The sequence below is a fragment of the Actinocorallia sp. API 0066 genome (genome assembly GCF_020991275.1).
Classification (GTDB): domain Bacteria; phylum Actinomycetota; class Actinomycetes; order Streptosporangiales; family Streptosporangiaceae; genus Actinocorallia.
The window spans coordinates 113,447-169,782 of sequence record NZ_JAJLQY010000006.1 but is presented as its reverse complement, the minus strand read 5'-3'; the positions used below and the strand labels follow the sequence as shown (position 1 = coordinate 169,782).

General features: G+C 72.8%; 56 protein-coding genes (1 of these 56 cut by a window edge). 45 read left to right on the top strand and 11 right to left on the bottom strand.

Features of this window, described 5'->3' with window-relative positions:
* Positions 1 to 75: 75 nt before the first annotated feature.
* Positions 76 to 486: a DUF3040 domain-containing protein gene (locus LO762_RS16910; RefSeq protein ID WP_230616283.1), complete on the top strand. Its 411-nt coding sequence runs from the start codon at positions 76 to 78 to the stop codon at positions 484 to 486.
* 86 nt (positions 487 to 572) lie between these two features.
* Here the strand turns inward: LO762_RS16910 and LO762_RS16905 are convergent, their stop codons facing one another.
* The 3 genes from LO762_RS16905 to LO762_RS16895 are packed head-to-tail and all read right to left on the bottom strand — an operon-like array spanning position 573 to position 5,096.
* Positions 573 to 2,924: a DUF3488 and transglutaminase-like domain-containing protein gene (locus LO762_RS16905; RefSeq protein WP_230616282.1), complete on the bottom strand. Its 2,352-nt coding sequence runs from the start codon at positions 2,922 to 2,924 to the stop codon at positions 573 to 575.
* Entirely contained in the window at positions 2,921 to 4,123 is a 1,203-nt protein-coding gene (locus LO762_RS16900) for a DUF58 domain-containing protein (protein ID WP_230616281.1), read from the bottom strand. Before LO762_RS16900 ends, LO762_RS16905 begins: the two co-directional genes overlap by 4 nt.
* Before the next feature lies 1 nt (position 4,124).
* Positions 4,125 to 5,096, bottom strand: a complete 972-nt coding sequence (locus tag LO762_RS16895; protein WP_374201570.1) for an AAA family ATPase — start codon at positions 5,094 to 5,096, stop codon at positions 4,125 to 4,127.
* A gap of 473 nt (positions 5,097 to 5,569) precedes the next feature.
* Here LO762_RS16895 and mraZ point away from each other — a divergent pair, with 473 nt between their 5' ends.
* The 18 genes from mraZ (at position 5,570) to LO762_RS16805 (ending at position 25,785) form a co-directional block, all read left to right on the top strand.
* Positions 5,570 to 6,001: a division/cell wall cluster transcriptional repressor MraZ gene (gene mraZ, locus LO762_RS16890; RefSeq protein WP_230616280.1), complete on the top strand. Its 432-nt coding sequence runs from the start codon at positions 5,570 to 5,572 to the stop codon at positions 5,999 to 6,001.
* 191 nt (positions 6,002 to 6,192) lie between these two features.
* The gene (gene rsmH, locus LO762_RS16885) at positions 6,193 to 7,146 is read left to right on the top strand and encodes a 16S rRNA (cytosine(1402)-N(4))-methyltransferase RsmH (protein WP_230616278.1); all 954 of its coding nucleotides are present in this window, start codon (positions 6,193 to 6,195) and stop codon (positions 7,144 to 7,146) included.
* On the top strand, positions 7,143 to 8,132 hold the full coding sequence (locus LO762_RS16880; RefSeq protein ID WP_230616276.1) for a hypothetical protein: 990 nt from the start codon (positions 7,143 to 7,145) through the stop codon (positions 8,130 to 8,132). Before rsmH ends, LO762_RS16880 begins: the two co-directional genes overlap by 4 nt.
* Positions 8,129 to 10,096, top strand: coding sequence for a penicillin-binding protein 2 (locus LO762_RS16875; protein WP_230616274.1), 1,968 nt, complete (start codon positions 8,129 to 8,131; stop codon positions 10,094 to 10,096). The genes LO762_RS16880 and LO762_RS16875 overlap by 4 nt, the downstream gene beginning before the upstream one ends.
* A 64-nt stretch (positions 10,097 to 10,160) precedes the next feature.
* Positions 10,161 to 11,660: a UDP-N-acetylmuramoyl-L-alanyl-D-glutamate--2,6-diaminopimelate ligase gene (locus tag LO762_RS16870; protein WP_230616272.1), complete on the top strand. Its 1,500-nt coding sequence runs from the start codon at positions 10,161 to 10,163 to the stop codon at positions 11,658 to 11,660.
* On the top strand, positions 11,657 to 13,048 hold the full coding sequence (gene murF, locus LO762_RS16865) for a UDP-N-acetylmuramoyl-tripeptide--D-alanyl-D-alanine ligase (RefSeq protein WP_230616270.1): 1,392 nt from the start codon (positions 11,657 to 11,659) through the stop codon (positions 13,046 to 13,048). The genes LO762_RS16870 and murF overlap by 4 nt, the downstream gene beginning before the upstream one ends.
* Positions 13,045 to 14,118: a phospho-N-acetylmuramoyl-pentapeptide-transferase gene (gene mraY, locus LO762_RS16860; protein ID WP_230616268.1), complete on the top strand. Its 1,074-nt coding sequence runs from the start codon at positions 13,045 to 13,047 to the stop codon at positions 14,116 to 14,118. Before murF ends, mraY begins: the two co-directional genes overlap by 4 nt.
* Positions 14,118 to 15,518 (top strand): UDP-N-acetylmuramoyl-L-alanine--D-glutamate ligase, encoded by a 1,401-nt coding sequence (gene murD / locus LO762_RS16855; RefSeq protein WP_230616266.1) that lies wholly within the window; start codon positions 14,118 to 14,120, stop codon positions 15,516 to 15,518. The genes mraY and murD overlap by 1 nt, the downstream gene beginning before the upstream one ends.
* A complete protein-coding gene (gene ftsW / locus LO762_RS16850) occupies positions 15,515 to 16,780 on the top strand; it encodes a putative lipid II flippase FtsW (protein WP_374201569.1) in 1,266 nt (421 codons plus the stop codon). Before murD ends, ftsW begins: the two co-directional genes overlap by 4 nt.
* A 49-nt stretch (positions 16,781 to 16,829) precedes the next feature.
* Positions 16,830 to 17,918 carry an undecaprenyldiphospho-muramoylpentapeptide beta-N-acetylglucosaminyltransferase gene (murG, locus tag LO762_RS16845; RefSeq protein ID WP_230616264.1) on the top strand — a complete coding sequence of 363 codons (1,089 nt, stop codon included), beginning with the start codon at positions 16,830 to 16,832 and terminating at the stop codon, positions 17,916 to 17,918.
* Between the two features lie 34 nt (positions 17,919 to 17,952).
* Complete coding sequence (gene murC / locus LO762_RS16840; protein WP_230616261.1) at positions 17,953 to 19,344, top strand: UDP-N-acetylmuramate--L-alanine ligase; 1,392 nt, start codon at positions 17,953 to 17,955, stop codon at positions 19,342 to 19,344.
* Between the two features lie 53 nt (positions 19,345 to 19,397).
* Positions 19,398 to 20,135: a cell division protein FtsQ/DivIB gene (locus LO762_RS16835; protein ID WP_230616259.1), complete on the top strand. Its 738-nt coding sequence runs from the start codon at positions 19,398 to 19,400 to the stop codon at positions 20,133 to 20,135.
* A gap of 190 nt (positions 20,136 to 20,325) precedes the next feature.
* Positions 20,326 to 21,609, top strand: a complete 1,284-nt coding sequence (gene ftsZ, locus LO762_RS16830; protein WP_230616257.1) for a cell division protein FtsZ — start codon at positions 20,326 to 20,328, stop codon at positions 21,607 to 21,609.
* A 7-nt stretch (positions 21,610 to 21,616) separates the two neighbouring features.
* Positions 21,617 to 22,318 (top strand): YggS family pyridoxal phosphate-dependent enzyme, encoded by a 702-nt coding sequence (locus tag LO762_RS16825; RefSeq protein ID WP_230616255.1) that lies wholly within the window; start codon positions 21,617 to 21,619, stop codon positions 22,316 to 22,318.
* Positions 22,319 to 22,402: 84 nt separating this feature from the next.
* Entirely contained in the window at positions 22,403 to 22,891 is a 489-nt protein-coding gene (locus LO762_RS16820; protein ID WP_230616253.1) for a cell division protein SepF, read from the top strand.
* Positions 22,892 to 22,939: 48 nt separating this feature from the next.
* Positions 22,940 to 23,218 carry a YggT family protein gene (locus LO762_RS16815; RefSeq protein WP_308104036.1) on the top strand — a complete coding sequence of 93 codons (279 nt, stop codon included), beginning with the start codon at positions 22,940 to 22,942 and terminating at the stop codon, positions 23,216 to 23,218.
* Positions 23,219 to 23,289: 71 nt separating this feature from the next.
* Entirely contained in the window at positions 23,290 to 24,174 is an 885-nt protein-coding gene (locus LO762_RS16810) for a DivIVA domain-containing protein (protein WP_230616251.1), read from the top strand.
* Between the two features lie 243 nt (positions 24,175 to 24,417).
* Complete coding sequence (locus LO762_RS16805; protein ID WP_230616249.1) at positions 24,418 to 25,785, top strand: hypothetical protein; 1,368 nt, start codon at positions 24,418 to 24,420, stop codon at positions 25,783 to 25,785.
* 58 nt (positions 25,786 to 25,843) lie between these two features.
* Here LO762_RS16805 and LO762_RS16800 read toward each other — a convergent pair whose 3' ends face one another.
* Positions 25,844 to 26,494, bottom strand: coding sequence for a DUF1707 domain-containing protein (locus LO762_RS16800; protein ID WP_230616247.1), 651 nt, complete (start codon positions 26,492 to 26,494; stop codon positions 25,844 to 25,846).
* A 108-nt stretch (positions 26,495 to 26,602) separates the two neighbouring features.
* Positions 26,603 to 29,791 (bottom strand): isoleucine--tRNA ligase, encoded by a 3,189-nt coding sequence (ileS, locus tag LO762_RS16795; RefSeq protein ID WP_230616245.1) that lies wholly within the window; start codon positions 29,789 to 29,791, stop codon positions 26,603 to 26,605.
* Positions 29,792 to 30,095: 304 nt separating this feature from the next.
* Here ileS and LO762_RS16790 point away from each other — a divergent pair, with 304 nt between their 5' ends.
* The 4 genes from LO762_RS16790 (at position 30,096) to LO762_RS16775 (ending at position 32,579) form a co-directional block, all read left to right on the top strand.
* Positions 30,096 to 30,368 (top strand): DUF167 domain-containing protein, encoded by a 273-nt coding sequence (locus LO762_RS16790; RefSeq protein ID WP_230616241.1) that lies wholly within the window; start codon positions 30,096 to 30,098, stop codon positions 30,366 to 30,368.
* Between the two features lie 131 nt (positions 30,369 to 30,499).
* The gene (locus tag LO762_RS16785; RefSeq protein WP_230616701.1) at positions 30,500 to 30,949 is read left to right on the top strand and encodes a TraR/DksA C4-type zinc finger protein; all 450 of its coding nucleotides are present in this window, start codon (positions 30,500 to 30,502) and stop codon (positions 30,947 to 30,949) included.
* A 119-nt stretch (positions 30,950 to 31,068) separates the two neighbouring features.
* A complete protein-coding gene (gene lspA / locus LO762_RS16780) occupies positions 31,069 to 31,653 on the top strand; it encodes a signal peptidase II (RefSeq protein WP_230616239.1) in 585 nt (194 codons plus the stop codon).
* On the top strand, positions 31,650 to 32,579 hold the full coding sequence (locus tag LO762_RS16775; RefSeq protein WP_230616237.1) for an RluA family pseudouridine synthase: 930 nt from the start codon (positions 31,650 to 31,652) through the stop codon (positions 32,577 to 32,579). Before lspA ends, LO762_RS16775 begins: the two co-directional genes overlap by 4 nt.
* Positions 32,580 to 32,621: 42 nt before the next feature.
* Here the strand turns inward: LO762_RS16775 and LO762_RS16770 are convergent, their stop codons facing one another.
* Positions 32,622 to 33,143: a DUF1269 domain-containing protein gene (locus LO762_RS16770; protein ID WP_230616235.1), complete on the bottom strand. Its 522-nt coding sequence runs from the start codon at positions 33,141 to 33,143 to the stop codon at positions 32,622 to 32,624.
* Positions 33,144 to 33,195: 52 nt separating this feature from the next.
* Here LO762_RS16770 and LO762_RS16765 point away from each other — a divergent pair, with 52 nt between their 5' ends.
* Together LO762_RS16765 and ybaK are read left to right on the top strand one after the other, a co-directional pair.
* On the top strand, positions 33,196 to 33,483 hold the full coding sequence (locus tag LO762_RS16765; RefSeq protein ID WP_230616233.1) for a chorismate mutase: 288 nt from the start codon (positions 33,196 to 33,198) through the stop codon (positions 33,481 to 33,483).
* Between the two features lie 10 nt (positions 33,484 to 33,493).
* A complete protein-coding gene (gene ybaK / locus LO762_RS16760; protein ID WP_230616231.1) occupies positions 33,494 to 33,982 on the top strand; it encodes a Cys-tRNA(Pro) deacylase in 489 nt (162 codons plus the stop codon).
* Here ybaK and LO762_RS16755 read toward each other — a convergent pair.
* Positions 33,866 to 34,462 carry a hypothetical protein gene (locus tag LO762_RS16755; protein WP_230616229.1) on the bottom strand — a complete coding sequence of 199 codons (597 nt, stop codon included), beginning with the start codon at positions 34,460 to 34,462 and terminating at the stop codon, positions 33,866 to 33,868. The two genes, ybaK and LO762_RS16755, sit on opposite strands and share 117 nt — an antisense overlap.
* Positions 34,463 to 34,574: 112 nt before the next feature.
* Here LO762_RS16755 and LO762_RS16750 point away from each other — a divergent pair, with 112 nt between their 5' ends.
* The 6 genes from LO762_RS16750 (at position 34,575) to hisH (ending at position 39,142) form a co-directional block, all read left to right on the top strand.
* Positions 34,575 to 35,258, top strand: a complete 684-nt coding sequence (locus LO762_RS16750) for a DUF6882 domain-containing protein (RefSeq protein WP_230616227.1) — start codon at positions 34,575 to 34,577, stop codon at positions 35,256 to 35,258.
* Positions 35,259 to 35,329: 71 nt separating this feature from the next.
* Complete coding sequence (gene hisD, locus LO762_RS16745; RefSeq protein WP_230616225.1) at positions 35,330 to 36,637, top strand: histidinol dehydrogenase; 1,308 nt, start codon at positions 35,330 to 35,332, stop codon at positions 36,635 to 36,637.
* The gene (locus tag LO762_RS16740) at positions 36,634 to 37,719 is read left to right on the top strand and encodes a histidinol-phosphate transaminase (protein ID WP_230616224.1); all 1,086 of its coding nucleotides are present in this window, start codon (positions 36,634 to 36,636) and stop codon (positions 37,717 to 37,719) included. Before hisD ends, LO762_RS16740 begins: the two co-directional genes overlap by 4 nt.
* Positions 37,716 to 38,309, top strand: a complete 594-nt coding sequence (gene hisB, locus LO762_RS16735) for an imidazoleglycerol-phosphate dehydratase HisB (RefSeq protein WP_230616222.1) — start codon at positions 37,716 to 37,718, stop codon at positions 38,307 to 38,309. Before LO762_RS16740 ends, hisB begins: the two co-directional genes overlap by 4 nt.
* The gene (locus tag LO762_RS16730) at positions 38,306 to 38,515 is read left to right on the top strand and encodes a hypothetical protein (RefSeq protein ID WP_230616220.1); all 210 of its coding nucleotides are present in this window, start codon (positions 38,306 to 38,308) and stop codon (positions 38,513 to 38,515) included. The genes hisB and LO762_RS16730 overlap by 4 nt, the downstream gene beginning before the upstream one ends.
* Entirely contained in the window at positions 38,516 to 39,142 is a 627-nt protein-coding gene (hisH, locus tag LO762_RS16725) for an imidazole glycerol phosphate synthase subunit HisH (protein WP_230616218.1), read from the top strand. It begins immediately after the preceding gene.
* 503 nt (positions 39,143 to 39,645) lie between these two features.
* Here the strand turns inward: hisH and LO762_RS16720 are convergent.
* Both LO762_RS16720 and LO762_RS16715 read right to left on the bottom strand, forming a co-directional pair.
* Positions 39,646 to 41,457: a glycoside hydrolase family 15 protein gene (locus tag LO762_RS16720; protein WP_230616216.1), complete on the bottom strand. Its 1,812-nt coding sequence runs from the start codon at positions 41,455 to 41,457 to the stop codon at positions 39,646 to 39,648.
* A gap of 119 nt (positions 41,458 to 41,576) precedes the next feature.
* On the bottom strand, positions 41,577 to 42,443 hold the full coding sequence (locus tag LO762_RS16715) for a dienelactone hydrolase family protein (protein WP_230616214.1): 867 nt from the start codon (positions 42,441 to 42,443) through the stop codon (positions 41,577 to 41,579).
* 150 nt (positions 42,444 to 42,593) lie between these two features.
* Between LO762_RS16715 and priA the strand changes: the two genes are divergently transcribed.
* The 4 genes from priA (at position 42,594) to LO762_RS16695 (ending at position 45,417) form a co-directional block, all read left to right on the top strand.
* A complete protein-coding gene (priA, locus tag LO762_RS16710) occupies positions 42,594 to 43,313 on the top strand; it encodes a bifunctional 1-(5-phosphoribosyl)-5-((5-phosphoribosylamino)methylideneamino)imidazole-4-carboxamide isomerase/phosphoribosylanthranilate isomerase PriA (protein ID WP_230616210.1) in 720 nt (239 codons plus the stop codon).
* Positions 43,310 to 43,699: a RidA family protein gene (locus LO762_RS16705; RefSeq protein ID WP_230616208.1), complete on the top strand. Its 390-nt coding sequence runs from the start codon at positions 43,310 to 43,312 to the stop codon at positions 43,697 to 43,699. Before priA ends, LO762_RS16705 begins: the two co-directional genes overlap by 4 nt.
* Positions 43,696 to 44,457, top strand: coding sequence for an imidazole glycerol phosphate synthase subunit HisF (gene hisF / locus LO762_RS16700; protein WP_230616206.1), 762 nt, complete (start codon positions 43,696 to 43,698; stop codon positions 44,455 to 44,457). Before LO762_RS16705 ends, hisF begins: the two co-directional genes overlap by 4 nt.
* A 96-nt stretch (positions 44,458 to 44,553) precedes the next feature.
* A complete protein-coding gene (locus LO762_RS16695) occupies positions 44,554 to 45,417 on the top strand; it encodes a RimK family alpha-L-glutamate ligase (RefSeq protein WP_230616201.1) in 864 nt (287 codons plus the stop codon).
* 13 nt (positions 45,418 to 45,430) lie between these two features.
* Here the strand turns inward: LO762_RS16695 and LO762_RS16690 are convergent, their stop codons facing one another.
* Complete coding sequence (locus LO762_RS16690; protein WP_230616199.1) at positions 45,431 to 45,775, bottom strand: hypothetical protein; 345 nt, start codon at positions 45,773 to 45,775, stop codon at positions 45,431 to 45,433.
* A 119-nt stretch (positions 45,776 to 45,894) separates the two neighbouring features.
* Positions 45,895 to 47,142, bottom strand: a complete 1,248-nt coding sequence (locus LO762_RS16685) for a hypothetical protein (protein ID WP_230616197.1) — start codon at positions 47,140 to 47,142, stop codon at positions 45,895 to 45,897.
* Between the two features lie 172 nt (positions 47,143 to 47,314).
* Between LO762_RS16685 and LO762_RS16680 the strand changes: the two genes are divergently transcribed.
* The 10 genes from LO762_RS16680 to trpA all read left to right on the top strand — a co-directional run.
* On the top strand, positions 47,315 to 49,165 hold the full coding sequence (locus tag LO762_RS16680; protein WP_374201568.1) for an ABC transporter ATP-binding protein: 1,851 nt from the start codon (positions 47,315 to 47,317) through the stop codon (positions 49,163 to 49,165).
* Positions 49,162 to 50,979 carry an ABC transporter ATP-binding protein gene (locus tag LO762_RS16675; RefSeq protein WP_230616193.1) on the top strand — a complete coding sequence of 606 codons (1,818 nt, stop codon included), beginning with the start codon at positions 49,162 to 49,164 and terminating at the stop codon, positions 50,977 to 50,979. The genes LO762_RS16680 and LO762_RS16675 overlap by 4 nt, the downstream gene beginning before the upstream one ends.
* 383 nt (positions 50,980 to 51,362) lie before the next feature.
* On the top strand, positions 51,363 to 51,569 hold the full coding sequence (locus tag LO762_RS16670) for a cold-shock protein (protein WP_123663575.1): 207 nt from the start codon (positions 51,363 to 51,365) through the stop codon (positions 51,567 to 51,569).
* Positions 51,570 to 51,867: 298 nt separating this feature from the next.
* Positions 51,868 to 52,263 (top strand): phosphoribosyl-AMP cyclohydrolase, encoded by a 396-nt coding sequence (gene hisI, locus LO762_RS16665; RefSeq protein ID WP_230616189.1) that lies wholly within the window; start codon positions 51,868 to 51,870, stop codon positions 52,261 to 52,263.
* A 62-nt stretch (positions 52,264 to 52,325) separates the two neighbouring features.
* On the top strand, positions 52,326 to 52,925 hold the full coding sequence (locus tag LO762_RS16660; protein WP_230616184.1) for a Trp biosynthesis-associated membrane protein: 600 nt from the start codon (positions 52,326 to 52,328) through the stop codon (positions 52,923 to 52,925).
* Between the two features lie 40 nt (positions 52,926 to 52,965).
* The gene (locus LO762_RS16655; RefSeq protein WP_230616182.1) at positions 52,966 to 53,652 is read left to right on the top strand and encodes a winged helix family transcriptional regulator; all 687 of its coding nucleotides are present in this window, start codon (positions 52,966 to 52,968) and stop codon (positions 53,650 to 53,652) included.
* A 67-nt stretch (positions 53,653 to 53,719) separates the two neighbouring features.
* Positions 53,720 to 54,136 carry a DUF2752 domain-containing protein gene (locus LO762_RS16650; RefSeq protein ID WP_230616180.1) on the top strand — a complete coding sequence of 139 codons (417 nt, stop codon included), beginning with the start codon at positions 53,720 to 53,722 and terminating at the stop codon, positions 54,134 to 54,136.
* Positions 54,137 to 54,259: 123 nt separating this feature from the next.
* Positions 54,260 to 55,066, top strand: coding sequence for an indole-3-glycerol phosphate synthase TrpC (trpC, locus tag LO762_RS16645; protein ID WP_230616179.1), 807 nt, complete (start codon positions 54,260 to 54,262; stop codon positions 55,064 to 55,066).
* 48 nt (positions 55,067 to 55,114) lie between these two features.
* Complete coding sequence (trpB, locus tag LO762_RS16640) at positions 55,115 to 56,329, top strand: tryptophan synthase subunit beta (RefSeq protein ID WP_230616177.1); 1,215 nt, start codon at positions 55,115 to 55,117, stop codon at positions 56,327 to 56,329.
* Positions 56,326 to 56,336: the 5' portion of a tryptophan synthase subunit alpha gene (gene trpA / locus LO762_RS16635; protein ID WP_230616176.1), read on the top strand. It continues 787 nt past the right edge of the window; only the first 11 of its 798 coding nucleotides appear in the window; its start codon is at positions 56,326 to 56,328; its stop codon lies beyond the right edge, outside the window. Before trpB ends, trpA begins: the two co-directional genes overlap by 4 nt.

The window sequence follows — 56,336 nt, the reverse complement described above, 5'->3', positions numbered from 1 at the left end:
TCACCGTTAGCCAGGTCCCCGTCCGGCTAAGGAGCACCAGGCACCCGAACCACGGGGCAGTCGTTGGGAGGCACCGTGCCGCTCTCTGAGCACGAGCAACGTCTGCTCGCTGAAATCGAGCATGCGCTGTACGAGGAAAACCCGAAGCTCGCGCATGCCTTCCGGTCCACCAACCCGCAGAGCCACTACAAGCGGCAGATCGTCAAGGCGGCGCTGGGCCTGGTGGTCGGTATCACCGTGCTCATGGCCGGGCTCGTGGTCGGCAAGGGCGGCGTGACGGTCGCGATCAGCGTCACCGGCTTCCTGCTGATGCTGGCCAGCGGCGTGTGGGCGCTGTCGAGCTGGAAGCGGATGACCGGAATCGGCGCCGTCGGCGACTTCGAGCCCGGCGGGGACGGCACGTCCGCGCCGCGCGGTCGCGGTTCGTCCGGCGGATTCATGAACAAGCTCGAGGAACGCTGGCGCCGCCGCTCCGAGGAGCAGTGACCGTCCGCGTCCCCTGAAGACCGACGAAGGGCCGCGTCCCACCCGGGGCGCGGCCCTTTGACGTTCTCGCCGTCCCCGCCGGTCGGTCAGGGGGCGTCGGTGTCCTCGCGGCCCGCGCGGCGGGGCAGCCGGTCGCGGGCCGCCTCCCAGGCGCGGCGCACGGCGTCCAGCGACGAGGCGGGCAGCAGGCTCGCCCGGACCCGGGCGGGCCGGGTGGCGGCGGCGTCCATGGCCGCGCGCACGGCACGGGTGTCGCCGCGCAGCCCCGCGCCGCCCTGCGGGGGCAGCGCGCCGGGCGGCGCGTACCTGGACAGCTCACGGGCCAGCGCGATCCTGGCGAGCGGTTCGGCGGCGTCCGGGCCGAGGCGCCGCCCGAGCCGCCCGATGACGGCCCGCGGCGACTCGGCGACCTGCCAGCCCAGCCCGTAGTCGAGGGCGTCGCCGCGCAGCTGCGCCCAGGCGGCCGAGGCGGGGTCGGCGGCAGGCCCCCAGCGCAGCCGCAGCAGCGCCGCCCTGACGAGCCGGGGCGACCCGGCCAGCAGCACGAGCAGGAGCGCGCCGATGATCCACCCGACGGGCAGCGCCCCGTCCTCGTCGGCGCCCTGGGTCCGCTCGGGGTCCGTGGCGGCGGCGGTCTCGGTCGGGGCCGCCGAGGGGGTCTCCTCCGCCGAGGCGGTCGGCTCGGGCGTCTCCGGGCCCTCCTCGGACCCGTCGTTCTCGGGCGTCTGTGTCTGCGGCCGGGTGTACTCGGGCGACCCGACGGACGAGGGCGCGCCCGTCCCGCCGGGGGTCGGCTCGAACCTGACCCATCCGGCGCCCTCGAAGTACAGCTCGGGCCAGGCGTGCGCGTCCCGCTGCCGCACCAGGTAGGTGCCGTCGGCCTGCCAGGTGCCCGGCGCGTACCCGACGACGACGCGGGTGGGGATGTTCAGCAGCCGCGTCATGAGCGCCATGGTCGCGGCGAACTGCTCACAGTAGCCGCGCCGGTCGTGCAGGAACGCGGTGAGGTCCGACAGGCTGGTCGGCGGCGGGGGCTCCAGCGAGTAGGTGAACTCCCGGTTGAACCAGCGCTGGAGCGCGACCGCCTTGTCGAACTTGGTACGCGCCTTGCCGGTGACCTGCTCGGTGAGCGTGATCACCTCCTGCGGCAGGCGCGGCACGTCGGTGTAGCGCCCGAGGCCCGCCGGGGACGCCCGGCGGAGCTGTCCGGGGGTGGGCGTGGCGCGGCGGCTGTCCACGGTGTAGGTGAGGCCGTCGGCGTCGGCGCCGGTGGAGAACACCATGAGGGACTGCCGGTCGGCCCGCCAGGCGTCGCCCTCGATGTCGATCTCGCGCGGCGCGTAGGGCAGCGCCAGGAACTTCATGTCCCTGACCTTGGGCGCGACGGTGATCTCGGTCCTGCTGTCCACGTAGGCGGACACGGTGAGGCCGGGCACCCGTGGCAGGGTGCCGCCGTCGATCTTGGGCGCGGCGCCCGACGCGAGGGCCGAGTACGTCCAGCGGTCGTCCTCGAAGACGTCGAGGGCGAAGATCCGGAGGTAGTCGGGGTCGGCCGCGGTGGTGCGGTACCGGAGCACCTCGGCGTCCCCGAGGTTGGTCAGTTTGCGTTTGAGGTCCACGAGCGGGTCGGCGGTGGTGATCGTGGTGGAGCCGCCCGAGCCCTTGCCGCCGAAGTCGAACACCGCCGTCGCGCCCAGGCCCGGCACCAGCGCGGGGATCGCGACGGCGACCGCGATCGACGCGACGCCGACCCGTTTGCCCGCGGTGACGCGCGGCGCGAAGGTCTCGGCGGAGCCCTGGACGCTGGGGAAGCGCCCGAAGGAGGACGGCACGACGCGGCCCCAGGCCGTCACCCTGTCGCGGGCCTCCAGGGCGAGCAGCGTGAGGTACCCGCCCGCGCCCAGCGCGAAGGCGACCCAGCTGACGCTCTCCGTACGCACCGCCGCAGGCACGCTGTACAGGGCGAGTAGCGGCAGCCCCGCCGGAGCGGCCTTGCGCAGGCGGACCGCGAGGAGGTCGACGGCCGCAGCGACGAACCCGACGCCGTACGCCGTCATGATCCGCACCCCGTCGCCGACGGGCAGGGGCGCCGCGTACGTCTCGGCGGTGTGCCTGCCGTCGCGCAGCAGCGCCAGCATCGCCTCGATCGAGTCGGCCGTGGGGATCACCCACAGCAGCGCCTGCGACCCGGTGAACACCGCGGTGAGGTACAGGTGCAGCGCGGCGATCGAGCCGACCAGGGTGAACACCGGCGGCACCCGGAACCTGCGCACCAGCGCGCCCGCCCCGGCCACCACGAGGATCGCGCCGAGCGTCGGCAGCACCCAGGAGCGGTCCTGGAACAGCGGCGCCAGGCTGGTCGCGGCGAGCGCGGTGGCCGCCGCCGACGCGACCGCGAGCACCGGCCGAGGTCTCCGCTCGCCGTCCTCCCGGCTCATCCGGCCACCCCCGTCCACACGGCGGGCAGGTCCGCGAGCGAGGTCGGGGCCAGCACCCGCCAGCCCGCCCCGCGCAGCGGCGCCGCCGCGCCCGTCTCGTCGCCGTCCACCAGCAGCGCCACCGCGCCGCCGTGCCGCACGCCCGCCAACGCCTTGGCCTCCTCGGCGGTGATCCGGCCGAGCACCGCCACGAGCAGCCCGCCGGAACGGCCGGCTCCGGTGCCGCGCACCGCGGCCAGGCCCGGCACGAGGCTCTCGCCGTCCGAGCGGGCGACCACCGCCATCGCGTCCAGCAGCTCACCGCCCGCGTCGGCGCCCGGCCGCTCGACGACCGACGGGTCGTGCCCGGCGTCGGTGACCAGGCGCAGCGCCAGCCCCTCCTCGGCCAGGTGCACCCCGACCGAGGCGGCGACCGACACGGCGAGCTCGAACGACGCCTCCTCCGGATGCGCCGCGCGCCGGGTGTCCAGCAGGACCGTCGCGCGGCGCTGCCACTGCTGCTCCTCGCGCCGCACCATCAGCTCGCCGTGCCGCGCGGTCGAGCGCCAGTGCACCCGCCGCAGGTCGTCGCCGCGCCGGTACTCGCGCGGCGCCACGTCGTCCTCCCCGGTGACGGCCAGGGCGCGCGCCCGGTGCTCGCCGTCGCCGTCCCAGGCGCCCAGGACGCGTTCGGGGGGCAGGTCGATGATCCGGGGCGTGATCGTCAGGGTGTCGGTGAGGCTGAACGACCTGGCCAGCTCGACCAGCCCGAACGGGTCGGCGAGCCGCACGGTGAGCGGCCCGACCCGGAACCTGCCCCGGACGTCGGACCGCAGCCGGTAGCTGAGTTCGCGGTGCCCGTGCGGTTCGATCCGGTCGAGCACGAACCTGGCCCGTCCGCCGAGCGTGTACGGCACCTTGTCCTCCACCAGCAGCAGGCCGGAGGGGAGCTTGGAGACGTTCTCCAGCCGCAGGTCGGCCCGCGCCTCGTGCCCGGCGGGCAGCCGCGCGGGCCACAGCCGCCGCGCGCACGCCAGCCGGTACCTGGTCCGGGAGACGGCGAGCGCCGAGATCAGCGGCAGCGCCAGCACCAGCAGCCCGGCCCGCAGGAGGTCCCGCTCGCCCAGCAGGAACGAGCAGGCGACCGCGGTGACGCCCGCGGCGGCGAACGACCTGCCGCGCGTGGTCAACGCCTCCAGCGCGGTCCTGACGACGCCCACGTCAGCCCCTTACGGGCAGCCGAGCGACGATCTCCGCGACGATCTGCTCCGGCCTGCGCCGCTCCACCCGCGCCTCGGCGGTCGGCAGCAGCCGGTGCGCCAGCACCGGGACGGCCAGCGCCTGCAGGTCGTCGGGGAGCACGTACTCGCGCTCGTCCAGGGCGGCGCGGGCGCGGGCGGCGCGCACCAGTTGCAGCGTGGCCCGGGGCGAGGCGCCCAGCCGCAGGTCGGGGTGCTCGCGGGTGGCCGACACGAGGTCCACCGCGTACTGCTTGACGGCGGACGCGGCGTGCACGTGCCGGACGGTCTCGATGATGCCGCGCACCTCGGCGACGGACGCCACCGGCTGGAGCAGGTCCAGGGGGCTGGCGGTGCCGTGCGAGTCCAGCATGTCGAGTTCGGCGGCGAAGCTCGGGTAGCCCAGCGAGATCCGCGCGGTGAACCTGTCGCGCTGCGCCTCCGGCAGCGGGTAGGTGCCCTCCATCTCGACCGGGTTCTGGGTGGCGACGACCATGAACGGCCGCTCCAGCCGGTGCGTGACGCCGTCGACGGTGACCTGGCGCTCCTCCATGCACTCCAGCAGCGCCGACTGGGTCTTGGGCGAGGCCCGGTTGATCTCGTCGCCCACGACGATCGTCGCGAAGATCGGGCCGGGCACGAACTCGAACGCGCGGCGGTCCTGCTGGAAGACGCTCACCCCGGTGATGTCGCTCGGCAGGAGGTCGGGGGTGAACTGGACCCGTCTGACGGTGCCGTCGACGGCGCGGGCGAGGGTCTTGGCGAGCATGGTCTTGCCGACGCCGGGCACGTCCTCGATGAGGAGGTGGCCCTCGGCGAGCATCACCGTCAGGGCCAGGCGGACGGCCTCGGTCTTGCCCTCGATGACCGACTCGACGGCCGCCCTGATCTTCCCGGCGACGCCCGCCACGTCACCCAACCCGGTACCGGCGCCGCTTCGCACACCCACTGTCACGAACTCTCCGCCCTGATCGGTGTTTTCCCCTGCCCAATGTAGGGGCTCCGCGCGCCCATGGTTCGGAGTCGGGCGCTCCCGACGAAGTCGGGCTCGCGACAGCGCCCGGATCCCATGAACACGTCCGCGAGCGCCATTATCCGTCCTTTACCGGTGTTACCGACAGTACGGCTTCGGGCGGCCGCCCGTCGCCCGGGACGCGGCGCGGCGCGCGGTGGCGCGCGGCGGCTGTGCGGCGGCGTGTGGTGGCGCCCGCCACGCCGCGCCGCCCCCCACTTTCCCCCACCCGCCCTGAGCAGCGGCTTCTGGTCCGTGGAGCGGTGCGAAACACCCGTTTTCCTAGTTGACGGTGGGGAGGAGTGGAGTACAGTGGGGCGCTGTGGGGCAAGGGTCCCATGATCGAGTCGTACGCTTCCCGAGCAGTAGGTAGACCGCACAGGTAGACCGGGCATACGGCGCGAGGGGGTGGTGCCGTGTTCCTCGGTACGCATCCTTTGCGCCTCGATGACAAGGGGCGGCTGTTCCTGCCGGCCAAGTACCGCGAGGAGCTGTCAGGGGGACTGGTGATCACAAAAGGCCAGGAACGCTGCCTTTACGTCTTCCCCACGGCTGAGTTCGAGCGGATCACCGACGCCCTCGCCGGCGCTCCCGTCACCGCCAGGTCCGTGCGCGCCTACGGCCGCGTCTTCTTCGCCAGCGCCTCCGACGAGGTCCCCGACAAGAGCGGCAGGATCACCGTGCCGCCGCCGCTGCGCGCCTACGCGGGCCTCACCCGCGACTGTGTCGTGATCGGCGCCAACACCCGCCTGGAGATCTGGGACGCCTCAGCCTGGGAGTCCTACCTTCAGGCCGAGGAGGAGTCCTTCGCCGAGATCTCGGAGGAGGTGCTGCCCGGGATCCTGTAGCTCGACCCGGCGTGGGTCACTCCGTCCGGCCAGGTCTCCACCCGCTCTCCCCGCCAGCTGGCGCAGCTTCCCCGGCGCCAGGTGGCCCTTCCTCAGGGCAAGCGGTTGGGGACCTGGCCGGGCGAACACCCGCCCCGGGCGCATGTCCGATCGACCGCGAGCGGTCGGCTGCCGTGGGGGAGTCACACACCATGATCGATCCCGGACACGTTCCGGTGCTGCTCGACCGCGTCCGCACGACGCTGGAACCCGCCGTGGGGGCGGCGGGCGCGTTGTACGTCGACGCGACCCTGGGCATGGGCGGGCACGCCGAGGCGATGCTCACCGCCTTCCCCGCGCTGCGGCTGCTCGGCCTCGACCGCGATCCCGTCGCGCTGGAGCGCGCGGGCAAGCGGCTCACGCCGTTCGGCGACCGCGTCACCCTCGTCCACGCCGTCTACGACGAGCTGCCTTCGGTGCTCGACCGGCTCGGCGAACCGGACATCCAGGCGATCCTGTTCGACCTGGGCGTCTCCTCGCCGCAGCTCGACGAGCCGGAGCGCGGCTTCGCCTACTCCTACGACGCGCCGCTGGACATGCGGATGGACCAGACGCGCGGCGTCACCGCCGCCGACGTCCTCAACACCTACCCGCCGGGTGAGCTGACCCGGATCCTGCGCGAGTACGGCGAGGAGCGGTTCGCCCAGCGGATCACCGCCGCGATCGTGCGGGAACGGGCTAAGGAGCCGTTCACCGGCAGCACGCGCCTCACCGAGCTGGTGCGCGGGGCGATCCCCGCCGCCGCCCGCCGTACCGGCGGCAACCCGGCGAAGCGGACCTTCCAGGCGCTGCGCATCGAGGTCAACAGCGAGCTCGCCGTCTGGGGGCGCGCGCTGCCCGCCGCCCTGGACGCCCTGTCGGTCGGGGGCCGCGTCGCGGTGCTGTCGTACCACTCGCTGGAGGACAGGATCAGCAAGCGCGTCCTGGCCGAGCGCACCACCGACCACACACCGCCCGGCCTGCCCGTGCCGCTGCCCGAGCTGCAGCCCACGTTCAAGCTGCTCACCAGGGGCGGGGAACAGGCAACCGAGGCGGAGATCGCCGGGAACCCGCGGGCCGCCTCGGTCCGCTTCCGCGCCGCCGAGCGGATCCGGGAGGACGCATGACGACGATCGAGCGCGGCGGGCCACGCCGCCGCGGAGCCTCCCGCCGCACCAAGGACGACCCGGCCTCCGACACCCCGACCCCCCGCGCCGCACAGCCGGGCCCCGCCGAGCCGCCCTCGGGCCGTCCGGCGCGCGCGGCCACGGGCGCCGCGGAGGCGGCCACCGGCCGTTCCCCGCGTGCGGGCACGGGCACCGACGAGCGGCCCGCGCCGCGCCGTGTCGGCAGGGCCGGGACGGCGGCACGTGACGCCGCCAAGGCTCCGGCCGCGCCGCGCGGGGCCGGGCGGGCGGCGGCGAAGGCCGAGGCGCCCGCCAAGACGACAAAGCCGCCGACGAAGCCGACAAAGCCCACGAAGCCGGTGAAACCCGCCAAGCCAGTCAAGCCCGCCAAGTCGTCGCGGAAGGCGGCGCGGGCGGCGAGGGCGGAGGCGGCGAAGGCGGCGCCCGTCGCGCCGCCGCGCAAGGCGCCCGAGCGTGCCCCGCGTCCGGCCCCGGCCCGGCCGGAGCCGACGCCGGAGCGGCAGGCGCGGCCGCGGCAGTCCGCGCGGGACGGCAGTCCGCGGGCGCCGTTCGTGCTGCTGCTCCTGTGCCTGATGGGCGGCGCGCTGGTGAGCCTGCTGGTGCTCAACACCGTGCTGGCCCGCGACTCCTTCACGCTGAGCGCGCTGGAGAGGAGCGAGAGGCGGCTCATCCAGCAGAAGCAGCAGCTTGTTGAGGAGATCGCCCGCGAGGAGGCGCCGGACAGGCTCGCGCTCAAGGCCGAGAACCAGGGCATGGTCCAGCCGGAGCAGCTCGCCTTCGTCGATCCGGTGGACGGCAGCGTCACCGGCGGCAAGAAGCGCCAGGTCCCGTCGGCGGCAGCGGCGGCGGCCGCTGCGGCCGGGGTGATCGGGGTGCCCGGCGCGATCGTGCCGGGCGACGGCATCCCCGGCTGGACGGGCCCGCAGCCCGGCACGCCGACCGACCCCGCCGAGGGCCGGCGGTGACGGAGCGGCCCCGCACCCCCGGCGGGCAGGCGCCGCCGGGACGGCGTCCGCGCGGCCAGGCCCCGCGCGGCCAGACGGCCCGCCGGACGACGGGCGGCGCGGGCACCCTCCCCGAGGGTGGCCGGGCCGACCGGGACCGGACGCGGTCGGGCGCGCCCCGCAGGGCCGTCCCCGGCCGGGCGGCGGCCGCGCCGCGCCCGCGCCCGCCGCGCCGTCCGCCGCCGCGTCGCCTCGCCGTGATGCGGCTGCGCGACCCGATGAAGCGGCTCAACGCGGGCCTGCTGATCATCGCGTTCGTGCTGTCGCTGTTCGCGGGGCGGCTGTTCCAGCTCCAGGGCCTCCAGTCCGACAAGTGGTCGGAGGCGGCGATCAGCCAGCGGCTGCGCAAGATCGACCTGCCCGCGGTGCGCGGCACCATCACCGACGCCTCGGGCCGTCCGCTCGCGCTCACCCAGGAGGCGCGCGGCGTGTTCGTCGACCCCTCCCGGGTCGAGCCGGCCAAGCGGACGGAGATCGCCGCGCGGCTGTCGTCGCTGCTGGGCCTGGACGTGCGGGACGTGCTGGAGGCGCTCGGCCGGGAGAAGACCCAGTACGTGCCGCTGGCGCACTGGGTGAGCCCGGAGAAGGCGCGGCTGGTGCTGTCGCTGGGCTACAAGGGCGTCGGGACGGTCCCGGAGTCGCGCAGGTCGTATCCGGCCGACGCGGTCGCCGCGAACGTCATCGGGTTCGTCAACCAGGAGGGCGACGGCGGTGCGGGCCTGGAGTACGCGCACAACAAGCTGCTCAAGGGCGTGGACGGCGAGCAGCGGGTCGAGATCAGCAGGGACGGCCAGCACATCCCGATGGGCGAGGGCCAGACCAAGGACCCGGTGCCGGGCCAGGGGCTGCGCCTGTACCTGGACCAGGACATCCAGTGGGAGGCCCAGGAGGCGGTCGCCAGGGCCGTCAAGGAATTCAAGGCCGAGTCCGGGACCGTCGTGGTGATGACGCCGGACGGCAAGGTCCTCGCGATGGCGTCGGTCCCGACGTTCGACCCGAACGAGTACGCCAAGGCGACCGGCGGCCAACTCCAGAACCGTGTGGTGCAGGAGGCGTTCGAGCCGGGCAGCACCGGCAAGGTGATCACCGCCGCCGCGCTGCTGGAGGAGGGGCTGGTGACGCCGGAGACGGCGTTCACCGTCCCGGACCACCTGTGGAAGTACGACAAGCGGTTCCGCGATTCGAGCCGCCACCCGACCTGGAAGAACATCACGTTCGGCGGCATCCTCGCCAAGTCCAGCAACATCGGGACGATCCTGGCGTCCGAGGGCCTGTCGAACGACAAGCTGCACGGCTACCTGACGTCGTTCGGCTTCGGCAGCCCCACCGGCGTCGGCCTGCCCGGCGAGACCCAGGGCCTGCTCAACCCGCCCGCCAAGTGGAGCGGCACCGACAGGTACCCGATCTCGTTCGGCCAGACGGTGTCGGTGAACGCGCTCCAGATGGCCAGCGTGTACGCGACGATCGCGAACGGCGGCGTTCGGGTCACCCCGACCCTCGTCGCCGGGACCCTGGACGAGGCCGGCGCGTTCAAGCCCGCCGCCGCCCCGGCCAGCCGCCGCGTGATCAGCGAGGAGACGGCGCACCAGTTGATCCGGATGCTGGAGGGCGCGGTCGGCAAGGACGGCACGGCGGCCACCGCGCAGATCCCCGGCTACCGGGTCGCGGGCAAGACCGGCACGGCCGAGCGCTACGTGGAGGAAGTCGCCGACTACCAGGGGTACACGGCGTCGTTCACGGGCATGGCTCCGGCCGATGATCCACAGCTCGTCGTCCAAGTCGTGCTGCAAGATCCCAAGAAGGAGTACTACGGTGGCGTGGTGGCGGCCCCCGTCTTCCGGGAGGTCATGTCCTTCGCGCTGAAGTCACGCAAGGTGCCGCCCACCGGGACGGTCGCGCCGACGCTGAAGATGTTCGCCGACTGATCCGGCAACCGGGCGCGCCGGTCCGGCGTCCCACAGAGCGATGTCCGCACGAGAGAGTTACCTGATGCGTCCTACGAGCAATCCGGCGCGGCCGCTGTCCGGCCTCGCCGAGCGGCTGGGGGTGCGGTGGCGGGGCGCGGGCGAGGTCTCCGGGATCACCCACGACTCCCGCCAGGTCCGTCCTGGCGACCTGTACGCCGCGCTCCCCGGGGCACGGTTCCACGGCGCCCACTTCGCCGCGCGGGCGGCCGACGCGGGCGCCACGGCGATCCTGACCGACGCCGAGGGCAGGGCGGAGGCCGAGGCGACGGGCCTGCCCGTGCTCGTCGTCAGGGCCGTCCGGCCGGTGCTGGGCGAGGCCGCCGCCTACGTGTACGGCGACCCGGCCGCGAGCCTCCTGCTGATCGGCGTCACCGGCACCAGCGGCAAGACGACGACCGCCTACATCCTGGAGGCGGGCATGGACGGCGCGGGCCTGCCCGCGGGCGTCATCGGCACCGTGGAGACGCGTCTGGCGGGCGAGCGCCTGCCGTCGTCGCTCACCACCCCCGAGTCCACCGACCTGCACGCGATCCTGGCCGCCGCGCGCGAGCACGGGATCGGCGCGATGGCGATGGAGGTGTCCAGCCACGCGCTGGACCAGGGCAGGGTCGGCGGCGCGGTGTTCGACGTCGCCCTGTTCACCAACCTGTCGCAGGACCACCTCGACTACCACCCGACGATGCGCGACTACTTCGGCGCGAAGGCGGCGCTGTTCACGCCGGAGCGCAGCCGGGTCGGCGTCGTCAACACCGACGACCCGTGGGGCCGCGAGCTGGTGGCCCGCGCCGGGGTGCCCGTCACCACGTTCTCGCCGGGCGGCGACCGCTCGGCCGACTGGCGTGCCGAGGAGGTGCGCCTGGACGCGCTGGGCAGTTCGTTCAGGATCGTCGGCCCGCTCGGCATCGAGGCCGACGTGCGGGTGGGCCTGGCCGGTCCGTTCAACGTGGCCAACACGCTCGGCGCGATCGTCGCGCTGGTCGAGGCGGGCCTGCCGCTCCAGCGGATCGTCGGCGGGATCGCCGCGATGCCGGGCGTGCCGGGCCGGATGGAGCGGGTGGACGAGGGCCAGGACTTCGCCGCCCTGGTCGACTACGCGCACAAGCCGGGCGCCGTCCAGGCGGTCCTGGACACGCTGCGCCCGGTCACCGAGGGACGGCTGGTCATCGTGCTGGGCTGCGGCGGCGACCGCGACCGGGGAAAACGCCCCCTCATGGGCGAGGCCGCCGTCCGGCTCGCCGACCTCGTGGTGTTCACCGACGACAACCCGCGCTCGGAGGACCCCCTGGCGATCCTCGCCGCGATGGTCGAGGGCGCGCTGAAGGTCCCCGAGGACGAGCGCGGCCACCTTGTGGTCGAACCCGACAGGGCCGCCGCGATCGACCTCGCGGTGAGCCGGGCCCGCAGGGGCGACGTGCTCGTCGTCGCGGGCAAGGGGCACGAGCGCGGCCAGTATGCTCGCGGGCGGGTCGTCCCGTTCGACGACCGCGAGGTCCTCGCCAAGGCCATCAGGGAGCGGCAGTGATCGAACTCGCCCTGGAGCGGATCGCGGGGCTGGCCGGGGGCGAGGCGCACGGCGCCGCCACCGTCACCGGCCCCGTCGTCATCGACTCGCGGCAGGCGGGGCCGGGCTCCCTGTTCGTGGCGCTGCCCGGCGAGAACGCCGACGGCCACGACTACGCGCCCGGCGCCGTCGAGCGCGGCGCCGTCGCGGTGCTCGGCGCCCGCCCGGTGCGCGGCGTCCCCACGGTCGTCGTCCCCGACGTGGTGACGGCGCTGGGCCGCCTCGCGCACGGCGTTCTCGGCCTGCTGCCGGACCTGACGGTGGTCGGCGTCACCGGGTCGTCCGGCAAGACCTCCACCAAGGACCTCATGGCCCAGGTGTTCGCCGTCGCCGGGCCGACGGTCGCGCCCGCCGGGTCGTTCAACAACGAGATCGGCCATCCGCTGACCGTCCTGCAGGCTGGTCCCGCCACCCGGTACCTGGTGCTGGAGAAGAGCGCGCGCGGCATCGGCCACATCCGCTACCTCACCGACATCGCCAGGCCGCGCGTCGGCGTCGTCCTCAACGTCGGCACCGCCCACCTCGGTGAGTTCGGCAGCCGCGAGGCGGTCGCGCAGGCCAAGGGCGAGCTGGTCGAGGCGCTCGACGTCGGCGGCGTCGCGGTGCTCAACGCCGACGACCCGCTCGTCGCGGCGATGGCCTCGCGCACCGAGGCGCCCGTCGTCTTCTACGGCAGGGACGCCGCGGCCGAGGTGCGCGCCGCCGACGAGGTCTACGACGACGAGGGCAGGGCGTCCTTCACCCTCGTCACCCCCGAGGGCACCGCAGCGGTCGGCCTGCGCCTGCACGGCGCGCACGCCGTCGCCAACGCGCTCGCCGCGGCCGCCGCCGCGCGGGCCGTGGGACTGCCCCTGGACGCCGTCGCGACGGCCCTGTCGGCCGCCGTGCCGGTCAGCAGATGGCGGATGGAGGTCACCCGCAGGGCGGACGGCCTCACCGTGATCAATGACGCCTACAACGCCAACCCCGAGTCGGTGCGCGCCGCCCTGGACGCGCTCGCCCGGATGGCGGGAGGCCGTCGGACGTTCGCGGTCCTCGGCCCGATGGCCGAGTTGGGTGCCGCCGCCGTTGCGGAACACGAGAAGATCGGACAACATGCCGCGCGGAGCGGCGTGACCGGTCTGATCGCGGTAGGCCCGGACGCGGCCCCCGTCCTGGAGGGGGCCAAGCGCGCCGGGACATGGAACGGAGAGTGCGTACAGGTGGATGACGTCGGTACGGCCGTGGCCGTGCTGGGCGAACGGCTGGGCCCGCAGGACGTGGTGCTCGTCAAGGGCTCCCGGGTCGCGGGCCTGGAACGGGTGGCCCAGGCACTGCTCGCGGCCGCCCCCCCGGAGGCTTCGGCGTGAACAATGTGATCCTGGCGAGCGGCATCGCCCTCTTCATCGGGCTGCTCGGCACCCCCCTGTGGATCCGCCTGGTGGTACGCCTCGGCTACGGCCAGATGATCCGCGAAGACGGTGTGGCCACACACCTCAGCAAGCGCGGCACCCCCACGATGGGCGGCACCGTGATCGTGGTCGGTTCGCTGCTCGGCTACGCGGGCGCGCACCTGATCACCTGGACCACGCCGACGATCTCGGCGGGCCTCGTGCTGTTCCTCATGACGGGTCTGGGCATCGTCGGCTTCGTCGACGACTACATCAAGGTCTTCAAGCAGCGCAGCCTCGGTCTGCGCAGCCGCGCGAAGGCGACGGGCATCGTCGTCGTCGGGGTGATCTTCGCGGTGGGGTGCCTCCAGTTCCCCAACGAGATGCTGATCACTCCGGCCGACACCTACCTGTCGTTCCTGCGCGACTTCGGGCCCAACATCGGCCCGTACCTGTTCGTGGTGTGGGCGCTCATCCTGATCCAGGGCGTCTCCAACGGCGTGAACCTCACCGACGGCCTGGACGGCCTCGCCTCCGGCACCGTCGGCCTGATCCTCGCCGCCTACGTGATCATCGGGAACTGGCAGTTCCGCCAGTCCTGCGCGCAGAGCCTGGAGCCGCACTGCTACTGGGTCCGCGACCCCCTCGACCTCGCGGTCGTCGCCGCCGCCGTGCTCGGCGCCTGCTTCGGCTTCCTGTGGTGGAACGCGCCGCCCGCCAAGATCTTCATGGGCGACACCGGCTCGCTGGCCCTCGGCGGCGTCCTGGTCGGCCTGGCCATCACCACCCGCACCCAGATCCTGCTCGCCATCCTCGGCGGCCTGATCGTCCTCATCACCATGTCGGTGATCCTCCAGGTCGGCTGGTTCAAGCTGAGCGGGAGACTGCTCGGCCAGAACAAGCGATTGTTCAAGATGGCGCCGCTCCAGCACCACTTCGAGATGTCGGGCTGGGCGGAGACCACGATCGTCGTCCGGTTCTGGCTGATCTGCGGCCTGTGCGTCGCGACCGGCGTCGGACTGTTCTACCTGGAGTGGGTGCCCAAGTAATGGACTTCAAGGACGTGCGCGTCGTCGTCGCCGGGCTCGGGGTGTCCGGCCGGGCCGCCGCCCGGGTGCTCGCCGAGCGCGGCGCCGTGGTGACCGGGGTCGACGCGCGCACGGAGGTCGACGGCGGGCAGGAGCTGCGCGCCGTCGGCGTCACCCTCCGGCTCGGCGACGGCGACACCCTGCCCGAGGGCGCCCAGCTCGTCGTCACCTCGCCCGGCTGGAAGCCGACCGCGCCGCTGCTGGTCGCCGCCGCCGACGCGGGCGTCGAGGTGATCGGCGAGGTGGAGCTGGCCTGGCGGCTGCGCCCGGAGGAGGGCGCGGCGCCGTGGCTGGCGGTCACCGGCACCAACGGCAAGACGACGGCGGTGCGGATGCTCACGTCGATCCTGCGCGCGGCGGGCCTGGACGCGGTCGCCGTCGGCAACGTCGGCGAGCCGATCGTGGAGGCCGTCACCGCCGGGCACGACGTGCTGGCCGTCGAGCTGTCCAGCTACCAGCTGCACTGGTCGTCCACGCTCGCCCCGCACGCCGCCGTGATCCTCAACCTCGCGCCCGACCACCTGGACTGGCACGGCAGCCTCGCGGCGTACGGCGAGGCGAAGGCGAAGATCTATGGGCCCGGCACCGTCCGGATCTGCAACGCCGACGACCCGCTGACCGTCGCGCTCGCGGGCGACGGCGCCCAGGCGTTCACACTCGGCACCCCGGCGCCCGGCGAGTTCGGCGTCGTCGAGGACCTGCTGATCGACCGCGCGACGACCGAGGACCCGGTCCGCTCCGCCGAGGAGCTCGCCGCGCTCGGCGACGTGGTCCCGCTCGCCCCCCACAACGTCGCCAACGCCCTCGCGGCGGCCGCCCTCGCCCGAACACTCGGCGTCTCCCACGCGGCGGTCAAGGACGGTCTCCGGTCCTTCCGGCCCGACCCGCACCGCATCGCGCACGTCGCCGATGTCACCGAGGTCGCCTACGTGGACGACTCCAAGGCGACCAACCCGCACGCCGCCGCCGCCTCCCTGGCCGCCTACGCGCACATCGTGTGGATCGCGGGCGGGCTGCTCAAGGGCGCCGACGTCGAGGACCTCGTCCGGAACGCCGCGCCCCGGCTGCGCGGCGCCGTCCTGCTCGGCGCCGACCGCGCCCAGATCGCCGCGGCGCTCGCGCGACACGCCCCGGATGTCCCGGTCGTGGAGGTCGCCGCGACCGACACTGGTGCGATGGATCTCGTGGTGACCCAAGCGGCACGCCTCGCCCGTCCCGGCGACACCGTGCTGCTGGCCCCGGCGGGGGCGTCGATGGACATGTTCGCCAACTACGGCGCGCGCGGCGACGCGTTCGCCGCCGCCGTGCGCCGCCTGCCCGGCGCCGGGAGCGCCGGAAACACCGGGACACCGGAGGCGTGACGGCCACCGCCGGAGGGGCGGCGGACGAGGCCCCGCGCCGGGGTCCGCGCGCCCAGGTCGCGCACGCGCTGAGCCTGCTCGACCGGCCCCTGACCTCCTACTACCTCGTCATCGGCTGCACCCTGCTGCTGCTGGCGCTCGGCCTGACCATGGTGCTGTCGGCGTCGTCGGTGACCCAGCTGAAGTCGACGGGCTCGGCGTTCACCCTGCTGCAGAAGCAGGCGACATGGGTGGCGCTCGGCCTGCCGCTGATGGCCGTCACCGCGATGCTGCCGCCCCGGTTCTTCCGGGTCGCCGCCTACCCGATCCTGCTGCTGTCGGTGCTGGCGCTCGCCCTCGTCCTCGTGCCGGGGCTCGGCCACTCCGCCAACGGCGCCACCCGGTGGCTGAGCTTCGGCAGCGGGTTCCAGCTCCAGCCGTCCGAACCCGCCAAGCTCGGCCTCGCGCTGTGGGGCGCCGACCTGCTCGCCCGCAAGGACAAGCTGCGGATGCTGAACGACTGGCGGCAGCTCCTCATCCCCCTCATGCCGGGCGCGGGCATCCTCGTGCTGCTCGTCATGCTCGGCAACGACCTGGGCACCACCCTCGTCGTCTTCACGATCTTCCTCGCGCTGCTGTGGGTGATCGGCGCGCCCGCCCGGCTGTTCGTCGGCATGACCGGCCTCGTCGTCCTGCTCACCAGCATCCTGATCGTCGTCGAGCCCTACCGGATGCAGCGCCTCACCGGCTTCCTCGACTCCACCGGCGACCCCCTCGGCATCAACTACCAGAGCAACCAGGGCCTGTACGTCCTCGGCTCCGGCGGCTGGTTCGGGACGGGCCTGGGCGAGGGCCGCGCCAAGTGGGAGTACCTCCCGCACGGCGACACCGACTTCATCTTCGCCGTCCTCGGCGAGGAACTCGGCCTCGTCGGGACGCTCACCGTGCTCAGCCTCTTCGGCCTGCTCGCCTACGCCGGGCTCCGGGTGGCCCGCCGTGTCCGCGACACCTTCATGCGGCTGGCCGCCACCGGCATCACCGCGTGGGTCGTCGTGCAGGCCATCGTGAACATCGGCGCGGTGATCAACGTCCTACCCATCACCGGAATCCCGCTGCCGCTGGTGTCCTACGGCGGCTCGGCGCTCATCCCCACACTGATCGGCCTGGGCGTCCTGCTGTCGTTCGCCAAGCGGGAGCCGGGGGCCCGGCAGGCTCTCGCCGCTCGTGGCCCCGGACCGGGCGCGCGCGCTCTAAGCTGGCTGGGTCTGGGCCGGTCCAGATGAACCCCCCGTCCGAGATCCCCGGATCTCCACCGAGAAAGGTCGTCGCGTCATGAGGGTTGTCCTAGCCGGTGGCGGCACCGCCGGTCACATCGAGCCTGCGCTCGCCCTCGCCGACGCGCTCCGGCGGATGGATCCGTCCGTCCGGATCACCTGCCTGGGGACCGAACGGGGACTGGAGACCACGCTGGTGCCGCAGCGCGGGTACGAGCTGGCGCTGATCCCGCCCGTCCCGCTGCCGCGCACCCTCACGCCCAAGCTGCTCGCCGTCCCCGGCCGGCTGAACAGCGCGATCAACGCGGCGGCCGGGGTGCTGGACCGCACCGGCGCCGACGTGCTCGTCGGGTTCGGCGGGTACGTCGCCAGCCCCGCCTACCTGGCCGCGCGCCGCCGCCACGTGCCCATCGTGGTGCACGAGGCCAACCCCAAGCCCGGCATCGCCAACAAGCTCGGCGCCCGGTTCACCGACCACGTCGCGGTGTCCCACCCCGACACCCCGCTGCCCAACGCCCAGTTCGTCGGCATCCCGATCCGCCGCCAGATCGCCGAACTCGACCGGCTCGCGATCGGCGACAAGGCGCGCAGCTACTTCGGCCTGGACTCCGACCTGCCGACGCTGCTGGTGTTCGGCGGCTCCCAGGGCGCCCGCTCGCTCAACCGGGCGGCCGTCGCCGCCGCCCCCGCCTTCCGCGCGGCGGGCGTGCAGGTGCTGCACATCGTCGGCAAGAAGAACACCGAGGAGGCCGAGCCCGGCCGCCCCGGCGACCCCCAGTACGTCACCATCCCCTACTGCGACCGGATGGACCTCGCCTACGCCGCCGCCGACCTGGCCATGTGCCGCTCCGGCGCGATGACGTGCGCGGAGCTGTCGGCCGTCGGGCTGCCCGCCGCCTACGTGCCGCTGCCCATCGGCAACGGCGAGCAGTCCCTGAACGCGGCGCCCATCGTCAACGCGGGCGGCGGCCTCATGGTCGAGGACAACGCCCTGAACCCCCAGTGGATCGTCGACAACGTGCTCCCGATCCTCAACGACGCCGACCGGGTCGTCCGGATGTCCGAGGCGGCCGCCTCGATGGGCCGCCGCGACGCCGACATGACGCTGGCGCGTATGGTCTTCGAGGTCGTCCGCGCCGCGCGGTGACCCAACGCAGCCCGTCGAAGAAGGTAGAACGCCCGTGAGTCTGGTCAGCCCCGTCGACGTCGTGCCCGCCGAAGGGCTCGGTCGTGTCCACTTCATCGCGATCGGCGGCGCGGGGATGTCCGGGATCGCCCGGATCATGCTGGCGCGCGGCATGGCGGTGTCCGGCAGCGACGCCCGCGACTCGGAGATCCTGCGCGAGCTCGCCGACCTGGGCGCCCGGGTGCACGTCGGCCACGACGCGGCGTACCTGGGCGACGCCGACACCGTCGTCGTCTCCACCGCGATCCGCGACACCAACCCCGAGCTCGTCGCCGCCCGCGAGCGCGGTCTGCGGGTGCTGCACCGGGCCGCCGCGCTCGCCTCCCTCATGGTGGGGCGCCGCGCCGTCGCGGTCGCGGGCACCCACGGCAAGACGACCACGACCTCGATGCTCACGGTGGCGCTCCAGGCCGCCGGGCTCGACCCGTCGTACTGCATCGGCGGCCAGCTCGTCACCACCGGCCTGGGCGCCGACGAGGGCGGCGGCGACGTGTTCGCCGCCGAGGCCGACGAGAGCGACGGCTCCTTCCTCATGTACACCCCGCACGTCGCGGTCATCACCAACGTGGAAGCCGACCACCTGGACAACTACGGCGGCTTCGCCGAGGTGAAGGAGAACTTCGCCCGGTTCGTCGAGCGGATCGAGCCGGGCGGCGTCCTGGTCGCCGGGATCGACGACCCCGTGGTCCGGGAGCTGGTTTCGGCGGCCCCCCGGGTCATCACCTACGGCGTCGCCGAGGACGCCGACCTTCGCGTCACCGGGTTCACCCCGCGCGGGCTCGGCTCGACCTTCCAGCTGTCGGGCGTCGGCGAGGTCGCCCTGGCCGTCCCGGGACGGCACAACGCGCTCAACGCCGGAGCCGTCGTGGGCGTCGCGCGCGCGCTGGGCGCCGACCTGGAGGCGGTCGTCAAGGGCCTGTCCTCGTTCGGCGGGGCGCGGCGACGGCTTGAGGCCAAGGGCGAGGCCGGGGGAGTCCAGGTCTTCGACAGCTACGCCCACCACCCGACCGAGCTGACCGCCGACCTGTCGGCCACCCGCGACTACGTGGGGGAGCGCGGCCACGGCAGGATCGTCACCGTCTTCCAGCCGCACCTGTACAGCAGGACCCGGTTCTTCGCCGCCGAGTTCGGCGCCGCCCTGGCCGCCTCTGACGTCGCCGTCGTGCTCGACGTGTACGGCGCGCGCGAGGACCCCGAGCCCGGCGTGACGGGCCGGCTCATCGCCGACGCCGTCCCGGCGGGCGCGGCCGAGGTCCACTACCTTCCGGACTTCGCCGCCGCCGCCGTGGACGTCGTCGCGCTGACCCGGCCCGGTGACGTCGTCATCACGGCGGGCGCGGGCGACGTCACCACGCTCGGCCCCGAGATCCTGCGCCTGCTCGGCTGAGCGGCGGCGTGTCGGGCGACGGGACGGCGGGGCCGCGAGGCCATCATCGGGACATGCCGCACACGTCCCCGTCCGCCCGCACCCGTCCCGACGCGCCCCCCGCGCCGCGCGGCCGCGACCGCTGGAAGATGCTGTTCGTCCTGCTGCTGCTCGCCGCCCTCATCGGCGCCGCCTCCTGGGTGGTGCTCGGCTCCCGGCTCCTCGTCGTCCGCGACGTCGAGGTGCGCGGCCTTTCGCTGCTGAGCCGCCAGCAGGTGCTCGACGTGGCGCGGGTTCCGGTCGGCACCCCGATGGCGCGGCTGGACGTCGGCGCGGTCGAGCGGCGGATCGCGGCGGTGCGCGAGGTCGAGTCGGTGAAGGCGCGGCGGTCCTGGCCGACGACGCTGGTGATCAGCGTGGTGGAGCGGGAGCCCGTGGCGGCCGTCGGGTGGCAGGGACAATACGCGCAACTCGATAGATTCGGTGTGACAGTTCTCACCGGACCCCGCAGGCCCCGTGATCTGCCCGAACTCGTCGTCGCCGCGCCGGGGGCTGGCGACCCCGCGACCCGCGCGGGCCTCGCGGTGCTGCGCGACCTGCCGCCCAGGTGGCGGGCCCGCCTGACGACGGTCGAGGCGCCGGGGCCGGAAACGGTACTGCTCAGGCTGGACAGTGGACTCGCCGTGGTCTGGGGTGCGGCGGAACGCGCTCCGGAGAAGATCAAATTGTTGGAGACGCTGCTTTCCACGAAGGCGGGGAAGGCGGCCCGGACGATCGATGTGAGCGCGTCGGGCGTGGTCACTACCAGATGAACTGCAATTCCCACGAATCGGGGCGAGCGGCGCGCAGTACGACACGCCGATTTGCTCAAGGGTCCGTTAGTTGACCCTGATGGGGGGCGGCCCTACTGTCCCTAGCAGCCCTGAGGTTTACATAACTGTAAGCCTCAAGTAGAGGGTAAAGGTTAGTCCGGACAACAAGCTAGCGGAAAGGCCCCTCACCGTGGCAGCACCGCAGAACTACCTCGCGGTCATCAAAGTCGTCGGCATCGGCGGCGGCGGTGTCAATGCCGTCAACCGGATGATCGAAGAGGGGCTCAAGGGCGTCGAGTTCATCGCGATCAACACCGACGCCCAGGCGCTGCTCATGAGCGACGCCGACGTCAAGCTCGACGTGGGCCGCGAGCTGACCCGCGGTCTCGGCGCGGGCGCCAACCCCGACGTCGGGCGCAAGGCCGCCGAGGACCACCGCGAGGAGATCGAGGAGGTGCTCAAGGGCGCCGACATGGTCTTCGTCACCGCGGGCGAGGGCGGCGGCACCGGCACCGGCGGCGCCCCCGTCGTCGCGAACGTCGCCAGGTCGCTCGGCGCGCTGACCATCGGTGTGGTCACCCGTCCGTTCAGCTTCGAGGGCAAGCGCCGCGCCATGCAGGCGGAGGCCGGAATAGAGACCCTCCGCGACGAGGTCGACACCCTCATCGTCATCCCCAATGACAGGCTGCTGTCGATCTCCGACCGCCAGGTGAGCGTGCTCGACGCGTTCAAGGCGGCCGACCAGGTGCTCCTGTCCGGTGTCCAGGGCATCACCGACCTCATCACCACCCCCGGCCTGATCAACCTCGACTTCGCGGACGTCAAGTCCGTCATGTCCGGCGCGGGCTCGGCCCTCATGGGCATCGGCTCCGCCCGCGGCGACGACCGCTCGGTGGCCGCCGCCGAGATGGCGATCTCCAGCCCGCTGCTGGAGGCCAGCATCGACGGCGCCCATGGGGTGCTGCTGTCGATCTCCGGCGGATCCGACCTCGGCCTCTTCGAGATCAACGAGGCCGCGCAGCTCGTGTCCAACGCCGCCGCCCCGGACGCCAACATCATCTTCGGCGCGGTCATCGACGACGCGCTCGGCGACGAGGTCCGCGTGACGGTCATCGCCGCGGGCTTCGACGAGCTCCAGCCCGTCGCCCCCGAACCGGAGGCCAAAAAACTCCCGCCACCGCCGCCACGGCCGACCGTCACCGAGGCCGCCGCCAAACCGGTGGCGTCCACGGCCGACCCCGCCGCCCCGCCCGCGCAGGGCGGCGCGGTCGAGGAGCGCGAGCCCGCGCAGGCCCAGGCCGAGCAGGACGAGGCGGAGTTCGAGGACGGCCACGCCAAGGTGCCGCGGCCCGCTTCGGAGCCGCCCGCGGTGACCCGGATGGACAAGTTCTTCGGCGGCGAGCCCGTGCGGCGGCGCACCCCGCCGGTCGAGTTCGAGGACGAGATCATCGACGTTCCGGACTTCCTGAAGTAGCCGCGCGGTGACCCGGGAACAGGAACTCGCGGAGGCCCTCACCGGCGTCCGGGAGCGGATCGCGGTGGCGTGCGACAAGGCGGGCCGCGACCCGTCGGAGATCACGCTCGTCGCGGTGACCAAGACCCGTCCGGCCGCCGACGTCAGGCTGCTCGCCGGGCTCGGGGTGACCGACATCGGGGAGAACCGGGACCAGGAGGCGGGCCCCAAGGCCGCCGAATGCCGTGATCTTCCGCTGACCTGGCACTTCGTGGGCCGGCTCCAGACGAACAAGGTGAAGTCGGTGCTGAGGTACGCGTCCGTGGTCCACTCGGTGGACCGCCCACGGCTGGTCGGCGCGCTGTCCGCCGAGGCCGCCGGACGGGCCGAGCCCGTCAGGTGCCTGGTGCAGGTGTCGCTCGACCCGCCGGAGGCGGACGGCAGGGGCGGGGCGAGGGTGGAGGACGTCCCGGCGCTGGCCGAGGCGATCGCCGCGGCCCCGGGGCTCGCACTCGGCGGGGTGATGGCGGTCGCGCCGCTCGGGGAGGACCCCGGGCCCGCGTTCGCGCGGCTCGCCGAGATCGCCGCGGCGGTCCGGGCGGACCACCCCGGCGCGTCGACCATCTCCGCGGGAATGAGCGGAGACCTCACCGAGGCCATCGCCTGTGGTGCGACACACGTCCGCATCGGTACGGCGTTGCTCGGCGGCAGGCGGGCAATCGTCGGGTAATGTCCGGCCTGTAGGTAGCGGACGCCGTCCGACAAGAGGGTCGAAACAGGACACTCTGGACGGATATTCGGATCGGAGGGGTCCATGGCCAGCGCGATGCGCAAGATGGCGGTCTATCTCGGCCTCGTCGAGGACGACCGCTACGACTACGACGACTACGAGGACTACGACGACGTCGACGGCGAGCAGGCCGTCCAGCGCCGCCGCCAGCCCGTGGACGACGACGCCACCGCGCAGCTCTCCTCCGAGCCCCCCGTGCCGGCGCAGGAGCGCACCCAGCCGGCGTCGCCGGATTTGACGCGTATCACTACGCTTCATCCCAGGACGTACAACGAGGCCCGGACCATCGGCGAGCGCTTCCGCGAGGGCACTCCGGTGATCATGAACCTCACCGAGATGGTCGACAGTGACGCCAAGCGGCTCGTCGACTTCGCGGCCGGCCTCGTGTTCGGGCTCCATGGGAGCATCGAGCGTGTTACGAACAAGGTGTTCCTGCTGTCCCCCGCCAACGTCGAGGTCACCGCCGAAGACAAGGCGAGGATGGCAGAACGCGGATTCTTCAACCAAAGCTGACAGCCACATGCGAGAGTGTCCGTGACAGTCGTTGGAGCCGTTCTGACGGTGATCCTGTATCTGTTCCTGCTGGTCCTGATCGGCAGGCTGGTCCTGGATTACCTCAAGTTGTACGCGGAGAGCACGTCGAGGCAGCCTTGGCGGCCCAAGGGAGTCGTCCTCCTGTTCGCAGAGCCGATCTGGACGATCACTGAGCCGATCCTCGTGCGGCTGAGGCGTATCTTCAAACCGTTGCGATTGGGTAACGTGAGTCTCGACCTGAGTTTCATGGTGCTGTTCCTGATCGTCTTGATCCTCATCAGGGTGGTCGGTGCACTGACGACGTGATCGTCTTCGCCGTGGGACTTTGATCGGATACCGTCCTGGGGACAGACTCCAAGCGCGCCAAGGAGACCAACATGCCGCTGACACCCGCGGATGTGCGGAACAAGCAGTTCAGTACGACCAGGCTGCGGCCTGGTTATGACGAGGAAGAGGTCGACGCCTTCCTTGATGAGGTCGAGGCCGAGCTCGACCGCCTGATCCAGGAGAACGAGGAGCTGCGGGCCAAGCTCGCCGAGTGCCTGCGCGGCAAGGTCCCGGCCATGGCGGCGCCGATCGTTGAGCCCAAGCCCGATCTCGCCCCGCCGATGCCCGAGCCGATGCTCCAGCAGCAGCCGCCGATGCAGCAGCCGCAGGTTGAGCCGGTCGGCATGGGCGGCCTGACCCAGCACGCCGCCTCGCAGATCGAGCAGCGCCCGTCCACCGAGGACAACATGGACACCGCGGCGCGCGTGCTGGCGCTGGCGCAGCAGACCGCCGACCAGGCGATCGCCGACGCCCGCCGTGAGGCCGACGAGCACCTGGGCCGGGCCCGCCGTGAGGCCGAGGACATCCTCGGCAAGGCGCGCCGTTCGGCTGACCAGATCGTCTCCGAGGCCCGGTCGCGCGCCGAGCAGCTCGACCGCGACGCCCAGGAGCGGCACCGCCAGGTCATGGGCTCGCTCGTGCAGCAGCGTGAGGAGCTGGAGCGTCGGGTGGACGACCTGCGCGCGTTCGAGCGCGAGTACCGCAGCAGGCTCAAGGCTTACCTGGAAGGCCAGTTGCGCGACCTCGAAGCGGGCGGGGAGAGCTTCCAGCCTTCCCTGACGGGTCCCCAGCCCGTCGCGGTGCCCGCGCACGCCGGCGCGACCCAGTCCGCGCCCGTGGTGACCGGGCCGACGCCGTTCCCGCCCCCGTCGGAGGCGCAGCACGGCGGCACCGGCGCGTTCCACGTGGGCGAGCCCCCGCAGGACCGGCGCTGAGCGCGTTCTCCGGGCACTGACCGGGGCGCGCCGAGGACGGACGTGTGTGCGGTGGGCGGCGTGGCCTTCCGCGGACACGGCGATCCCGGCCTGACATGCGTCGGCGCCGTCAGGCTATAGGGTGCTGCTCGGTGGTGATCCCGCTCACCGGCAGCCCGTCCGCACCGGGCCCGGGGCTGCCGTTTCTTCGGTTGCCGGGAGACGCCGCCGCGCATACCGGGGACCGGGGAGTAGGGAGACCTTGTGATCATCCTGAGTGGCCTGCTCGTGATCGGCGCGATCGCGTTGCTGGTGGCGGGGATCGTCGTCCAGGACGAGGCGGTGCTGGGCCTGCACGGGCTCCAGCTCATCTATATCTCGATCGCCGTCAGCATCGTGTCGTTCCTCTGCCTGGCCATCGGGGTCTTCCTGCGCCGCAGGGAGCTGTTCGGCACCGTGCCCGCACGGCCGGCCAAGCCGGTCGCGAAGTCCCGGCCCACGGGCAGGGCGGCGCGCCAGGCGGCGGCCCGGACGGCCGAGGAGCCCGAAGAGCCGGACGACCCGATGCCGCAGGCGTTCCCGATGCCGTCCGCGCAGGTCCCCGACGACGCGCTCGTGCACGTCGTCCCCGGCCGCAAGCGCTACCACCTCGACACCTGCCGGCAGTTGGCCGGCCGGCCCACCGAGGAGCTCACCTACGTCGAGGCGCAGGAGGAGGGGTTCAGCCCCTGCACCGCCTGTCTGCCGGACACCGCCCTGGCGGCGCGCGCCACGGCCGGTCCGGCGGACGGCGGTACCTCCCTCGCCGAGGGCCCCGACGCCTCCGTCGAAACGGTCCACGACAGCCCCTACCTGGGCGCCCCCGCCGACCCGTATCTCGCCGGAGCCGCCCGCACCGAGGCGTTCCCGGCCACCACTTCCGGCGCCGAGCCGTTCTCCGCCGAGCGGCGCGCTGAGGGCTTCGGGACGCCGTTTGAGACGGGCCGCACCGAGACCTTCCCGGCCGAGCCGCCCCGCGCGTCGGCCGCCGAGCCGCCGCGCGGCGGATCCTTCACCACCGACCCCGTGGAGCCGTGGCACGCCGTGGCCGACCCGGCCGGGTCGTCGGCGCCGTCGGCCGCGCCCGTCGCCGACACCGTCACCGACTGGGTGCCCACCACGTTCGGGCCTGGGCCGCTGGACGGGCCGGTCGAGCCCGTCGCGGACGAGCCCGCCGAGGGCCGGTGGAAGCGGGTCGTGGAGCCCGTCGCCGCCGAGCCGATCGCCCGGTCGGGCGACACCGTCGTCGCCGAGGAGCCCGAGGTCGAGCCGCGCGCCACGGTGCCCGCGCCCGCCCCGGCGCCCGCCGAGCCCGTCGTCGAACCCGCCCCGCCCGTCCCGGCCGTGCCGCAGGTGAGCGTGCCGGAGTCGCGGGAGCCCGAGTCGCCGGTGGCCGCCGAGCCGCCCGCCGGGAGCGGGCCGCTGGTGCGGATCCTGTCCGGCACCAAGCGCTACCACCGGCCCGAGTGCGCCCTGATCGAGGACATCGGCGAGGACGACGAGGACCTGGAGTCGCTGCCCAGGACCGAGGCCAAGGAGCGCGGCTGCACCCCGTGCCTGGTCTGCCAGCCCGACAAGGAACCGGCCGTCTGACACCCGAACCCGGAACGGCCCGTGCCCCTGCGGCGCGGGCCTTCTCCGTCCCCGGGGGTCAGAGGCCGAGGTCGCGGCGGATCTTCTCGCGGCGCTGGCGGCGGAGTTCCCTGCGCTGCTCGCGGGGGAGCTTGCGCTTGAAGCTGAGGCCGCCGAGCAGGACGAATCCGGTGAAGCGGATGATGGGGGCGTTCGGGTCGACCGTGTCGTTCCTGGGGTCGTCGGCGCCGCCGAGGATCGCCATGACGTCCACCTCGACGCGCACGCCGGGCGGCAGCTTCACGTCGACGCCGCCGAGCACGCAGTTGACGTCCACGACGACCTCGCGCTGGGACAGCACCGCCTCGCGGAAGTCGAGATCGACGCCGCCGAGCACGCAGGTGATCGTGGTGTGCGGTTCGACCAGCCAGCGTCCCTTGCGGTCGGCGCCGCTGAGGACCGTCGTGATGGAGCTCGGGCGGCGCGACGGCGGGACGGGCTCCGGTTCCCGCTTGACGAGGGAGACGCGGGGCTGGGCGCCGTGCGAGGGCAGGTCGGCGGTGAGGGGTTCGAGGTCGGCGTAGGTCTTGGCCGCGTACAGCAGGTCGAGGCGCTCGGCGTGTTCCTCGGGCGTCAGCCGGCCTTCGGCCAGGGCCTCCCCGAGGAGCCCGGCGACCGCGTCCCGGTCGGCGTCCGACGCGCGCAGGTCAGGCTTCTTCTCCAGGTCCACCCCTTCACTATCGCAAAGACGAAGATCGCGGCCAAGCGGGCGAAGCCGAGATGGGGGAAATGCCAGGGAGGTCCCGGGGTGGGCCCCTAGGGGCCCACCCCGAGAGCGTCAGCTACGGGTCAGCGTGAACGCCAGGCCCAGTTCGGTGTCGGTGTGCGTGGGCTCGGCGTCGCCTTCGACGAGGGAGTCGGCGAGGACCTCGCCCGCGATCTCCTTGCCGTGGGCGCGGAGCGCCTCGGCCAGCTCGGCGTCGGAGGTCCGCCAGACCAGGGCGATCCGGTCGGTGACCTCAAGACCGGACTGCTTGCGCGCGTCCTGGATCATCCGGACGGCCTCACGGGCCAGTCCCGCCCGGCGCAGCTCCGGCGTGATCTCCAGGTCGAGCGCGAGGGTCTCGCCGCCCGCCGACTCCACCGCCCAGCCCGAGCGGGGCCGCTCGGTGACGATGACGTCGCCGGGGCCCAGCTCCACGACGCCGACCTCCGGCACGTCCACGGCGAACGTGCCGCGCGCGCGCAGGTTCGTCACCAGGGAGGCCGGGTCGGCCGCGGTGATCGCCTTGGCCACCAGCGGGGTCTGCTTGGCGTGCCGCTTGCCCAGCTCGCGGAAGTTCGGCTTGACCTCGTACTCGACGAGGTCGCCGCCGATCGAGGACAGCTCCTCGAAGGCGCCGACGTTGAGCTCCTCGGCGATCTGGGCGCGCAGCGCGTCTGGGAGGGCGGCCCAGCCGGGCGCGCCGACGAGGGCACGGCCCAGGGGCTGGCGGATCCGCACGGACGAGGAGGTGCGGGCCGCCCGGCCGAGATCCACCAGGCGGCGGACGAGGGCCATCTGGGCGGTCAGGTTCGCGTCCAGGAGTTCCTCGTCGGCCTTGGGCCACGCGGTGAGGTGGACGGACTCCGGCGCGCCCTCGGGCCTGATCACGTCCCACACGTGGTCGGTGACGAACGGGACGAGCGGGGACATGAGGCGGGTGAGGGTCTCCAGGCACTCGTAGAGGGTGGCGAAGGCGGAGCTGTTCTCCGGCGTCGTCGGGCCCTCCCAGAAGCGGCGGCGGGAGCGGCGCACGTACCAGTTCGACAGGTCGTCGACGAACTCGGCGAGGCGGCGGCCCGCGGTCTGGGTGTCGAAGTCCTCCAGCGCGGCGGTGACCTCGGCCGTCGTGCGGTGCAGTTCGGCGAGGGCCCAGCGGTCCAGGAGCGGGCGGTCGGCGGGGGCGGGGGCCTCGGCGAGGCGGGCCGGGGTCCACGCGGCACCCTGCGCGGCCGCGGCGTTGGCGTACAGGACGAAGAAGGACGCGGTGTTCCAGTAGGTCAGCAGGACCTTCCGGACGATCTCCTCAAGGGCGGCGTGGCCGACGCGCCGGGCCGCCCACGGGGAGCCGGAGCAGGCCATGAACCAGCGCAGCGCGTCGGCGCCGTGCCGGTCCATGAGGGGGAGCGGCTGGAGCACGTTGCCCAGGTGCTTGGACATCTTGCGGCCGTCCTCGGCGAGGATCAGCCCGAGGCACAGCACGTTCTCGTACGACGACTTGTCGAAGACGAGGGTGCCGACGGCCATGAGCGAGTAGAACCAGCCGCGTGTCTGGTCGGTCGCCTCGCAGATGAACTGGGCCGGGTAGTTGGCTTCGAACTCGGCCAGGTTCGTGTAAGGCGCGCCGTGCTGAGCGAACGGCATGGAGCCCGAGTCGTACCAGGCGTCGATGACGTCGGGGACGCGGGTCGCGGTCTGGCCGCAGGCCGGGCAGTCGAAGGTGACGTCGTCCACGAAGGGCCGGTGCGGGTCGAGGCCGGAGTGGTCCTCCCCGGCCAGCTCCGACAGCTCCTTGAGGGAGCCGACGCAGGTGACGTGCTCGTCCGGGCACAGCCACAGCGGCAGGGGCGTGCCCCAGTAGCGGGAGCGGGACAGCGACCAGTCCACGTTGTTGCGGAGCCACTCGCCGTAGCGGCCCTCCTTGATCGTCTCCGGGTACCAGCTGGTGCCCTCGTTCTCGCGCAGCAGGGCGTCCTTGACGGCCGTCGTGCGGATGTACCAGGCGGGCAGCGCGTAGTAAAGCAGCGCGGAGTGGCAGCGCCAGCAGTGCGGGTAGCTGTGCTCGAAGTGGGCGCCCCGGAAGAGCAGGCCGCGCGCGCGCAGGTCCTCGGTCAGCCTTTCGTCGGCGTCCTTGAACAGCACGCCTCCGACGAGCGGGACGTCGTCCAGGAAGCGGCCGTCCGGGCCGATCGGGTTGACGACGGGCAGGCCGTACCGCTTGCAGGTCTGGAGGTCGTCGGCGCCGAACGCGGGGGCCTGGTGGACGAGCCCGGTACCGTCCTCGACCGTCACGTAGTCCGCGAGGAGGACGAAGTGCGCGCCGGGCAGCTCCACGAGGTCGAACGGCCGGGCGTAGGGGGTGCGCTCCAGCTCGGTGCCCTGGAAGGACTCCCGGACGGTCCAGCCCTCGCCGAGCGCGGACGCCACCAGAGGCTCGGCGACGATGACGGGCCGCTCGCCCTCCTTCTCGGCGACGACGTAGGTGACCTCGGGGTGCACCGCGACGGCGGTGTTGGAGACGAGGGTCCACGGGGTGGTCGTCCAGATGAGCAGGTCGGCGCCCTCGAAGCGGCCGGACGTGACGGGCATCCGCACGTAGACCGAGGGGGAGGAGACCGTCTCGTAGCCGCCGGGCTGGCCCAGCTCGTGGTCGGACAGGCCGGTGCCGCAGCGCGGACAGTAGGGCGTGATCCGGTGGTCGCGGAACAGGAGGCCCTTGTCCCAGATGACCTTCAGGGACCACCACACGGACTCGACGTAGGACGGGTCCATCGTGCGGTAGGCGCCCGCGAGGTCCGTCCAGTAGCCCATCCGCTCGGTCAGTTCCTCGAACGCGTCGGTGTGCCGCATGACGGACGCGCGGCAGCGCTCGTTGAACTCGGCGATGCCGTACGCCTCGATCTGGGGCTTGCCGGACAGGCCGAGCTCCTTCTCCACGGCGACCTCGACGGGCAGGCCGTGGCAGTCCCAGCCGGCCTTGCGGGGCACGTGGTAGCCCTGCATGGTCTTGAACCGGGGGAAGACGTCCTTGAAGACGCGGGCCTCGACGTGGTGCACGCCGGGCATGCCGTTGGCGGTGGGCGGGCCCTCGTAGAAGACCCAGCCGGGGCCGCCCTCGTTGCGGTCGAGGGAGCGCTGGAAGATCTTCTCGTCCTGCCACCGGCGCAGCAGGTCGCGTTCGAGGGCGGGCAGATCCACCTGGGCGGGCAGGGGTCGGAAGGACACGGCGGTCGCACCTTTCAAGACCGGAGTCGGATATGACATGAGTCCTGAAGGGACGACCCTGGGCGGGCCGCGGTACCACCCCTCTTGGCCGCGCGTACGCGACCCGCTTCGTTACGTCCGGCTGCCGGTTCTACTGGGCTCCGGGACTCCCCGGTGCTGTTCTTCCGGCGGCTCCGGGGTGATGGCCCCATCACTGCCTTGCCGACGACTGCCACGATTGTACGGGTACCGGACGGCCGCGCTCGACCCGGTTTCCGGCCATGAACGGCTAAAGGACGCGGCGGAGAACGGACTTGAGGCGGGGTATCGGACACGGCCCCGTCCGGTGAGAGAGGAGCGCGGGATGACGGTGCGGCTGGCGATCAGGGTGGGGCCCGGCGCGGCGCGGACGAAGGTGGGCGGGGCGCGCGGGGACGCGCTGGTGGTGAAGGTCGCGGCCCGCGCCGTCGAGGGCAAGGCGACCGAGGCGGCGTTGGAGGCGGTGGCCAAGGCGCTGGGCGTCCGGCGGCGCGACGTGCGGCTGGTGTCGGGGGCGACGAGCCGGGACAAGGTGCTGGAGATCGACGGCGACGTGATCCAGCTCACTGAAAAGATCGACCAATTGCGCGGTTCCTGACAGGCCGTCGTGGGGCATATGCGGGTGGTGACCAGATCGGCAGCGCCGCGGGCGTTTGCCGTCCCGCCGAATGGAGACCTATGCTTCCCGCACTGCCCGTCGAAGAGAAGCTCGGCGCGAGGGGGACCGCCATGGCCGGAACCGCGAGCGTGAAGAACAAGCCGGCGGCCAAGGCGGCCGCCAAGGCGGCCGAGGCGCTGCCAGTCCGTGAGGGCGAGGAGCACTGGACGGTCAAGGAGCTCGCCGCGGTGCGCACCCGGCTGAGCGTGGAGATCGAGGAACTGGCCGCGGAGATCAAGGCGGCGCTCAACCAGGCGGCCGAGCACGGCGACTCCGGCGAGGGCGCCGGGGACGACCAGGCCGACGCGGGCGCCAAGACCTACGAGCGGGAACACGAGCTGGCGCTCACCAACAACTCGCGCGACCTGCTGGAGCAGAACGAGCGCGCGATCGCGCGCATCGACGCGGGCACCTATGGTGTATGTGACAACTGCGGGCAGGCGATCGGCAAAGCACGCCTCCAAGCCTTCCCGCGCGCGACCCTATGTGTGACATGCAAACAACGCGAGGAGCGTCGCTGAGCGACGCCGCAGACTCTCAGGGAGCCGGGACCATTTCCGCTGCAGAGACGGGGTCCCGGCCCCGTCGTCATATCGTCCTTTTCGGGTGTGTCGCCGCGTTCGCCCTGGCGCTGGACCAGGTGACCAAGCTGATCGTGGTGGCGCGGCTGGAGGGGGAGCGCCCGATCGAGCTGCCCCTCGGCCTGACGACGCTGCGCGTGGTGCGCAACGCCGGGGCCGCCTTCTCGATCGGCACCGGCATGACCTGGGTGTTCACCCTGATCGCGCTCGGCGTCACGGTCGCGATCATCCGCTACGCCCGCGACCTGCGCAGCGTGCCGTGGGCGATCACGCTCGGGCTGCTGCTCGGCGGCGCCGTCGGCAACCTGGTCGACAGGCTGACCCGCGCGCCCGGCGGCTTCCAGGGCCACGTGGTGGACTGGATCGAGTGGCCGAACTGGCCGATGTTCCAGGGCTGGCCGGTGTTCAACCTCGCCGACACCGCGATCGTCTTCGGCGGGATCGCCGCCGTCGTGCTGGCGGGCCTGGGCTACCAGCCCGACGGCACCCGTGAGACCAAGGACTCCGCCGAGGTCGCCGAGCCGGTGCAGGCGGCCGAGCCCGTCGCCGAGCCGGGGGAGCGGGCCGCCGCCGAGGAGCCCGCGCAGGGCCGTGAGACGGCCGTGGAGACGCGCGAGAAGGCGGCCGGAGAGGTGAAGGAGTGAGCGGCGAACGGTCCCTCTACGTGCCCGAGGGCCTGGAGGGCGAGCGGCTCGACACCGCGCTGTCCCGACTGTTCGGGCTGTCGCGCTCCCGCGCCGCCGAGGTGATCGCCGCGGGCGACGTGCGCCTGGACGGCCGCGACGTCGCCAAGTCCGAACGCGTCAGCGCCGGGGCCTGGCTTGAGGTGGTGCTCCCGCCGCCGCCCAGCGCGCCCGTGCCGGTGGCCGAGCCCGTGCCCGGCATGACGATCCTGTACGAGGACGACGAGATCATCGTGGTCAACAAGCCCGTCGGCGTCGCGGCCCACCCGACCACCGGCTGGACCGGGCCGACCGTGATCGGCGGCCTGCTGGGCGCCGGGCACACCGTGGCGACGTCCGGCGCGGCCGAGCGGCAGGGCATCGTGCACCGGCTGGACGCCAACACCACGGGCTGCATGGTCGTCGCCAAGAGCGAGCGCGCCTACTCGCGGCTCAAGCGCGCCTTCCACGACCGCGAGGTCACCAAGCGGTACCACGCGCTCGTCCAGGGCCACCCGGACCCGTTCCGGGGCACCGTGGACGCGCCCATCGACCGGCACCCGGCCGGGAACGGGCGGTTCGCGGTGGTCGCCGGGGGGCGTCCCTCGGTCACGCACTACGACACGGTGGAGGCGTTCCGGGCGGCGTCGCTGCTGGACATCACGCTGGAGACCGGGCGGACGCACCAGATCCGGGTGCACATGTCCGCGTTGCGGCATCCGTGCGTCGGGGACCTGCTGTACGGGGCGGACCCCACGCTGGCCGCGCGGCTGGGCGTCGGCAGGCAGTGGCTGCACGCCGTCCGGCTCGGCTTCCTGCACCCGGCCACCGACGAGTACGTCGAGTTCACCAGCCCCTACCCCGACGACCTCCAGAAGTCCCTGGACCTCGTCGCGGCGGAGTCCTGAACCCGACCGTCCGCGCGGCGCGCGGACGGTCGAGACCGTTCCTCAGGCTTCGATCTCGCCGAGGCTGACGCGGACGGCGTGGATGGCGGCGTCCGACAGGTCGGACTCGACGAGGGACGCGCCGGGGAACCGGGCGAGCTCGCGCTGCAGATCGCCGACCGACAGGTGGCTGATGAGCAGTGCCAGCGCGGTGCTGCCCGGCGGGACCGCCTCGCGCAGCTCGGCGATCTTGTCGTCCTTGATCCCGGTGTCGATGAGCTTGCCGAGCAGCGCGCCGCCGCCCGCGCTCGCCGCGCCCGCGACGAGGCCGCCGACCGGGCCGCCGAGCAGGGTGCCCAGCAGCAGGCCCCACATGCCAGCGCCGAGCGCGCCCCGGCCGGGGGTCACGTCACGGGTCTCGCGCACGATCGACTTGCCGTCGGTCTCACGCTCGATGAACACCGCGTCGTGCACCTGCAGCTGGTCGTTCTTCTGCATGCGCGCGGCGGTGAGCATGAACTCGCTCGCCTTGAGCGGGTCGTCGAACCCGATGACGAGCAGCTTCTGCTGCGGTTGGTCAACCATGGTCCCCACCTTCCCGTCCGGGCCGCTCCCGGAACGTCACTACCATGGGATCATGCTCCCGATTGATCCTGAAACCGCTACCTTGGCGCAGATCCGCACGGCGATCGACGCGATCGACGCGGAACTCGCCGGGCTGCTGGAGCGCAGGGCCGCCCTCGCGGGACGGGTGCAGCGGCTCAAGCCGGTCGGCGGACACCGGGGCCGCGACCCCGAGCGGGAGGCCGCGATCGTCGACGCGATGGCGCCGCACGCGCCCAGCCTCAGCCGCGACCACCTGGCCCGGATCATGAACGCGGTGATCGAAGCGGGCCTGGACGCCGCTGATCCCGCGCGAGATTAGGGTGGCCGTCATGGCCAAGCGTGTTTCTCAGGGGACTCCGGCGACCGTCGCCGCGACCAAGGCGGGGATCGCCTTTCAGCTCCACCCCTACGAGGTGGGCGAGGCGGCCTCCTCCTACGGTGAGGCCGCTGCCGCCGCCCTGGGCGTCGCGCCCGAGCGGCTGTTCAAGACGCTCCTGGCCGAGGTGGACGGGAGGCTGACGGTCGGTGTGGTGCCCGTCGCGGGCCAGCTCGACCTGAAGGCGCTCGCTTCGGCCGTCGGAGGCAAGAAGGCGCAGATGGCCGATCCGGCCGACGCGGAGCGGGCCACCGGCTACGTCGTCGGAGGGATCAGCCCGCTGGGGCAGCGCAAGAGGCTGCCGACCGTGGTGGACGACAGCGCGTCAGCGTTCGCGACCGTCTACGTCTCGGCCGGGCGGCGCGGCCTGCAGATCGAACTCGCCCCCGCCGACCTCGTCCGGCTCACCGGGGCCGGGCTCGCCCCGATCGGCCGCGGGTAGCCGGCGCGCCGCGTCGATCGCTTCCAGCACGCCGAAGACGGCGACGGCGGCCAGCGGCCAGAGCGTCAGCACGCCGCGCGCGCCGAGATCCAGCGGGGCCCGCACCCGGGTGCCGTCCGCGCCGGTCGCGACGGCCTCGGTGAACGCCGTGAGGCCGAACCGGTGGCCGAGCCACCAGGCGAGCAGCGCGCCGAGCACACCGCCGGTGAACAGGCCGAGGACCAGGCTGAGGTCGGCGCCGCGCCCGCCGCGCCAGTAGGCCAGGAGGCCGGTGAGCACGCCCGCCCCGACGGCCAGCAGGGCGAAGCGCCCGTCGGCGGTGATGAGGGTCTCGCTCTCGGGGTCGAGCAGATGCGGACGCTGGTCGACCACCAGGTAGAGCGGCCGGTCCGCCAGCCGCGTCCACAGCAGTCCCACCGGCACGCCGACCAGGGCCACGGCCCCGGTGACGGCCGCCCAGATCCCTAGGTTCCGGGCCAAATGGTCACTCTCCTGTACGTCCCGGGAAGTTGATCTCTCGCAGCGTAACGTCACCGTGGGGTCAGCCCGGGAAGCGGACACAAACCGGGCCGCCGCAGGTAGTGTTCCGAACATGTCAGGATTCAGCTCGGCGTTCGAACGCCTGGGTGCCGCGCAGTCCGCGCTCGTCCTGGCCCGGCAGGAGACCCTGGCCGCCCATCTGCCCCGCGCCGACTGGAGCGCGGACCTCAACGGCCGCACCTACACCAGCGGAGGGGTCACCGTCAGGGTCGGCCTTCTCGGCAGTTACGCCGCACGCGAGCGTACCTGGTTGTGGGGGTGGGCGAACGCCCAGTTCGGTCCGACACACCCGGCGGTCGCGCCGACCCTGGCCGTCCGGGAGGCCGGCGAGCGGCTCGGGGTGCCCGAGTTCACCGTGCCCGAGCTGGATCTGTCCTGGTTCGAGGGCGACAACGCGGGGCACCTGGTCGCGATCGCCGCCGCCGGGGTGCTGGGCGGCTCCGGCTACATCGGGGCGGGCTACGAGGGCGGCTCCGCCTACCTGCACGTCGACGACCCCCAGGTGCCGCCGACCTCCTTCGACGCCGCCTCGGTGCCGTCCCTGATCGACAAGGCCGTCGCGCTGTTCCCCGCCGACCCGCAGCTCACCCTGACCCGGCTGCTCGCCCACCACCGGGTGCCCTACCGCCGCGCCGGCACCGGCGTGGAGGCACGGCTGCCCGGCGGCCGCACCGCCGTCGCCGACTTCTCCGGGACGCCCCGGTTCACCGCCTGGGCCGAGACCGCGCACGTCTGAGCGGCCCTCCGGCGTCTCACCCCCTGAAACCGATTCCCGACCCCGGCGTCGCTGTCCGTAGACTTGCCCGTGTGATTTCCCGAATCGACCTGCGCGGCGCCCTGCCCGGCGACCTGCGCGACGTGCTGCCCCGCGCCGACTTCGACGTCGAGGCCGCCCTGGCGAAGGTGCGGCCCATCTGCGAGGACGTGCGGCATCACGGCGTCGAGGCGGTGCTCCGCTACACCCGCGAGTTCGACGGCGTCGAGCTGGCCACGACCCGCGTCCCGGCCTCCGCGATCACCGCGGCGCTGGACACGCTCGACCCCGCCGTCCGGGACGCGCTGGAGGAGGCGATCCGGCGGACGCGGATCGTGCACGGCGCGCAGCGCAGGCGGGACGTCACCACGACCGTGGTGCCCGGCGGCACCGTCACCGAGCGCTGGGTTCCGGTGGACCGGGTCGGTCTGTACGTGCCGGGCGGCAAGGCCGTCTACCCGTCCAGCGTCGTCATGAACGTCGTCCCGGCGCAGGAGGCCGGGGTCGGGTCCCTGGCCGTCACCTCGCCCGCGCAGAAGGACTTCGGCGGCCTCCCGCACCCGACCATCCTCGCCGCCTGCGCGCTGCTGGGCGTCGAGGAGGTCTACGCGGTCGGCGGGGCGCAGAGCCTCGCGATGTTCGCCTACGGCACCGAGGAGTGCCGCCGCACCGACCTGATCACCGGGCCCGGCTCGATCTGGGTGGCCGCCGCCAAGCGGTACCTGCGCGGCGTCGTGGGCATCGACGCCGAGGCGGGGCCGACGGAGATCGCGGTCCTGGCCGACGAGACGGCTGACGCCGCTTACGTCGCCGCAGACCTGATCAGCCAGGCCGAGCACGACACCATCGCGGCGTCCGTGCTGGTCACCGACTCGGTCGCGCTGGCCGAGGCCGTCGAGGTGGAGCTGGCCGCCCAGGTCGCGCGGACGAAGCACCGCGAACGCGTCACCGAGGCGCTTTCCGGACGGCAGTCGGCGATCGTGCTCGTGTCCTCGCTGGCGGACGGGCTTGAGGTCGTCAACGCCTACGGGGCCGAGCACCTGGAGATCCACACCGCCAACGCCGCCGACGACGCCGCCCGGGTGCGCAACGCCGGCGCGGTGTTCGTCGGCCCCTACGCGCCGGTGTCGCTCGGCGACTACCTCGCCGGATCCAACCACGTGCTGCCCACCGGCGGGTGCGCCTGCCACTCCTCGGGCCTGTCCGTGCAGTCGTTCCTACGCGGCATCCACGTCGTCGAATACAACAGGGAGGCGCTGCGGGAGGCGACGGCACGGGTCGTCACGCTCGCCGAGGCTGAGGACCTGCCCGCCCACGGCGCCGCGCTCAAGGCGCGCTTCGACTGGGAGATCCCCTCATGACCTCGCTCCAGGACCTGCCGCTGCGCGACGACCTGCGCGGCGAGAAGGCTTACGGGGCGCCGCAGCTGGACGTCCCGGTGCAGCTCAACACCAACGAGAACCCCTACGGGCCGTCCGAGGCGCTGGTGAAGGCGCTGGGCGAGGCCGTCGCGGCGGCGGCCGGCGGGCTCAACCGCTACCCCGACCGGGACGCCACCGCGCTGCGCGGCGAGCTGGCCGAGTTCCTGACGGCCGAGTCCGGCGTGAAGCTCGACGCGTCCCGGGTGTGGGCGGCCAACGGCTCCAACGAGATCATCCAGCAGATCGTCCAGGCGTTCGGCGGTCCGGGACGCAGCGCGATGGGCTTCGAGCCGTCCTACGCGATGCACCCGACGATCACCAAGGTCGGCAACACCCGTTGGATCGACGCGCACCGGGCCGAGGACTTCGGGCTGGAGGCCGAGCGGGCGGTCGCCGCGATCGAGGAGCACCGGCCCGACATCGTCTTCCTCACCTCGCCCAACAACCCCACGGGGACGTCCCTGGATCTCGCCGCTATCGAGGCGGTGCTCGCGGCCGCGCCCGGCATGGTCGTGGTGGACGAGGCGTACGGGGAGTTCCGCCGGACGGGCACCCCGTCGGCGCTGGAACTGCTCGAAGGCAACCCGCGGCTCATCGTCACCCGGACCATGTCCAAGGCGTTCGCGCTGGCCGGGGCCCGGCTCGGGTACCTCGCCGCCGACCCGGCCGTCCTGGAGGCGCTGCTGCTCGTGCGGCTGCCCTACCACCTGTCGTCCGTCACCCAGGCCGTCGCGCGGACGGCCCTGACGTTCCGCAGCGAACTGCTCGGCTACGTCGACCAGCTCCGCGCCGAACGCGACGCCGCCGTCACGTGGCTGCGCGGCGAAGGACTCAAGGTCGCCGACTCCGACGCCAACTTTGTGCTGTTCGGCGAGTTCGACGACCGGGACGCGCTGTGGCGGCGGCTGCTGGACCGCGGCGTCCTCATCCGGGCCGTCGGCCCGCCCCGGTGGCTGCGGGTGTCCGTCGGGACCCCCGCCGAGATGGCCGCCTTCCGTACCGCCCTCAAGGAGTCACTGTGAGCAGGACCGGCCGCGTCGAGCGGGCCACCAAGGAGACCAAGGTCCTCGTCGAGATCGACCTCGACGGGACGGGAGAGGTCGACGTCAGCACCGGCGTCGGCTTCTACGACCACATGCTGGCCCAACTCGGCAAGCACGGCTCCTTCGACCTCACGGTGCGCACCGAGGGCGACCTCCACATCGACAGCCACCACACCATCGAGGACACCGCGATCGCCCTCGGCCAGGCGTTCAAGCAGGCGCTCGGCGACAAGAGCGGCATCCGGCGCTTCGCGGACGCGTCGATCCCGCTGGACGAGTCCCTCGCCCAGGTCACCGTCGACCTCTCCGGACGGCCCTACCTGGTGCACTCCGAGCCGGCGAACATGGCGCCGATGATCGGCCCCGACTACGACACGACGCTGACCCGGCACATCCTCGAGTCGTTCGTCGCGAACGCCGAGATCGCGCTGCACGTCCACGTCCCGTACGGGCGCAACGCCCACCACATCGTCGAAGCCCAGTTCAAGGCGCTCGCGCGGGCCCTGCGCTACGCCAGCGAACACGACCCGCGGGTGCACGGCATCCCGTCCACCAAGGGCGCGCTGTGACCGCCGCGGCGGGCGTGCTCGCCGCCGAGGGCACCGTCGACCTGTTCGGCCTGTCGATCCCGTGGACGGCCATGCTGCTGTTCGCGCTCGCGCTGTTCCTCGCGACGGGCGTCTACAGTTTTGTCAGGCAGGGGCTGAAGATCGCGGCGGTCGTCGTCGGGGTGCTCGCGGTGCTGTCGGTGCTCGCCGCGATGGGGAGGCTCTAGATGAAGAAGATCGTCATTCTCGACTACGGGTCGGGCAACCTGCGCTCGGCCGAACGCGCCGTCGCCCGGGTCGGCGCGGACGTCACCGTCACGTCCGACTTCGACGCCGCGCTCAACGCCGACGGCCTCGTCGTGCCCGGCGTGGGCGCGTTCGCCGCCTGCATGTCCGGCCTGACGTCGGTGCGCGGCGAGCAGATCATCGGCCGCCGCCTGGCCGGGGGCCGTCCCGTCCTGGGCATCTGCGTCGGCATGCAGATCCTCTTCGCCAAGGGCGTCGAGCACGGCATCACCACCGAGGGCTGCGCCGAATGGCCCGGCACCGTCGAGCGCCTGCACGCCCCGGTCATCCCACACATGGGCTGGAACACCGTGGAGGCCCCCGCGGACTCCGTCCTGTTCCGCGGCCTCGACCCCGCTACCCGCTTCTACTTCGTCCACTCCTACGCCGTCCGCCACTGGCAACTGGAACCCGACCGCTTCACCCCCCCTCTGGTCACCTGGTCCCACCACGGCGAACCCTTCGTAGCCGCCGTAGAAAACGGCCCCCTCTCCGCCGCCCAGTTCCACCCCGAAAAATCCGGCGACGCCGGCGCCACCCTCCTCACCAACTGGCTCACCACCGTCTGACCACCGACCCCGAACGCCCCGGCCCACCAGCCGGGGCGTTCCGCTTCCGCACGGCAGGCGGGGCGGGGTGAGGTTTGGGGGTGGGAGGATTGGGGGGTGAGTAAGGAGAGGGCTCGGCGGAGGGCTGAGCGGGAGGCTTTGGCGGCGCGGGTGAGGGAGGAGGCGGCGGTTCGGCGGGGGAGGGAGGAGAGGCGGCGGGAGTGGTGGGGGAAGGTGTTTGGGTGGGTGCCGAAAGGGAGGGTGGGGAAAAGGGCTTGGGCTCGGCGGCGGAGGGTGGGTGGGGTGGTTGTGGTGTTTGCTTTGGTGCAGGGGGTGGCTTGGTGGGTTGGGGTTTCGGGGATGGGGAGGTTTGGGGTTTTTGTGCTTAGTGTGTTGTTGCTGCCGGTGTTTGCGTTCCTGGTGTTTGATCGGCGGGGATGGTTAGGGATATGGGAGACCGCCCGGTCCCGGGTGGGGCGGGCGGTCTTGGGTGGGAACGTTCCTATGGGGTGGGGACGGGTGGGTTAGGGGCGGTCCAGGGCTCGGTCCAGGTTGACGGCGGCGCTGATGAGGGCCAGGTGGGTGAAGGCCTGGGGGAAGTTGCCCAGGGCTTCACCGGAAGGGCCTATCTCCTCGGCGTAGAGGCCGACGTGGTTGGCGTAGGTGAGCATCTTCTCGAAGACCATGCGGGACTCCTTGACGCGTCCCGCCGCCGTCAGCGCGTCCACGTACCAGAAGGAGCAGAGGTTGAAGGTGCCCTCTTCGCCTTCCAGGCCGTCGTGGCCGGTGGTGGCGTAGCGGTGGACGAGGCTGTCGGAGACGAGCTCCTTGCCCAGCCGGTCGAGCGTCATGAGGAAGCGCGGGTCGGTCGGGCCCGAGAACTTCACCATCGGCATGCACAGGACGGCGGCGTCGAGCAGCTTGCTGCCGGGGTGCATGACGTAGGCGCCGATCTCCGGGTCCCAGCACTCCTGCTGGACGAACCGGTACGCCTTGGCGGCCAGGCGCTGCCACTTGTTGGTGCGGGCGGGCAGGCCGCGGTCGCGGGCCAGGCGCAGGGCGCGGTCGAAGGCCGTCCACGTCTGGAGGCCCGAGTAGGTGAAGCGCTGGCGTCCGCCGCGCACCTCCCAGATGCCCTCGTCGGGCTCCTCCCAGTGGTCGGACAGCCAGTCGAGCCGCTTGGAGAGCGTCTGCCACAGGTCGTAGGAGATCGGGACTTCGCGGTTGTACATGTACACCGCTTCCATGATCTCGCCGTACACGTCGAGCTGGCGCTGTCCGGCGGCGCCGTTGCCGATCCGGACGGGACGCGACCCCCGGTAGCCCTCGAGGTGGTCGAGGGTGTGTTCGGGGATCTTGTCGGAGCCGTCGACGGAGTACATGATCATGACGTCCCGCTCCAGCGTCGCCTCCTCACAGCGGAGCTGGAGCCACTCCATGAACGCGGCGGCCTCCTCCAGGAAGCCGAGCGTCATGAGGGAGTAGATGGTGAACGCGGAGTCCCGCAGCCACGTGTACCGGTAGTCCCAGTTGCGGACGCCTCCGATGTACTCGGGAAGCGACGTGGTGGGCGCGGCCACGAGGGCGCCGGTGGGGTGGTAGACGAGCAGCTTGAGCGCCAGCGCGGAGCGGTGGACCATCTCGCGCCAGCGGCCCCGGTAGCGCGACTGTCCGATCCACTTCTGCCAGAACTCCTGCGTGCGCAGGAACATCTCGTCGGCCTCGCCGGGCACGAGCGGGTGCACGTGCCCCTGCCACTCCAGGACGACGTCGACGGTCTCGCCCTCGTCGAGCGTGAACGTGGCGCAGACGCCGTCCCCGTCGTGGACGAGGGGGACGTTGGAACGCAACACGAAGCGGCCGGCCGAGGAGGTGAAGACCGCTCCGACGCCCTCCACGATCTCGATCTCGTGGGAGGCGCGGCCGTAGTCGAAGGCGGGGTAGCAGCCCAGCTCGAACGTCGCCCGGCCGCGCACCGCGCGCGCCTGGCGCACGATGAGGTCGCGCGGCGGCGCCGACCCGCTGGTCTCCGGCACCATGAAGTCGATGACCTCGCCCACGGCCTCGGCGGTGAGGAAGCGGGTCATCAGGATGTTGGTGTCGGGCAGGTAGAGCTGCTTGGGACGGTTCGCCGACCGGCAGGACAGCGAGAAGAAGCCCCCCTTGCGAGCGTCCAGCAGGGAGGCGAACAGGGACGGGGCATCGAAGCGGCCGGGACAGAACCAGTCGATGGTCCCGTCGGTGCCGACGAGCGCGACGGTGCGCAGATCGCCGACGATGGCGTGTTCTTCGATGGGCAGGTAACGGCCGTACTGGACCGATCCATTTCGAGGCACTCTTTTGATGGTCCTCGCTCATGTGTTGGGCGGATTTCGTACGTGTTAACAGCGTGATCCAGAAGGGGACCCGCCGGTAACCGTCTTGCCAGGATAAGTCGGTATGCGGGGCTGGTGGGTCAGGATGGACAGGTCCCGCGGTATTCCCTGATCGTCGGGCTGGGGAAAGCGGGCCCCGGGCAGAGGAAGGGGTCATACCGGACGTCGTCATCCACATAACGCTTAAGCCATGAAACAGTGTATTTGGCGATGACCGGGTTGGCGGTGTTGAAGCTGAGGTGTCCTCCGTCACGCAGTTCGACGTACGCCTTCTCCGGGGCGCGCGTCAGGCTCGCGTAGAACGGCTCGGCGTGCTTGTCCACCGGAGCGACCCTGTCGTTCTCCGAGCCGAAGATGAGGGTCGGCACCCGCACCGACCGCCAGTCGCGCCGCACGTGCCAGGGCGCCAGCGGCACCGCCGCCTTGAGCCCCGGACGGCGCGCCGCCGCCCGCAGCGTCGCCCCGCCGCCCATCGAGTGCCCGACGACGGCGAGCCGCTCGGCGTCGATGAGCCCCTTGGCCGGTCCGGCGACGAGCCGGTCGAGCGCGGCGAGCAACTGGTCGGCCCGCTGGTCGGGGAAGTCCGCGCGGCGCACCGACGACAGGGTCAGCACAACGAACCCGTGCGAGGCCAGGAGCGGCCCGTAGAGCCTGATCGACTTCTCCGTGCCCATGAACCCCGGCATGACCGCGACGGCCCCGAACGTCCCCTGAGAGGCGTCCGTGGGGTGGTGGACGGTGCCCGCGCCCGTCCCCTGGCCCGCGGCCATCCGGGTCTGCGTGACGGCGAAGGGCCCGCGCGCGGCGACGAGGACCTCCTCGGTGGGCGCGGGCCCGCGCTGGTAGGGCCCGGCGACGGGCGGCGCCGCCACGGCCGGCGGCGGCGCCAGGCCGAGCAGGGCGGCGGCGACCGGGACGGCGAGGACCCGGGACGCGGTCGAGAACAAGGCGCGATCCCCTTCCGTAGAGATGACGACTACGAAGTGTGATCGCGATCACGCGCGTTGTCCGCGCGGCGCGCGCGGGAGAAAGGAAGATCATTGGCGCGGCGGGAGGGGAAAACCCCGGTCAAGGCCGTTCCCGGTAGGCTTTCCGCCATGACCCTGACGCTCCTTCCCGCCGTTGACGTCGCCGACGGCCAGGCCGTGCGCCTGGTGCAGGGCGAGGCCGGCACCGAGACCTCCTACGGCAGCCCCCTGGACGCGGCGCTCGCGTGGCAGACCGCGGGCGCCGAGTGGATCCACCTGGTCGACCTGGACGCCGCGTTCGGCCGCGGCTCCAACCGCGAGCTGCTGCGCGAGGTCACCGGAAGGCTCGACGTCAAGGTGGAGCTGTCCGGCGGCATCCGTGACGACGCGTCCCTGCGCGCCGCGCTCGACACCGGGTGCGCCCGGGTGAACCTGGGCACCGCCGCGCTGGAGGACCCGGAGTGGACGCGCGCCGCGATCGCCGAGTTCGGCGACCGGATCGCCGTCGGCCTGGACGTGCGCGGCACCACCCTGGCGGCCCGAGGCTGGACGAAGGAGGGCGGCGACTTGTGGGAGGTGCTGGCCCGCCTTGAGGAGGACGGCTGCCCCCGGTACGTCGTCACGGACGTCACCAAGGACGGCACCCTGCGCGGCCCGAACGTCGAGCTGCTCCGGGAGGTCTGCTCCCGCACCGACAAGCCGGTGATCGCCTCCGGTGGCGTCTCCTCCCTGGAGGACCTCCTGGCGCTGAAGAAGCTCGCGCCCGAGGGCGTCGAGGGCGCGATCGTGGGCAAGGCCCTGTACGCCCGCGCTTTCACGCTGGAAGAGGCGCTGGAGCTCACTCGATGATCGAGCGGATCTCCTCGGGCGGCCCCTGGGAGGAGGTGATCGGGTACTCGCGGGCGGTGCTGGCGGGCGACATGGCTTTTGTCTCCGGATGCACCTCGACGGTGGACGGCGAGGTCGTCCACGTCGGCGATCCCTACGAGCAGACCCGGACCGCCTTCCAGATCGCCCTGTGGTCCCTGGAACGCCTGGGCCTGTCGGCCCGCGACGTGGTGCGCACCCGCATGTACGTCACGTCGGCCGAGCACGCCGACGCGGTGGGCCGCGCGCACGGCTCGCTGTTCGCGAAGGTCAGGCCCGCCGCGTCGCTGGTGATCGTGGCGGGGCTGCTGGACCCGCGGATGCTCGTGGAAGTGGAAGTGGACGCCTACCGGGGAGCGCTGGCATGACCGTTGCCGTACGGGTGATCCCGTGCCTTGACGTGGACGCGGGACGCGTCGTGAAGGGCGTCAACTTCCAGAACCTGCGGGACGCGGGCGACCCGGTGGAGCTGGCCCGCCGCTACGACGCCGAGGGCGCCGACGAGCTGACGTTCCTGGACATCACGGCCTCGTCCGGAGACAGGTCCACCACCTACGACGTGGTCCGGCGGACCGCGGAGCAGGTGTTCATCCCCCTGACGGTCGGCGGCGGCATCCGGACCGTCGAGGACGTGGACCGGCTGCTGCGGGCCGGAGCCGACAAGGTGTCCATCAACACCGCCGCGATCGCCCGTCCTGAGTTCCTGCGGGAGGCGGCGCACCGGTACGGCAGCCAGTGCGTCGTGCTGTCGGCCGACGCGCGCCGCTGCGCCGACGCCCCCTCGGGCTACGAGGTGACGACGCACGGCGGCCGCAAGGGCACCGGCATCGACGCGATCGAGTGGTGCCGCCGCGCCGAGGAGTTGGGCGTCGGCGAGATCCTGCTGAACTCGATGGACGCCGACGGCACGAAGAACGGTTTCGACCTGGAGATGCTGAGGGCGGTCCGTGAGGTGGTGAGCGTCCCTGTGATCGCCAGTGGGGGAGCGGGCGCCCTGGCGCACTTCCCTCCGGCGGTGGAGGCGGGCGCCGACGCGGTGCTGGCCGCCTCGGTCTTCCACTTCGGCGACCTCCTGATCTCCGAGGTCAAGGGCGCCCTCGCGGCGGCGGGGCACCCGGTTCGTTGACGGCGCCGGGTGGGCGGCGTTGGGCGCCGCCCATCCGGGAAACATTTCGGGTTGGTATGTATGGGTTCTTTCCAGTCATACGCATAACCTGTCGGGGTGAACGTAGCGATCGCCACCTGTGCCGCCCTGCCCGCCGGAGACGAGGACACCCCCGCGCTCATCGGCGAACTCGCCGCGCTCGGCCACCACGCCGAGGCGGTGCGCTGGGACGGTCCGGCCGACTGGGCCGCCTACGACCTCGTCATGGTCCGCAGCACGTGGGACTACCACGACCGTCGCGGGGAGTTCCTGGAGTGGGCGCGGAGTGTGCCCCGGCTGGAGAACCCCGCCGAGGTGCTCACCTGGAACACCGACAAGCGCTACCTGCGCGACCTGGAGGCGGCGGGCGTCCCCGTCGTCCCGACGCTGTGGGATCCGGCCGGGCTGCCCGAATGGCCGGACTACGTCATCAAGCCGGCGGTGTCGGCGGGCGCCCGGGACACCGCGCGCTGGTCGGCGGACGAGGCGGGGCCCGCGGCCGAGCACCTGTCACGCCTGCGCTCCGAGGGCCGCACCGTCATGGTCCAGCCCTACCTGGACGCGGTGGACTCGGCGGGCGAGACGGCGCTGATCTTCTTCGACGGCGTGTTCAGCCACGCCGTCCGCAAGGCGCCGATCCTCAAGGCGGGCGCGGGGATCCAACCGGCCATCGCCGACACCAAGGACGAACGGGAGCAGATCGCCGCGCGGGCCGCCTCCCCGGCGGAGCTGGCGCTGGGCGGGCGCGTCCTCCAGACCGTCCCTGGGCGGCCGCTGTACGCCAGGGTGGACCTGATCCCCGGCCCGGACGGCGCGCCCGTCCTGCTGGAACTGGAGCTCACCGAGCCGTCGCTGTTCCTCGGGCACGCGCCCGGCGCCGCCGCCCGGCTGGCCGCCGCGCTGGCGCGGCGGCTCACCTGCGGGGCCGAACTGGCCAGGTGACGGCCCTTCGCCGCTACTCGGTGACGGTGACGCCCGTCGCGATCTCCAGCACGACCTGGTCCTGGGTGATGGACTTCACCCGGACGCTGAAGTTGCCGGACTGCTCCTCGCCGTCCAGCGGCACCGTGACGTTCTGGCCGCCGATCTTCACGGTCACGGACGAGTCGGTGGCCTCGACGAGCTGGGCGTCCACCCCGAGGACGCTGGCCTTGGCGTCCACACCGCGGTCGAAGGTGACGGTACAGCTGCCCGTGGTGAGGGCGCAGTCGGCGTTCTCGCTGGAGCAGGCCGACGCCGTGCCCAGGGCGAGGGCGAGCAGGGGGGTGGCGAGCAGGAGGCGCGTCTTAGCGGAGATCATGCCTGGAGTGTAGGCGGCCGAACGGGGGCGGCACATCGCGCTGCGGGACCACCCTCTCGTGCGTCCGGGGGAGGAGAAGGAGATCCGGCCGATACCCGGAGAGGATCTTCAGCGGGGGTTCACAGTTCGGGCGCCGCCCTGTCGACGGCGGCCGAGACGACGCCGGGCTCCTCGGCGGCGCATCCGGCCAGGCGGCGCAGCCGCAGCGCGTTGTCCTCGGTGAGCGGGGCGGCCGCCGCGGCGATCTTGCGGGCCTCCTCCTCGCAGTCCCACAGGGCCTCGGCCGCGTAGGACTCGGCGGTGTGCGGGGCGGTGCGGAGCAGCGCCGTCAGGAGACGCGGGCGTAGGTAGGCGTACTCGGTGGCCGTCCACGCCTCCTTGAGCAGCGGCACCGCGGCGCCCGCGCGGAGCCTGCCGAGCCCCTCGATCGGGTGGGCCGCCGCGCCCCAGCTCTTGGCGCCCAGGGCCGTCTCCAGGTCGTCGATGAGCACGGGGACGTCCTGGGCGGTGCCGTGCCCGGCGAGGATCGTTATCGCGACCTTCCTGCACCCCGGTGTCCCGCCCGCCCACGCGCGCGCCCTGGGCAGCGCGGCCGACCCGCACTCGCGCAGGGCCCGGCAGATGACGCCGCGCCACCTACCGGGCCCCTCGGGGAGGAACTCCTCGGCCAGGTCGAACAGGGCCGGACTGCGCCGCCTGCCCAGTTCCAGGATCGCTTCCACCGACGCGTCCGAGCGCTGGTGGGCGAGCGCGACGAGCTGGGCGTCGGAGCCGGTCGGGCGGGTGTGCTCGCGCGGTCTCGGGGTGGGGCCGCCGCGCCTTCGGGCGACCGCGTCGGCGATCACCCGGTGCTCGGCCGCCCACTGCCGGATGACGGGATTGCCGGGATCGTCGACGAGCCAGTGCAGGTCGTCCTCGTCGCAGCGGGCCGCGGCGACCGCGCCGAGCCCGTGCACCAGGGCCGGGTCGCCGAGCGAGACGAGCGCGTCCAGCGCCTCGAACCACCCGGCGCCCTGCTCGGCGTAGCGGCGCAGCGGCGAGGCGGCCTCGCGACGGCTGAGGCGCACCAGGTCGGTGAGGGTGTCGATGGCGAGGGAGGCGCGCCACTCGTCGCCGTCGGAGGCGTCGGCCGGATCGAACAGATGGTCCGAGAGCGGATGGACGGGCAGTTCCAGATCGACGATGAGGCGCGCGTAGTAGAGGCTGCGCGACTCGACCTGCCTGTCCCACCTGGGGTCCCGGCGGACGCAGTCGTACACGAACTCTCCGGCGCCCCGCGTCCGCGCCGCCCGGCGCGCGGCCCTGCCGAGGCCGCGCTGTAGCTGTCCGTGCAGGGTGTCGACGGGCTGAATCACGTTGGCGTCCACCAGGCCAGCATGCGCAGGTGAGGACACGTGGGGCAAGTGCCTTTTACCTGACGGGAATGGACGATCATCCGTGGGCGCCTCCGGCCCGCCCCGAGGTGAGGTTCTCCTGCCCGGAAAGTGATCTTCGGGAATAACTGTCGTACCCCGATGGTAGGCATGGGTGCCGAAACATATGAGTGACACGGGGAGATCTTTCGTGACAGAACGGGTCAGCCCCCAGGTCCTGCGTGAGGGCCTGCGGGTACTGGGGGTGGCGATCCGCACCGAGCCGCTGACGTTCGGGCTGTCGGTCGCCGCCAGCGCGCTCTACGGCGGCATGACGGTGGCGAGCGCGTGGGTGCTGGGCCGGGTCGTCGAGCGGGTGATCCTGCCGGCGTTCGCCTCGGGCGAGCCGGGCCGGGGCGCGCTCGCGGCGGGCGCCGCCGCGATCGTCGCGGTCGCCGTGCTCAAGGCGCTGGGCGTCGCGGGCCGCCGGTTCTGGGCCGGGCTCATGCAGTACAACCTGCAGGCCCGCTACCGCCGCGAGGTGACGCGGCAGTACCTGCGGCTGCCGCTGGCCTGGCACCAGAAGCACCCGACGGGCCAACTGCTGTCCAACGCCAGCAGCGACGTCGAGGCGGCGTGGGCGCCCATCGCGCCGCTGCCGATGGCCGTCGGCGTCGTCTTCATGCTGTTCTTCGCGGCCGTGTCGATCCTCGCGATCGACCTGCCGCTGGCCGTCGTCGGCTTCCTGCTCTTCCCGATGATCGCGCTGCTGAACCTCGCCTACCAGCGCGTCCTGTCGCCGAAGGTGGCGCGGGCGCAGCAGCTCCGGGCCGAGGTCAGCGAGGTCGCGCACGAGAGCTTCGAGGGCGGCCTCGTCGTCAAGACCCTCGGCCGGGAGGCAGCCGAGACCGAGCGGTTCCAGGCAGCGGCCGAGCGGCTGCGGGACGCCAACATCACCGTCGGACGGGTCCGCGGCCTGTTCGACCCCGTGCTGGAGTCCCTGCCCCGGTTCGGGGTGCTGGCGGTGCTGCTGTTCGGCTCGGTCCGGCTGGACGCGGGCGCGATCAACGCGGGCGACCTCGTCCAGGTCTGCTATCTGTTCACGCTGCTGTCGTGGCCCGTCAGGTCGCTCGGATGGGTACTGGCGGAGCTGCCTAGGAGCGTCGTCGGGTGGAACCGGGTGCGGGCCGTCCTGGACGCGCGCGGAGCCATGCCCTACGGGGAGGAGTCCCTTGACTCACCCCGGGCGGCCGCCCTGGAGGCCAAGGAGCTGACGTTCGGGTACGGCGACGCCACGGTCCTGAAGGGCGCGGGGCTGTCCGTCGCGCCGGGGCGCACCGTCGCGCTCGTCGGGGCGACGGGCTCGGGCAAGTCCACCCTCGCCTCCCTCCTCGTCCGCCTGGTGGACCCGGAGGAGGGCGTCGTCCGGCTCGACGGCGTGGACGTGCGGGAGCTCGCCCCCGGCGAGGTCGCCCGCGCCGCCGCCCTCGTCCCACAGGACACCTTCCTGTTCGACGACACGGTGCGCGGCAACATCGCCCTCGAAGGCGACCTGCCCGACGCCGACATCTGGGCCGCGCTGCGCCTCGCCCAGGCCGACGGGTTCGTCGCCGGGCTGCCCGACGGCCTCGACACCCGGCTCGGCGAGCGCGGCGCCACCCTGTCCGGCGGCCAGCGGCAGCGGCTCGCCCTCGCCCGGGCGCTGGCGCGCGGGCCCCGCCTGCTCGTCCTGGACGACGCGACCTCCAGCGTCGATCCACAGGTCGAGGCGCGCATCCTGGGCGGGCTCAGGGACACCGAGGCCAGCGTCGTGGTCGTCGCCTACCGCAAGGCGACCATCGCGCTCGCCGACGAGGTCGTGCACCTCGTGCGCGGACGCGTCGCCGACCGGGGCGCCCACGCGGAGCTGCTGGCGCGCTCACCGGCCTACCGGAACCTGGTGAACGCCTACGAGAACGCCGAGGCCGAGCACGCGGAGGAAGCGCTCCAGGCCGACGGCATAGACGCCGACGGGATAGACGAGGACGTGAAGGCATGACCGTGCTGAACGAGACGGCCCTACGCGAAGGCGCGTTCGCCACCCTGCGGCGCGGCCTGGCGATCACCCCCGAGTTCCGGCGCGGCATCGCTCTGACGATCGTGCTGGCGCTGGTCGCCACGGCCGGGCGGGTCGTCACCCCCGTGGCCGTCCAGCAGACCATCGACCACGGCCTGCCCCTGGCCGGATCGCCCGACCTCGCCTACATCCGGAGCGCGGTGCTGATCTGCGCGGCGGCCATCGTCGTGACGGCCCTGTGCGCCTACCTCATGAACGTCCGCCTGTACCGCAGCACCGAGACGTCCCTCGCGTCCCTGCGCGTCAAGGCGTTCCGGCACGTGCACGACCTGTCGATGCTCACCCAGAGCGGGCAGCGCAAGGGCGGCCTCGTGTCCCGCGTCACCGGAGACGTCGACCAGATCAGCCAGTTCATGCAGTGGGGCGGGCTGATGTTCCTCATCTCGGCGGGCGAGATCGTCGTCGTGACCGCGCTCATGGCCGTCTACTCCTGGCAGCTCACCCTCGTCGTGTGGATCGCGTTCGTGCCACTGGCGCTCGCCTTGCGCCACTTCCAGCGGCTCATCTCCCGCGCCTACATGACGGTCCGGGAGCGGATGGGCGACCTCCTGGCGGCCGTCAGCGAGTCCGTCATAGGCGCGCCCGTGATCAAGGCGTACGCGGCCGAGCGGCGGACCGCCGAACGGGTGGACCGCGCCGTCGAGCGGGGCAGGGTCGCTCAGAAGCGCGCCCAGGGGCTCGTCGCGCTGACCTTCCCGACCAGCGAGATCGTCGCGGCCATGGCCACCGCCGCCGTCGTGGCCGGCGGGGTGCTGCTCGGCGTCGGCGGGGACATCAGCGCGGGCGAGCTCGTCGCGTTCCTGTTCCTGGTGACGCTGTTCGTCAGCCCGATGCAGCAGGCCACCGAGATCCTCAACGAGGCGCAGAACGCCATCGCGGGCTGGCGCCGCGTCCTGGGCGTCCTGGACACCGACCCGGACGTCGCCGACCCCGGCCCGAAGGGTCACACCCTGCCACGAGGGCCCGTGGGCGTCGCCTTCGAGGACGTCGCGTTCGCCTACCCGTCGGGGCCGCGCGTCCTGGAGGGCGTGACCGTCGAGATCCCGCCGCAGGCCCGGATCGCCGTGGTCGGCGAGACCGGCTCGGGCAAGACCACCTTCGCGAAGCTCCTCACCCGGCTCATGGACCCCGTGGAGGGCGCCGTCCGGGTCGACGGGGTGCCGCTGCACCGCGTCCGGTTCGCCTCCCTGCGCGAGCGGATCGTCATCGTCCCGCAGGACGGGTTCCTCTTCGACACCACACTCGGCGAGAACATCAGGTACGGACGGCCCGGCGCGTCCGACGCGGAGATCGTCGCCGCGCTGGGCGAGCTGGGCCTCGGCGACTGGCTGGAAGGGCTGCCGCGCGGCCTGGAGACACCCGTCGGGCAGCGCGGCGAGTCCCTGTCGGCGGGGGAGCGGCAGCTCGTCGCGCTCGCCCGCGCCTACCTCGCCGACCCCGACCTGCTCGTCCTGGACGAGGCGACGTCGGCCGTCGACCCGGCCACCGAGGTCCGCATCCAGCGCGCCCTGGACGGCGTCACGCGCGGCCGGACGTCCGTCGCGATCGCGCACCGGCTCTCCACCGCCGAAGCCGCCGACGAGATCCTCGTCTTCGACAAGGGCCGCATCGTCCAACGCGGCCACCACAGCGCCCTCGTAGGCACCCCCGGCGTCTACGCGGACCTGCACACGTCCTGGCGGAACGCGTCCACGGGTCGGGGCGGCCCACAGAGCGGGAAGAGCGGACCGAACTGAGACGGAGCTGTCGCCGGTCCGTGAGGATTGTGTGATCAAGTCCGTGTGCGGCGGGGGCGCCGACCACCGGATCGGAGGGTGTCGGGGTGGGAGTGTAACGGTTCGGCGGTGGCGGCCCGCTAAGGCATGACGAGGGGTGAAATCCCTTACTGGGCAGGGGTTTTCGGACCTCGCGGGCCGTCACCAAACGGTGATACTCTCGCCCCAGCGGTAGCAGTCTTGGTTCGTTACGTGTTCTGCCAGTGGTATAACGCCCGCGCGAACGATGGACAGCGGGCGTCTTGGCTTTCCCGGGGACGGTACCCGGGGGCGAGGACCCCCCGTGCAGGCCGCGGTGGGGCCACGAGGTGTGGCGCCGTTGTTTTGCCGCAAGGAGAAAGACCATGCCCCAGCAGGGCACCGTGAAGTGGTTCAACGCCGAGAAGGGCTACGGCTTCATCGCCGTGGACGGCGGCGGACCCGACGTCTTCGTCCACTACTCGGCCATCCAGTCCTCCGGATACCGGAGCCTGGAGGAGGCCCAGCGCGTCGAGTTCGAGGTGACCCAGGGCAACCGGGGCCCGCAGGCCGACCAGGTCCGCCCCCTGTAGCACGCGCAGACCCCACAAGACCCGCGCCGAGCACCCTCGACGCGGGTCTTGCTAGTTGAGGGGCGTCTGGTCCACCCCCAGCCCCTAGGTGTTTCCAGCCCAGCCAAGTGGGCTTCCAGCCCAGCCCCCGGGGGGTTTTTCCAGCCCAGCCACGGACGGATCGGGCGCCTTCGGGAGGGTCCAAACGCCCCCAGGGCGTTTGGACCCTCCCGAAGCTCGCAAGCGCCCGATCCCCGCCGCACCGCAGGCCGCCAAGGCCGGAGGTGAGGCCAGCTAACACTAGCTATAGGCTTTCCCCATGTCAGCGCCAGCGCCTGCGGCTCCGAACAGTACGGAGCTCGACCCGAAGATCGCCTCCCGTCTCAAGCGCACCGAGGACGGGCTTGTGCCCGCGGTCGTGCAGCAGCACGACTCGTTGGAGGTGCTGATGATGGGGTGGATGGACGACGAGGCGTTGCACCGCACCCTGACGACCGGGCGGTGCACGTTCTGGTCGCGCAGCCGTAAGGAGTACTGGGTGAAGGGCGCGACGTCGGGGCACGCCCAGTGGGTGAAGTCCGTCGCGTTGGACTGTGACGGGGATGTGCTGCTCGTCCGGGTCGACCAGGTCGGCGCGGCCTGCCACACCGGTGACCGCACCTGCTGGGACGCCGATGATCTCGGCGCCGTCGTCGGTGAGCGCCCGGAGCCGTGACAGCGCCCGCCGCCCCTCTCGCCGCGTCCGGCACGCCCGGGCGCGGTTCCGCACGCCGTGAGATGACGGCTGTCGCGCTCGTCGCCGTGGCGGGCGCCGCCCTCACGCTCTTCGCGTCCGGCCGGGTCTGGGCGTTCGCCGAGCTCGTCGGGGACGCCGGGCAGGCGTCGCCGCACGGCGGCGCGACGATCGCGATCGGCTCGTGGGAGGTCGCGGGTGGTGATCTCGCGGCGACGGCGGCGCTCGGCTGGGCGGCGCTGGCCGCGACGGCGGCGGTGTTCGCGGTGCGCGGGGTCGGCCGGATCGCGGTCGGTGTGCTGCTCGCCCTGCTCGGCGCGCTCACCGTGCCGCTCGCGCTGACGGCCGTGGACGACGCGTCGGTCCGCGCCGCGCTCGTCGACCGGACGCTTCTCGTCGCGGGCGAGCGGATCGCCGCCGACGCGACGGTCTGGCCGTGGCTGGCCGCCGCGGGCGGCGTCGTGGTGGCGCTGAGCGGCCTGTGGACGGCGGTGCGCGGCCACGCCTGGCCCGGCATGTCGGCCCGCTACGAGCGCGGCTCACGTCCCGTCAGGGCCGCTTCCCCGGACGATCCCTCCGCCCTCTGGAAGTCCCTCGACCGTGGTGAGGATCCCACCGCCGACACGTCGGGTGGCGGTGCGTGAGGTCGGTGGGGCTCGTGGTGGCCGAGCGCCCGGAGGTGACGTGCTGAACTCCGAGGTCCCCCGCCCCGCCGAGTCCGGCGGCACCGTCCTGGTCTTCGAGCACGATCCGGCCGTGGCCGAGTTGGAGCGCGTCTATCTGGCGCGTGAGGGTTACCGCGTCGTCGTCGAGTCGGATCGGGCGCGGGCCGTCGCCGTCGTCGCCGAGGTCGCGCCTGACGCCGTCGTGCTCGACCTTTCCGCGCTGCCGCCGCCGCTGGGCGCGGCCGAGCTGTACCGGCGGGTCGCCGAGGCGGCGCGGCCCGCGCCCGTCATCAGGGTGCTGCCGCCGGGCCGCGCCGAACCGGCGGGCGACCGCGCGGTGGTCCGGCCGTTCAGCCCGCGCGCGCTGGTGGCCGCCGTCGCGGCCGCGCTGCGCGCGCACGCCGAGGACACCGCCGCCGACGTGCTCCGCGCGGGCGCCCTCGTGCTGGACCCGCGTACCCGCTCCGTCCGCGCCGGAGACCGGCCCGCGACGCTCACCGCCACCGAGTTCGACCTCCTCGCGCACCTCCTGCGCCATCCGGGCCGGGTCTTCACCCGCGAGCAGCTCCTGGCCGCCGCCTGGACGTCCGGGGCCGCCGCGGGCGTCCGTACCGTGGACGTCCACGTGGCCCAGCTGCGCGCCAAGCTGGGCCCCGCCAGCCCCATCCGCACGGTCCGGGGCGTCGGCTACGCCGCCGACATCTGACCGCTCCGCCGACCGTCGGCGGGGTGGGGGCTGGGCGCGGGTGGGCGGGGTCGGTACCGTGGGACGCGTGACGGGGCTTCAGGGGGTCCGGGGGCGGGCCTTGGCCGGGCCGCTGGCGGTGCTGGCGGCGGGAGCCGTGGGCGTCGCCCTGGTGGCGGCGGTCGATCCGAACGAGGCGGGGCACTATCCGACGTGCCCTTTCCTGGCGTTGACGGGCTGGGCCTGTCCGGGCTGCGGGGGCCTGCGGATGACGCACGCGCTCGCGCACGGCAGGCTCGTGGAGGCGTTCGGCCTCAACCCGCTGGCTTTCGCGCTGATCCCCCTCGCGGCCTACCTGTGGGTGGCGTGGACCGTCGCGGCGGCACGCGGCACCCCGGTGCGGACGGGCCTGGGGGCCAGGTGGGCGGTGTGGGCGCTCACCGGTACGATCTTGGTCTTCTGGATCGTCCGCAATCTGCCGTTCGGGCAGGCACTGGCCCCGTGACCCCGCACCCGCGCGGGATCGGCCGCCTGGCGGCCGCACCCCTGGCCCGGGGGGCCGTGTGTGAGCGGGGGCCGGTGAGGCGGCTAACATCGGGCAGACAAGAACCGTGACGAGGGGACAACCGTGAGCGTTCTCGACGAGATCATCGACGGAGTGCGCGCGGATCTCGCGGACCGGCAGCGCACCGTTTCGCTGGCGGAGCTGAAGGACCGGGCCGCGGCCGCCGCGCCGCCCCGCGACGCGCTCGCCGCGCTCGGCGGCGACGGGGTCTCGGTGATCGCCGAGGTCAAGCGCAGCAGCCCCTCCAAGGGCGCGCTGGCCGCCATCGCCGATCCGGCGGCCCTCGCCCGCGACTACGAGGCCGGGGGCGCGAAGGTCATCAGCGTGCTCACCGAGCGCCGCCGCTTCGGCGGCAGCCTCGACGACCTCGCCGAGGTCCGCGCGAACGTGGACATCTGCGTGCTGCGCAAGGACTTCATCGTCACCTCCTACCAGCTGTGGGAGGCGCGCGCGCACGGCGCCGACATGGCTCTGCTCATCGTGGCGGCGCTGGAGCAGGAGCCGCTGGTGTCCCTCATCGAGCGGGCCGAGTCCATCGGGCTCACCCCGCTGGTCGAGGTGCACACCGAGGAGGAGGTCGAGCGGGCCGTCGCCGCGGGCGCCAAGGTGATCGGCGTGAACGCGCGCGACCTCAAGACCCTTGAGGTGGACCGTGGCACTTTCGCCCGGCTCGCCCCGCTCATCCCCGCCGACCGGATCAAGATCGCCGAGTCGGGGGTGCGCGGCCCGCACGACCTGCTGTCCTACGCGTCGGCGGGCGCGGACGCCGTCCTGGTCGGCGAGAGCCTGGTGACGGGCAAGGACCCGCGCGCGGCCGTCGCCGACCTCGTCGCCGCGGGCACCCACCCCGCGCTCCGCCAGGGCAAGTGACCCGCCCCGCCGAGGGGCCCGACATCCGTTCCGCTTGAGGAAGTCTTCATGACCATCGAAAACACCGTGCCGGACGCCGCGGGGCGCTTCGGCCGGTTCGGGGGCCGGTTCGCCCCCGAGGCGCTCATGGCGGCGCTCGACCAGCTCGAGACCGAGTACGAGAAGGCCAAGCAGGACCCGCAGTTCCAGGCGGAGTTCCAGGACCTGCTGACGAACTACGCGGGTCGGCCGAGCCTGCTGACCGAGGCGCCGCGCTTCGCCGAGCACGCGGGCGGCGCCCGGATCCTGCTCAAGCGCGAGGACCTCAACCACACCGGCTCACACAAGATCAACAACGTGCTGGGCCAGGCGCTCATGACCAGGCGCATGGGCAAGACCCGGGTGATCGCCGAGACCGGCGCGGGCCAGCACGGCGTCGCCACCGCGACGGCAGCCGCCCTGCTCGGCCTGGAGTGCACCGTCTACATGGGCGAGGTCGACACCGCCCGGCAGGCGCTCAACGTCGCGCGGATGCGGATGCTCGGCGCCACCGTCGTGCCGGTCAAGAACGGCAGCCGCACCCTCAAGGACGCGGTGAACGAGGCGTTCCGCGACTGGGTCGCCACCGTGGACGACACGCACTACGTGATCGGCACGGTGATGGGGCCGCACCCGTTCCCGATGATGGTCCGCGACTTCGTCAGGGTCGTCGGCGTCGAGGCCCGCGCGCAGTGCCTGGAGCAGCTCGGGCGGCTGCCCGACGCGGTGCTCGCCTGCGTCGGCGGCGGCTCCAACGCGATCGGGATCTTCCACGAGTTCATCCCCGACGAGGGTGTGCGGCTGTACGGGTTCGAGGCCGCGGGTGAGGGCCTGGAGACCGGCAGGCACGCCGCGACGATGACGGCCGGGGCCGTCGGCGTCATCCACGGCATGCGCACCTACGTGCTGCAGGACGAAGAGGGCCAGACGATCGAGTCGCACTCGATCTCCGCCGGGCTCGACTACCCGGGCGTCGGCCCCGAGCACTCGTGGCTGAAGGACACCGGCCGCGCCACCTACGACTCGATCACCGACGCCGAGGCGATGGAGGCGTTCGCGCTGCTGTGCCGCACCGAGGGCATCATCCCGGCGATCGAGTCCTCGCACGCGCTGGCCGGGGCCGTCAAGGTCGGCAAGGAGCTGGGCCCCGAGGCCACCCTCCTGGTGTCCCTGTCGGGGCGCGGGGACAAGGACATGCACACCGCGGCCGCGTACTTCGGCCTGATGCCGGAGGACGGCAAGTGAGCGTTGC

Bases quoted from the DNA above. Each gene is read 5' to 3' on its own strand.
- LO762_RS16810 (WP_230616251.1), top strand. From the start codon at position 23,290: ATGCCGCTGACACCCGCGGATGTGCGGAACAAGCAGTTCAGTACGACC.
- LO762_RS16765 (WP_230616233.1), top strand. From the start codon at position 33,196: ATGCTCCCGATTGATCCTGAAACCGCTACCTTGGCGCAGATCCGCACG.
- LO762_RS16705 (WP_230616208.1), top strand. From the start codon at position 43,310: ATGATCGAGCGGATCTCCTCGGGCGGCCCCTGGGAGGAGGTGATCGGG.
- LO762_RS16835 (WP_230616259.1), top strand. From the start codon at position 19,398: ATGCCGCACACGTCCCCGTCCGCCCGCACCCGTCCCGACGCGCCCCCC.
- LO762_RS16675 (WP_230616193.1), top strand. From the start codon at position 49,162: ATGACCGTGCTGAACGAGACGGCCCTACGCGAAGGCGCGTTCGCCACC.
- murD (WP_230616266.1), top strand. From the start codon at position 14,118: ATGGACTTCAAGGACGTGCGCGTCGTCGTCGCCGGGCTCGGGGTGTCC.
- LO762_RS16905 (WP_230616282.1), bottom strand. From the start codon at position 2,924: ATGAGCCGGGAGGACGGCGAGCGGAGACCTCGGCCGGTGCTCGCGGTC.
- LO762_RS16880 (WP_230616276.1), top strand. From the start codon at position 7,143: ATGACGACGATCGAGCGCGGCGGGCCACGCCGCCGCGGAGCCTCCCGC.
- ileS (WP_230616245.1), bottom strand. From the start codon at position 29,791: ATGTCATATCCGACTCCGGTCTTGAAAGGTGCGACCGCCGTGTCCTTC.
- ybaK (WP_230616231.1), top strand. From the start codon at position 33,494: ATGGCCAAGCGTGTTTCTCAGGGGACTCCGGCGACCGTCGCCGCGACC.
- hisH (WP_230616218.1), top strand. From the start codon at position 38,516: ATGAAGAAGATCGTCATTCTCGACTACGGGTCGGGCAACCTGCGCTCG.
- LO762_RS16870 (WP_230616272.1), top strand. From the start codon at position 10,161: ATGCGTCCTACGAGCAATCCGGCGCGGCCGCTGTCCGGCCTCGCCGAG.
- LO762_RS16770 (WP_230616235.1), bottom strand. From the start codon at position 33,143: ATGGTTGACCAACCGCAGCAGAAGCTGCTCGTCATCGGGTTCGACGAC.
- trpB (WP_230616177.1), top strand. From the start codon at position 55,115: ATGACCATCGAAAACACCGTGCCGGACGCCGCGGGGCGCTTCGGCCGG.
- hisF (WP_230616206.1), top strand. From the start codon at position 43,696: ATGACCGTTGCCGTACGGGTGATCCCGTGCCTTGACGTGGACGCGGGA.
- murG (WP_230616264.1), top strand. From the start codon at position 16,830: ATGAGGGTTGTCCTAGCCGGTGGCGGCACCGCCGGTCACATCGAGCCT.
- LO762_RS16785 (WP_230616701.1), top strand. From the start codon at position 30,500: ATGGCCGGAACCGCGAGCGTGAAGAACAAGCCGGCGGCCAAGGCGGCC.
- rsmH (WP_230616278.1), top strand. From the start codon at position 6,193: ATGATCGATCCCGGACACGTTCCGGTGCTGCTCGACCGCGTCCGCACG.
- LO762_RS16790 (WP_230616241.1), top strand. From the start codon at position 30,096: ATGACGGTGCGGCTGGCGATCAGGGTGGGGCCCGGCGCGGCGCGGACG.
- LO762_RS16660 (WP_230616184.1), top strand. From the start codon at position 52,326: ATGACGGCTGTCGCGCTCGTCGCCGTGGCGGGCGCCGCCCTCACGCTC.
- LO762_RS16680 (WP_374201568.1), top strand. From the start codon at position 47,315: ATGAGTGACACGGGGAGATCTTTCGTGACAGAACGGGTCAGCCCCCAG.
- LO762_RS16740 (WP_230616224.1), top strand. From the start codon at position 36,634: ATGACCTCGCTCCAGGACCTGCCGCTGCGCGACGACCTGCGCGGCGAG.
- LO762_RS16750 (WP_230616227.1), top strand. From the start codon at position 34,575: ATGTCAGGATTCAGCTCGGCGTTCGAACGCCTGGGTGCCGCGCAGTCC.
- priA (WP_230616210.1), top strand. From the start codon at position 42,594: ATGACCCTGACGCTCCTTCCCGCCGTTGACGTCGCCGACGGCCAGGCC.
- LO762_RS16670 (WP_123663575.1), top strand. From the start codon at position 51,363: ATGCCCCAGCAGGGCACCGTGAAGTGGTTCAACGCCGAGAAGGGCTAC.
- LO762_RS16820 (WP_230616253.1), top strand. From the start codon at position 22,403: ATGGCCAGCGCGATGCGCAAGATGGCGGTCTATCTCGGCCTCGTCGAG.
- LO762_RS16690 (WP_230616199.1), bottom strand. From the start codon at position 45,775: ATGATCTCCGCTAAGACGCGCCTCCTGCTCGCCACCCCCCTGCTCGCC.
- hisI (WP_230616189.1), top strand. From the start codon at position 51,868: ATGTCAGCGCCAGCGCCTGCGGCTCCGAACAGTACGGAGCTCGACCCG.